Here is a 55,895-nt window from a genome sequence, read left to right on the forward strand (position 1 = left end):
CGGGTCCCGCACATCCCCACGGTGTGCGGGGCCCGCCCTTGATCCGCCCGTCCGCCGCGCCCACCGGGGCCGCCGCCTGCGGCCGTCGTATGCGCCGCCTTGCTTTCATGGGGTGCGCCGCCCTGCGTTCGTCGGGTGCGCCGCCTTGCGTTTCACCGGGTGCGCCGCCTTGCGTTTCACCGGGTGCGCCGCCCCACGTTCACCGCCCCGCGCCCCCCCGGGACGCCGCTCCACGTTCACCGCCCCGCGCCCCCCGGGAAGCCGCCCTGCGCGTCCCGCCGACGCCCCCACCGGCGCCGCTCACACCTGCGGCAGCACGGTCGCCACGATGCGTTCCACCAGGCCTTCGGGTACGCCCACCCCGGGCAGCACACCGTCCAGGGCCTCGGGCAGTGTCAGGTGTTCCAGGAGCAGGCCGAGCATGGCGAGATAGAGCACGGTGACGGTCTCGTCGCCGCCGGGCAGGCCCGCGGTGCGGTGGAACCGGATGCCCTCCTCCAGGTCGGCGCGCACCGACCGGGTGTAGGAAGCGCGTAGTTCCGGGCGGCGGGTGGCTTCCAGGCGCAGCTCCAGCAGGGCCAGGTACCCCGTCCGGTCACGGGTCGCGCGCCGCGTCAGGTCGTGCATGAAGGCGGTGACCAGCGAGCGGTCCCTCGGCCTCGTCATCAACTCGGCCACCACGGCGGGGTCGGGCGCGAGCCGTACGTGCACCCGCGCGTCGATCTGGCGGAGCAGGTCGTCACGTCCGGTGAAGTAGTTGGACGCGGTGCCCACCGGCACCCCGGCGGCCGCGTCCACGGCGCGGAAGGTCAGCCCCCGCGCCCCCTCACGGGCGAGCACCTCGACCCCTGCGTCGACGAGCGCGGCCCGGCGCTCAGGGTTGCCGGCCATACGGAATCCCCTTCCTCACTTACCCGCCTCCACCTATTTCCCTTGCGACCACTACAAATGAAGTACTACAACTGGAGTGGTTCCAGCGGCGATCGACACCCTACGAAAAGAGACCAGCTTGCGAAAGCTCACCTACTTCATCGCCTGCTCCGTCGACGGCTTCATCGGAGCCCCGGACGGCGACGCGTCGGCGATGTACCCCTTCGTGGACGAGGAGTTCCTCGCGTTCGCCAAGACGGAGCACCCCGAGACCCTGCCCACCCACGTCCGGCGCCCGCTCGGCCTGGACGGCCTGCCGAACAAGCGGTTCGACACGATCGTCCAGGGCCGCGTCAGCTACGAACTGGCGCTGAAGGAGGGCGTCACCAGCCCGTACGCCCATCTGCGCCAGTACGTCGCCTCCCGCACCCTTGAGGAGTCGCCCGACCCCGCGGTCGAGATCATCGCCCAGGACCTGGTCGGCAGGGTCCGCGAGCTGAAGGCCGAGGACGGCGAGTTCGGGGTGTACCTCTGCGGCGGATCCCGCCTCGCGGGAGAGCTGATCGACGAGATCGACGAGCTCGTCATCAAGACGTATCCGATCGTGCTGGGCAGCGGCATGCCGATGTTCGGCTCCGGTTTCGCGGTCGGCGAGTTCACGCTGGAGTCGGTGCGCACGTTCGGCAACGGCGTGCTCGTGCGGACGTACAGCAGGAAGCGCTGAGCCGCCGTCCGCCCTACGCTTGGGGCATGGACAGCGCACAACATGTCTGTCCCGACTGCGGACAGCCCGTCGATACGGTCGTCCGGCGTCACAAGACGCTGGGCGCGTGGGTCCCGGTGTGGGTTGCCGGACCGTGCCGGAACCCCCACTGCGGAGCGTCCGCCACGGAACGTGCCGAATCCGAGCGGGAGCGGCCGGCGACGCCCGACGCGGAGCAGACCGAAACCGGGACCGTGGCGAAGAACCCCTGAGAAGCTGGGTGGACGTCCGGGGGGAATCCCCGGACGCATGCCTGACAGGAGTCCCGGGGAGATGATTCTCCGATTCCGTGTCGAGAATCCCCGGACGGCTCCGACGTCCCTTGCGAGAGCCGCCCGCGCCGGGCGGCCCGAGCCGAGGAGACGACAATGAAGTACCTGGTCATGGTGCTGGGCACGCAGGCGGACTACGAGGCGATGCGGGGCAACGCGTCCGAGGGCTCGCCGGCTTGGGGCGAGCAGGATCTGCAGGCCATGTACGCGCACATGAGCGCGCTCAACGACGACCTCGCCGAGACCGGTGAGCTCGTCGACGGGCAGGGTCTTGCTGAGCCCGCCAGGACCCGGCTCGTCGGCCTCGACGCGGACGGCAAGACGGTGATCACCGACGGCCCCTACGGCGAGACCAAGGAAATGCTGGCCGGCTACTGGGTGCTGGACTGCGCGAGCCTGGAGCGGGTGACGGAGATCGCCGAGCGGGTGGCCCGCTGCCCGCAGCCCCCGGGCGTCCCGGAGTACCCGGTGGTGATCCGGCCCATCATGGACGGCGCCGGCGACATCGGCTGACCGGGACCGATGCACCGCACCGACGAGGTCGAGGACCTGCTGCGCCGCAACGCGCCGCAGGTCCTCGGCGCGCTCGTGCGCCGGTACGGGCATTTCGACGCCGCCGAGGACGCCGTTCAGGAGGCGCTGCTGGCGGCGGCCGGACAGTGGCCCTCGGCCGGGGTCCCGGACAATCCACGGGGCTGGTTGATCAAGGTCGCCGCGCGACGGCTGACCGACGCGCTGCGCAGTGAGGCTGCGCGGCGGCAGCGGGAGGAGCGGGCGGCGGCGCTCACCCCGCGCGACGCGTTCACCGCTCCGCCGCCCGGCACGGACCGGGGGCCGCGCGAGGACGACACCCTGACGCTCCTCTTCCTGTGCTGTCACCCCGGCCTCACCCCGCCCGCGCAGATCGCCCTCACCCTGCGCGCGGTCGGCGGCCTGACCACGGCCGAGATCGCCCGCGCCCACCTGGTGCCCGAGCCGACCATGGCCCAGCGGATCAGCAGGGCCAAGCAGAAGGTGCGGGGGGCGCGCTTCGGCCGCCCGGACGACTGGACGGACAGGCTGGCCGCGGTCCTGCACACGCTCTACCTGATCTTCAACGAGGGTTACACCGCCACCTCCGGCGCCGCCCTCCAGCGGCGCGAACTGGCCGGCGAGGCGATCCGGCTCACCCGTACGGTCCACGGGTTGCTCCCCGACGACGGCGAGGTGGCCGGGCTGCTCGCCCTGATGCTGCTCACCGACGCCCGCCGCGAGGCGCGCACGGGGCCGCACGGCGAGCTGATCCCGCTCGACGAGCAGGACCGGGCCCGCTGGGACAAGGCGGCGATCGAGGAGGGGGTCGACCTGGTCACCCGGGCGCTGTCCGGCGCCCGCCCGGGCCCGTACCAGCTGCGTGCCGCCATCGCCGCCGTGCACGACGAGGCCCCGTCGGCGGAGGCGACGGACTGGCGGGAGATCCTCGGCCTGTACGACGTCCTCGTACGCCTGGTCCCCGGCCCCGTCGAACGCCTCAACCGTGCCGTCGCCGTCGCCATGGTGCACGGCCCGCGGGCCGGCCTGGGCGAACTGGACGCGCTGGCCGACGATCTGGGCACCGGTCACCGTCTCGACGCGGTGCGCGGGCATCTGCTGGAGCGGACGGGGGAGCACGAGGCCGCCCGGGCCGCCTACGAGTCGGCGGCCGGAAAGACACTGAGCCTGCCGGAGCAGCGGTACCTTCAGGCGCGGGCGGCGCGACTGAGGCCGTAGCGCGGCTCCCAAGCGCACCGCACACGGGGAGGGTCGGAATGACGACGGAGGCCGGGGGCAGGCGGCGCGGGCTGTGGCGGGGGGTCGTGCTGGTGTGGGCGGTGACCGTGGCCGTCGCGGGCGGGCTGACGCTGTGGATGCAGGACTCGGTGGAGCCGTCGGGGCCGAATCGCTGGGAGAAGGCGACACCCACGCGGCTGCTTCAGCAGGACCGGTACACCGCATGCCCCCCGGCGCCGGGCATGCCGTGCTCTGCGTCCTCAAGACCGGCTAGGCAGCCCGCCGGTCAGCGGGTCCCGGCCGGTCAGGCAGTAGGTGCCGCCCGCCGGGTCGCGCATCACCGTCCAGTGGGCGCCGGCGGCGACGGACGTGGCCCCGAGCCGCTCGTGCTCGGCGCGGGTCGCAACGATGTCCGCGCAGGCCAGGTCGAGGTGGGCGGAGAGGGGCTGCTCGGCGTCGAGCCGCTGGAGCAGCATCCGCACCGGCAGCCCGGCCGGCGGCCTGACCACGTGGAACTCGGGGCGCGCGCCGGGAACGGACTCCCAGCCGTCCAGCAGCCCGGTCCAGAACGCCACCTCGGCGTCGAACGACGCGGGCGGCAGGTCGAGCGGGTGGAGCAGGGGCGTGGGACGCCGGTACCGGCACGTGCGGCAGGGGACCGGAACGCCGCCGGGGCCCGGCCGCACGTGCGGCCGGGCCCCGGCGCTCGCCTCTGACAGGCGGTGGTGCACCGACCGCCGGTCCTGTGCGAGATCAGGCCTTCTTGGTCTCCCAGAAGATCTTGTCGATCTGGGCGACGTAGTCGAGGGCCTTCTGGCCGGTGGCCGGGTCGGTGGACGCCTTGGCGGCCGAGAGGGCCTTCAGGGTGTCGTTGACCAGCTGGTGCAGCTCCGGGTACTTCTCGAAGTGCGGGGGCTTGAAGTAGTCGCTCCAGAGCACCGAGACGTGGTGCTTGGCAAGCTCGGCGCGCTGCTCCTTGATCGTGGTGGCACGAGCCTGGAAGTGCGGGTCGTCGTTGCCGGCCATCTTTTCCTGGATGGCCTTGACCGACTCCGCCTCGATGCGGGCCTGGGCAGGGTCGTACACACCGCAGGGCAGGTCGCAGTGCGCGCTGACCTTGACCTTGGGGGCAAACAGGCGGGAAAGCATGGAGCATTCCTTCCTCGTGATCGTCTTCTCAGGGGGGACATTACTCCCTGAGCGACCTGTTTTCGCGAGTGCCCCCATGGGCTTAGGACAAAAGTCCGGGGTGAGACTGGGACTGGTGGAGGATCGGACCGGGGAGGTGCCGGGGATGCCGGAGCTGTCGCAGGAGACCGAGCGTGAAAGGGGCCACCCGCCCTTCGGACTGGCCGAGGTGACCGGGCCGTCGATGGTGCCGACGCTGTACCACGGGGACCGGCTCCTGCTGCGCTACGCCGCCCGGGTCAGGCCGGGTGACGTCGTCGTGCTGCGTCATCCCTTCCAGCAGGACCTGCTCGTCGTCAAGCGGGCCGCGGAGCGGCGCGAGGGCGGCTGGTGGGTGCGCGGCGACAACGCGTACGCGGGCGGGGACAGCACCGACTACGGGGTCGTGCCCGACGAGCTGGTCCTCGGCCGGGTGATGTTCAGGTACCGGCCGCGCAAGCCGGGTCAGCGCTCGCCTACGGCGATGCTGTGCTGGGCGCTCTCGGCGGCCAGGCCCGTCTTCTCCGACCGGTCGGCCTCCAGGCGTTTGCGCGCCCGGTAGGCGGCCACGTTGGCGCGGGTGGCGCAGCGGTCGGAGCAGTAGCGCCGGGAGCGGTTGGTGGACGTGTCGAGGTAGGCGTTGTGGCACGGCGCCGCCTCACACAGGCCGAGGCGGTCCACGCCGTGCTCGGTGAGGTGGAAGGCGAGACCCATCGCCGCGATGGCCGCGTAGCCCGCGGTGGCGTTCGACGGGTGGTCCGCGAGGTGCATGTGCCACAGCGGGCGGCCGTCGTCGTCGCGGAAGTCGTGGCCGGAGATCTGGGGACTGACCGGGAACTCCAGCAGCAGGGAGTTCAGCAGGTCCACGGCGAGGGTCTCGTCGCCGCTGTCGGCCGCCTCGAAGACCGCGCGCAGCCGGGCCCGGACCGAGCGGAACCGCGTCACGTCGGCGTCGGTGGCGCGACGGGCCGCGGACTGGTTGGCCCCGAAGAGCTCCCGGACGGCCTCGACCGACGTCAGCGAGTCCTTGCCCCGGGCTGGCTCCTCGCTGTTGACGAGGCGTACGGCGTAGTCCGAGTAATAGGCCAGTTCCACTTGTAGTCCTTACGGTCGGGCTCTATGGTCATGTCTGCGGTCACGTAACAGCCGATCGTGCTTCCAGGGTATTACGCGGTTGCGTCCAGAAGGGGTTTCCCATGACCACGAGCATCGGCACCGACTGGAACGCGTGGCAGGAGAGCTGGGACCGGCAGCAGGAGTGGTACATGCCGGACCGCGAGGAGCGCTTCCGGGTCATGCTCGACATGGTCGAAACGTTCGCCGGCACCGCACCGCGCGTGCTGGACCTCGCCTGCGGCACCGGCACCATCACCGCCCGCCTGCTCGCCCGCTTCCCCGACGCCGCCAGCACCGGAATCGACCTCGACCCGGCCCTGCTCACGATCGCCCGCGGCACGTTCGACGGCGACGAGCGGGTCTCCTTCGTCGAGGCCGACCTGAAGGATCCTGACTGGCCCGCGCGACTGCCCCACGAGACGTACGACGCCGTCCTGACCGCCACCGCCCTGCACTGGTTCCATGCCGAACCCCTCCAGGCGCTGTACGGGCGGATCGCCGGGCTCGTACGGCACGGTGGCGTCTTCATGAACGCCGACCACATGATCGACGACACCACGCCCCGCATCAACGCCGCCGAGCGCGCCCTCCGTCATGCGCGCATGGGCCGGGCACAGCAGGAGGGCGCCCTCGACTGGGCCGACTGGTGGCAGCTCGCCGCCAAGGACCCGGCCCTCGCCGAGCCCACCGCCCGCCGCTTCGAGATCTACGGCGACCACGCGGACGGCGACATGCCTTCACCGGCGTGGCACGCGCGCGTGCTGTGCGAGCGGGGGTTCGCGGAGGCGCGGGCGGTGTGGTGCTCGCCGTCGGACACGCTGCTGCTCGCGGTGAAGTAGGCCCCGCGCACGAAAAGGGGCGGTACGGAGACTCCCGTACCGCCCCTTTTCGGCTCTGCCCGGCCGCGTTACAGCACCTTCGACAGGAAGGCCTGCGTCCGCTCGTGCTGCGGGTTCGTCAGCACCTCGCGGGGATCGCCCGACTCGACGACCACGCCACCGTCCATGAAGACCAGGCTGTCGCCCACCTCACGGGCGAAGCCCATCTCGTGGGTGACCACGATCATGGTCATGCCGGACTCGGCGAGGTCACGCATGACGTCGAGGACGTCACCGACCAGCTCCGGGTCCAGGGCCGAGGTCGGCTCGTCGAAGAGCATCAGCTTCGGGTCCATGGCGAGGGCCCGGGCGATGGCGACGCGCTGCTGCTGGCCACCGGAGAGCTGCGAGGGGTAGTTCCCGGCCTTGTCGGCCAGGCCCACGCGGTCCAGGAGTTCGAGGGCACGTCCCCGGGCCTGGGTCCGGCTGACGCCCTTGACCTGGATCGGCGCCTCGATGATGTTCTCCACCGCCGTCATGTGCGGGAAGAGGTTGAAGCGCTGGAAGACCATGCCGATGTCACGTCGCTTGAGCGCGACCTCGCTGTCCTTCAGCTCGTACAGCTTGTCGCCCTTCTGGCGGTAGCCGACGAGCTGGCCGTCGACGTACAGCCGTCCGGCGTTGATCTTCTCCAGGTGGTTGATGCACCGCAGGAAGGTCGACTTGCCGGAGCCGGAGGGGCCGATGAGGCAGAAGACCTCGCCGGTCTTCACCTCCAGGTCGATGCCCTTGAGGACCTCGACGTGACCGAAGGACTTGTGCACGCCCTCGGCCTTCACCATGGGGATGCCGTCGGCCTTGACCGTCTTGCCGGCCTGTTCCGTCTTCTCGGTCATGCCATGCCTCCCTTCGGGCGGCCGAGGGACAACATGTTGGCCCTGATCTTCTGCAGCGGCGTGGGGGGCAGCGAGCGGCTGGAACCGCGGGCGTAGTACCTCTCGAGGTAGTACTGGCCGACGCTGAAGATCGAGGTCAGCAGCAGGTACCAGGCCGCGGCGAGGAAGAGCATCTCGGCCGGGGCGCCGGAGGTCTGGCCGATGTCCTGGGCGACGCGGAGCAGCTCGGAGTACTGGACGACCGACACCAACGAGGTCGTCTTCAGCATGTTGATGACCTCGTTGCCCGTCGGCGGCACGATCACGCGCATCGCCTGCGGGATGACGATCCGGCGCAGCGTCTTGGCGTGGCTCATGCCCAGCGCGTGCGCCGCCTCGGTCTGGCCCTCGTCGACCGCGAGCAGACCGGCACGGCAGATCTCCGCCATGTACGCGGCCTCGTTCAGGCCGAGCCCGAGCAGCGCGGTCAGGAACGGGGTCATGAAGTCCGACCACTCGTCCCGGTAGACCGGCCCGAGGTTGATGTACTCGAAGACCAGGCCCAGGTTGAACCAGACGATCAGCTGGACCAGGACCGGGGTGCCGCGGAAGAACCAGATGTAGAACCACGCGATGGACGAGGTCACCGGGTTCCGCGACAGGCGCATCACCGCGAGCAGGACGCCGCCGACGATGCCGATCGCCATGGACAGCACGGTCAGCAGGAGCGTGTTGCCCACACCGCCGAGGATGCGGTCGTTGAAGAAGTAGTCCGGGATCGCTCCCCAGTTGATCCTGCCCTGGGAGAACGCGTAGATGACGCTGCCCAGCAGGGCGAGCGCGACGACGGCGGTGACGTACCGCCCGTAGTGCCGGACCGGGATGGCCTTGATGGCCTCCGGTCCGGCCGGGGGCGTGTCGGCCGGACCCGTCGTCTTGTCGATGTCAACAGTCACGGGTGTTGCCTTTCAGTGCCGCTGGTCGAGGACCGCTGCGGTCACTTGCCGCCGTTGATGGTGGCCTTGTCGACGGCGCCGTCCTCGACGCCCCACTTCTCTATGATCTTGTCGTACTCGCCGTTGGCGATGATCGCATCCAGGGCGGCCTGCAGGGCGTCCCGCAGCTGGGTGTTGTTCTTGGCGACCGCGATGCCGTACGGAGCGGCCTCGACCTGCTCGCCGACCAGCTGGAAGTCGTTGCCGCCGCCGGAGGTCTTCACCGCGTACGCCGCGACCGGGAAGTCGGAGGAGCCGGCGTCGGCGCCGCCCGCGCGCAGGCGGGTCTGGGCCTGCTGGTCGTTGTCGAAGGCCTCGATGGAGAGCTTCTTGTTCTTCGGGCACTTCGCGGCCTCGGCCTTGGCGAGGTCCTCGGAGACCGTGCCGCGCTGGAGCACGATCTTCTTGCCGCACAGGTCGGACCAGGTCTTGATGCCCTGGTCGTCGCCCTTCTTGGTGTAGATCGAGACGCCGGCGGTGAAGTAGTCCACGAAGTCCACACCCTCACCGACCTTCTTGCCGGTGTCGGAGTCGACGCCCTCCTGGCGGTCCTTGGTGTCGGTCATCGCGGACATGGCCATGTCGTAGCGCTTGGAGCGCAGACCGGTGAGCAGGGTGTCGAAGGTGCCGTTCTCGAACTCGAACGTCACACCGAGCTGCTTGCCCATGGCGGCGGCGAGGTCCGGGTCGATGCCGACCGTCTTGCCGGAGCTGTCCTTGAACTCGACCGGCGCGTACGCGATGTCCGAACCGACCTTGATCACGCCCTTGTCGCGGATCTCCTGCGGCAGCTTGTCGGCCAGTGGGGCCGCGACCTTCGACGCGGTGTCCGTGCTCTCCGAGTCGCCGCCCTCCGTCTGGTCACCGCAGCCGGTGAGGAGCAGGGCGCCTGCGACCGCGATCGCACCGACCGCGGCTAGCCGGGAACGCGCGGCGGTCGTACGACGGGTGGAGCTTGCGGTCATTGTGGGTTCCTCCGGCGGATGGGTGAAGTGCCGATGGGGCGGCAGTTGCCGATGGGTCGACGAGAACACACAGCTTCGGGTGTCGCGACCTCGTGTGATTACGGCATCTTGCCATTCGGACTGGCCCATTCAGGTGACCCGTCATGTCAAAATCGGATAACGGGTGACCCCCGAACCCGACCACTCCGGTACATCACGACCGGACCTTCTACGGGAATATCGGCTTCCGGCCGCAAGATCTCCGGTATGTCTCAGGATGTGGATGTACGGAAGCCGGTACTTGGCGGCCATTGCGGTTTTGTCAAGGGTTTAACGGGCTCTTGTCCCCATATTCGGCCATGAGTCATCTCACCGGCATGTGATCTTCCCGTTACGGACTCGTCGGCGGTGCCCTCCGTCCGGTAAGAAGGTTCTTTACACCCCTCATCCGGGGCTCAGGGCGCGTGTGCGGCGCGCCCGTCGCGTAGCTGCCCGAACGCATCACCGACAGGGCCTGCGCGGTGCCCGCCCGCTCCTCACCAGGAGTGGAACCCACCCTCAAACCATGAAGACTTAAGGGGTCAGACAAAGTGGCAGCGGAGATCGTCAATCCTCGCAGCGACAGCAGTACGGATAAGGAGGGAGGGGCGGAGCCCCTCGATTCCTTCGATCCGGCGTTCGCGCTGCACCGCGGCGGCAAGATGGCCGTGCAGGCCACCGTGCCGGTCCGTGACAAGGACGACCTGTCCCTGGCGTACACGCCCGGCGTCGCGAAGGTGTGCACCGCGATCGCCGAGCAGCCGGAACTCGTCCATGACTACACGTGGAAATCGTCCGTCGTCGCCGTCGTGACCGACGGTACGGCGGTGCTCGGACTCGGTGACATCGGGCCCGAGGCCTCCCTTCCGGTGATGGAGGGCAAGGCGATCCTGTTCAAGCAGTTCGGCGGGGTGGACGCGGTGCCGATCGCGCTCGCCTGCACGGACGTGGACGAGATCGTCGAGACCGTGGTTCGCCTCGCTCCCTCCTTCGGCGGCGTGAACCTGGAGGACATCTCGGCGCCGCGGTGCTTCGAGATCGAGCGCAAGCTCCAGGAGCGGCTGGACATCCCCGTCTTCCACGACGACCAGCACGGTACGGCGGTCGTGACGCTGGCGGCCCTGCGGAACGCCGCGCGGCTGACCGGCAAGACGCTCGCCGAACTCCGGGCGGTCATCTCGGGCGCGGGCGCGGCCGGTGTCGCGATCGCGAAGATGCTGGTCGAGGCCGGTATCGGGGACGTCGCGGTCGCCGACCGCAAGGGTGTCGTCTCCGTCGACCGGGAGGACCTGACGCCGGTCAAGCGCGAGGTCGCCGGGTTCACCAACAAGGCCGGGATCTCCGGGTCGCTCGAGGTGGCGCTGGAAGGTGCGGACGTCTTCATCGGCGTCTCCGGCGGTACGGTGCCGGAGGAGGCCGTCGCCTCCATGGCCGAGGGCGCCTTCGTGTTCGCGATGGCCAATCCGGACCCCGAGGTGCACCCCGATGTGGCGCACAAGTACGCGGCGGTCGTCGCCACGGGCCGGTCGGACTTCCCGAACCAGATCAACAACGTGCTGGCGTTCCCGGGGATCTTCGCCGGGGCGCTGCAGGTGCGGGCGTCCCGGATCACCGAGGGCATGAAGATCGCGGCGGCCGAGGCGCTGGCGGGCGTCGTCGGGGACGACCTTGCCGCGGACTACGTCATTCCGTCGCCGTTCGACGAGCGGGTGGCGCCTGCGGTGACGGCCGCTGTCGCGGCAGCGGCGCGGGCGGAGGGCGTGGCTCGTCGCTGAGGCTCGCTCGGGTGGCCCCGTCCTTCTGGGCGGGGCCATTTTTCTTTGCCCCCCGCCCGCCCGTTCGGGTGGAGGAGCGGCCGCACGGGGTCGTCCTGGCAAGTGGGTATGTGTCACAGGGGTGTGTGGTTCCGTCCGGGCGGGGGCGGAGCCTATCGTCGGGCCCATGTTCGCTGTCTACGCCGCCCGAATCGACCGCGACCAGCCGCTCAACGGCCTGGAGTTGGGGGAGCGCCCCGCCCCCGAGGCCAGGCCCGGCTGGAGTGTCGTCGACGTCAGGGCCGCCTCCCTCAACCATCACGACCTCTGGTCCCTGCGCGGCGTGGGCCTCGCCGAGGACAAGCTGCCGATGATCCTCGGCTGTGACGCCGCCGGCGTCGACCAGGACGGCAACGAGGTCGTCCTGCACTCCGTCGTCGGCCAGACGGGACACGGGGTCGGCCCGAAGGAACCCCGTTCCATCCTCACCGAGCGTTACCAGGGCACGTTCGCCGAACAGGTCGCCGTACCGACCTGGAACGTCCTGCCCAAGCCCAAGGAGCTGTCCTTCGAGGAGGCCGCCTGTCTGCCGACCGCCTGGCTGACGGCGTACCGGATGCTGTTCACCAACGCCGGCGTACGCCCCGGCGACTCGGTGCTCGTGCAGGGCGCCGGCGGTGGTGTCGCCACGGCCGCGATCGCGCTCGGCAAGGCCGCGGGGCTGCGGGTCTTCGCGACCAGCCGGGACGAGGCCAAGCGCAAGCGCGCCCTGGAACTCGGTGCCGTGGAGGCGCTGGAGTCGGGGGCGCGGCTGCCGCAGCGCGTGGACGCCGTGATCGAGACGGTCGGCGCCGCCACCTGGTCGCACTCGGTGAAGTCGCTGCGCCCCGGCGGCACGCTCGTCATCTCCGGCGCCACGAGCGGTGACCGCCCCTCCCATGCCGAACTGACCCGGATCTTCTTCCTGGAGCTGAAGGTCGTGGGTTCCACGATGGGCACCAAGGACGAGCTGGAGGACCTGCTGTCCTTCTGCGCCGCCACCGGCGTCCGCCCCGTCATCGACGAGGTGCTGCCGATGGAGCGCGCCCGCGAGGGCTTCGAACGGCTGGAGTCGGGTGAGCAGTTCGGGAAGGTCGTGCTCACCAACGGCTGAGGTTCCGCCGGTCTGCGGCCGACACCCGTGCTGTGTCAACTTGGGTTGACAGGATCTCGCCTGTCAATCTAAGTTGACATCATGACCGATGCCACGGAACTCGCCGAGCGAGCCGGTGATCGCGACCCACGGGTGGGACTGCGTGCCGTCGCCGCGTTGCGGAAGCTGCTGGAGCAGTTGGAGGCCGTGCAGGTGCGCAGTGCGCGCCATCAGGGCTGGTCCTGGCAGGAGATCGCCGCGGAACTCGGTGTGAGCAGGCAGGCCGTGCACAAGAAGTACGGGAGGCGATGATGTTCGAGCGGTTCACGAAGGACGCCCGTGTCGTGGTGGAGGGCGCCGTCGAGCACTGCGAACGAGTGGGGGCGCAGACCGTCGCCGCGGAGCACCTGCTGCTCGCCCTGCTCGATCACGGGGCCGGCCGGGGCTCGTTCGCGCTGGCCGCGCTCGGGCTGGACGAGCGCCGGGACTCCGTGGTGCGGGCACTGGACGAGGCGCGGCGGCGTGCGGGACTGTCGCAGGCGGACGCCGACGCGTTGGCCGGGTTGGGGATCGACGTCTCGGAGATCGTCTCCCGGGTGGAGGAGGCGCACGGCGTGGGCGCGATGTCCGGCGGCCGGGCGGGCCGGCGCCGGGACGGGGAAAGGGGCTGGTGGGGCGGGCACCGCCCGTTCGGCCGAGACGCCAAGGACGTGCTGGTGAAGTCCCTGCGCATCGCCGTCGCCCGCCGCGAACGCACCATCGGCGACGAACACATCCTCCTCGCCCTGACCGCCGGCCCCGGCGTTCCCGCCGAGGTGCTCGCCGACCACGGCGTCACCCACGAGTCGGTGACACGGGTGATCGGCGGCGGGGGAGAGGCGAAGGCGGGCTGAGCGGTCGGGGCCGCACCCTCGGCCCAGGCGCGCCCATGCCGGAATGTCAGTGGTGGGTCCTACGGTGGGCGGTGTCCACGTCGTTTCCCGGGCGTCCCGGACATCTCGCTGCCGAGGAGCTTCCATGACCGTGTCCGAGCCGGTGCCGATCGCTTTCGTGCGGACGCAGGACGTCGTCCGAGGGGCGGTGACGAAGGTCGGCGGGCAGCCGGTGTGGCTGGCGGAACCGCAGTGGCCGTTGTCGCGCAGGACCGGCGAACCGATGGAGTTCCTCGGGCAGTTCGCCCTGGACGACGGGCGTCTGGCCTATCTCTTCATGACGGACGACGAGGACGGGTTCATCGACGGCACCTACGAGCCGGAGGCCGGGGAGAACGCGCTCGTGATCCAGCCCGACGGCCGCATCCCCGACTTCGTGACGGTGGACGGGCGGGCCGTCGGGCCGAGCGCGGGCACCGACCATCTGCCGCAGCCCTCCACGGACGAGGCCGGTGAGGGTGACGAGGGTGACGAGACCGACGAGACCGACGACGGGGAGGAGGACGGCGACGGGCGGCCGTTGCAGTTCCTCGGCGGACCCGGCATCGAGCCGAACTGGCTCCAGGGCGAGGAACTGCCCGGCGAGGGCTGGCGACTCGTCGCTCAGCTGGACTCCTGCGACCTCCCCTTCGCCGTCAACTTCGGCGACGCCGGCATCGGATACGCCTTCGTCTCGCCGGACGGCAAGGAGGGCCGCTTCCTCTGGCAGTGCTGCTGACGGCTCCTGAGGCACTCGGACGGCAGGCCGCCGATCCCTACGCCTTCGGCGCCCGCAGCAACGCCCCGATGTGTGCCGCCGCCGTCGACAGATGGCGTCGCGCGTCCCGGAGCTGGTCCTGCGTCACCCCGTGGTCGCGGGCCGCGTCGCGGATGTCGTCGCGGAAGCGGTCGAGGAGGCGGTCCAGGTCGCGGGCCGGGTCGCCGCTGGGGGAGTCCTCGTGGGCCCAGGCCGGCTCGTGGTCGGCAGGGAAGTCCTCCGGCGTCGTCGAGTACTCCGGCGTCGGCCTGGCCGCCGTGCCGCGCCCGAAGCCGAGGTCCTTGCCGAACTCCTTGCCGAAGTCCTTCCCGAACTCACCGAACTCCTTGGCGAGTTCCGTCAGGCCCTCGCGCAGCCCCGTCGGCCAGTCCCCCCGCGTGAAGTGGTCCTGCACCTGCCTCTGCACCTTCTGGGCGATGCGCTGCATCTCCTCCTGGGCCTGCTCGTGGGCTCGGTCCTGCGCCTCCTTGGCCTGGCGCCGCGCCCGCTGGGCCTCCTCGCGGGCCCGGCGGCTCTCGTCCTTGGCGCGCCGGGCCTGCTCCTTCCACTCCTGCTTGACCCGCCGCATCTCCTCCTTCGCCGCGCGCCAGGCCTCCTTGTCGGTGTGGTCGGTGAAGTCCCCGGCGTCGCCGTTGACCGTGCCGGTCCTGCGGGCCTCGGTCGCCGCCGCCCTCATCTCGCGCCGCAGATCACCCGCCGCGCCCCGCACGTCGGCGCGGATCTCGGCGGCGAGCTCCGCCACCGACTCACGGATCTCCAGCTCCAGATCGGCCAGTTCACCGCTGCGGTCGGCCAGCTCGGCGCGTCCGGCGTCCGTGATGGCGTACACCTTGCGGCCGCCTTCGGTGGTGTGGGTGACCAGGCCCTCGGCCTCCAGCTTGGCCAGACGCGGGTAGACGGTGCCCGCCGAGGGCGCGTACAGCCCCTGGAAGCGTTCCTCCAGGAGGCGGATCACCTCGTAGCCGTGCCGCGGGGCCTCGTCGAGCAGCTTCAGCAGGTAGAGGCGGAGACGGCCGTGAGCGAAGACGGGGGGCATGTCAGAGCACCTTCTTGTCGGTCGTGCCATCGGCCGGGGCGCTGGACGGAGTTGTGTCCTCGCCCGGACCGGAATCCGAATTGTCCCCCGATGTGGTGTGCTGCTCTTCCGCCGGGGCGGGCCACGGCCCGTCGTCCTCCACGGGCGGGCGGCGCAGCAGCGCGATCGAGCCGGAGACGGTCGTGGCCTTCAGCCGACCGCTGCCCGCGCCGAGGCGCCCGGTGATGCGCTTGGCGCCCCACTGGCCGGTGACCCGCAGGTCCTCGAAGGCGTTGGAGACGGCACCGCTCGCCGTGTTGGCCTCCACCTCAGCGTCCGCCGGATGCGGAAGCCGGATCGCGATCTCGCCCGAGACGCTGGTCAGGGTGATGTCGCTCGGGCCACCGGTCGGGTCGAGGTCGACGATCATCGAGCCGCTGACCGAGTCGGCCTTGACGGAGGAGCCCGCGCCCTCGACCACGGTCAGGTCGCCGGAGACCGAGTTGAAGCGCAGATCGCCGCTGAGCGCCTGGGCCTCCAGGCTCCCGGAGACGGTGTCCGCGCGGACCGGTCCGGCGAGTCCGACGAGCGTGGTGTCCCCGGAGATGCCCTTGACCTCCACGCGCCCCTCGATCCCGGAGAGCACGGCGGCGGCGCTGACGGCGCCGACCTCCACGCGTGTGCCCGCCGGAACCGCCAGCGAGACCTCCGCGCTGCGGCGCCAGCCCTTGCGGTCCAGCCACTTGAGGAAGCCCTTCCAGGGCAGGTCCTCGTAGGCCACCGTGAGCGTGCCGCCCTGCTGGGTGACGATCAGGGGCGGTCCCTCGATCCGGCCGATCTCCAGGCGGGCGGAACCTTCGTCGGTGCCCACCACGTTCACCGTTCCCCCCACGATGCGTACGTGGAGCTCGCTCACGGGCTCGTCGAAGGAGAGCTTCCTGGGCTCGGCGACGGACCATTCGGGCATGGTTCTGACCTCCTCGACCTGCCTGACCGCACGCGGGAAGGACGGGCAGACTCGACACGCCATATCGCGTCTTACGTGATTCACGATATATCGTGGAAGCCGGAAGTCAAGACACCCTTTCCGGTGACCCGACGCGACCGCGCCCTGGATCACGGGGGCGTCCCGCCCCGATCACACGTGTCCCGCCCGGCGGATCTCGACCGTCCTGCCCGGCGCCGCCCACAGCCACCCCCCGTCCGCCCACAGCCACCCCCCCGCGCGCCGGATACGCGCCCCGCCTCCACTGCGCGAACTACGCGGCCCCGCCTCCACTGCGCGAACTACGAGCCCCCGCCTGCTCCGCCGACTGCGGGCCCGCCCCTACTCCTCGTCCTCGTCGTCCAGGCGCGCCAGCCAGGTGGCCAGGCGCTCCACCGGCACCTCGAAGTCCGGGTTCAGGTCGACGAACGTGCGCAGTTGCTCGGCGAGCCACTCGAAGGTGACCTCCTCCTCGCCGCGCCGTTTCTCCAGTTCTTCGATGCCTCGGTCGGTGAAGTACATGCCTTCAGAATATGCGTCACTTGGCGAGTTAACGGCCTCCCCCGGGAGCGGTACGGAAGGCTGGCCTCGTCACACTCCAAGGGTGCGCCGGCCGTGGTCGGCCGACCGGAACGCAAGCTCGTCGGGGGAACGCCATGAGTCACATCCAGGACATCGAACTGCCCAACGGCTTGGTGGTCACCGCCCGGATCGGGAGCGCGGACGCCTACGGCGACCAGGAGGACGTCGGCTTCACGGAGACCGCGCGGGCCAAGGTCGAACAGCTCCACGAGCTGATCACCGGCGTGGGCGGCACGGTGCTCGACGCCGCCCGCGCCGCCGGACCCACCGAGGCCGCCATCACCTTCGGCGTGGAGCTGACCGCCAAGGAGGGACTGGCCGTCGCCGTCCTCGCCCGGGGAGAGGCCAAGGCCTCGCTCCAGGTCACCCTCACCTGGCAGCTCGACCGCCAGGCCGACCCCGCCTCGGAGCCCACCGGCGCATGACCGAGCCGAACGAACGCCTGCACGCCCTGGCCAAGGCCGCCACCGTGCACCTCCTCCCGGCCGGCGACGACGACAAACCCCTGTGGGGCAGCGGCTTCTTCGTGGCCCCGGGTTGGGTGCTGACCGCGGCCCATGTGGTGCGCCAGCACCTGAGGGCGGACCGGGAACTGACCTTCCGGGTGCGGGGCGAGGGCGTCGACGCCGAGGCACGGCTCGCCGAGTGGCTGCTCACCGACCCCGACCGGCCCGTCGTACCACTGGACGAGGACCTGGCCCTGGTGCGCCTGCTCGGGGAGGCCGACGAGCAGCCCCACGAGTGTGTCTGGCTCGCCGACCGGGCCGTACGGCACTCCGGTCCCGTCAAGGTGTACGGCTACTACCCCGAGCCGCCGCACACCCACGCCCGCGCCGTGGACGCCGACATCAACGGCCACGAGGACGGGTACGGCCTGATCATCAGGCCCGACATCGACTTCCCGGCCGGCGTCTCGGGCGGCCCGCTGCTCGACCCGGCCACCGGGGCCGTCGTGGGCCTGGTCAAGTCGCGGCGCAAACAGCAGGACGGTGGGAAGGCGGTCGCGATCGCGGCGCTGCGCCGGTTCGGCGAGACCTACCGCACCGTCATCGCCGCGCACGACCGGTGGCACGGCACGGAGCCGGTCTCCGAGAGCGGGGACAACTGGATCGACCAGCAGTCCGGTCCCGGCGCCGACGGCGGCGCCGGATGGACGCCGGCGGACCGCCGGGAGGCGCTGAACCTGCTGGCCGCGGTGCCCGCGCCCCCCGACGCGCCCACCGTGGAGGCGCTCGCGATCCGCGCCCGCAGCGGCACCAGGTGGCCGGGCCCGCCGCCCGACCTGCGCACCTGGCGCGACGGCTACGGGCTCCTCTACGAGGGCGCGCACCCGCTCGACCCCCTCGCGTTCCTGCGCTACCTGAGGTTCGTCGACGCCTACGTGCGGTCCCGGGGCGAACCGTGCGCCCCGCTCGACGCCTGGATCGAGCGGAGGCTGCGCCGGGACCCGCGCCGCGAGATGCACGCCTTCGTCCGGGACGTGCGGCTCCCGGACGAGCTGTCCGCCGCCCCGGCGGAGCGGACCGACCGCATCGTGATCCCCTACCCCGGTCCCGGTGAGGGCCCCACGGTCGCCGTCCTCCTCGACCCGGTGATCGGCTCGGAGCCCACCCGCTTCTTCTGGCAGATCTGGCTCGACGAGGGCGACGGCACGGGCGAGCCGGAGCTCTACGAGACCGACGACTCCGTCCACGGCCTGCTGCCCGGGGAACTGGTCCAGGCGCTGCGCAGGCCGCTGGGCGACCTGCTGCGGGCCAAGGACCGGCAGAACCGTCCGGTGCCCCTGGAGGTGGCCCTGCCCACCGAGCACCTCGACACCGCGGTGCACCGCTGGCGGTTCGACGACATCGCACAGCTGGACGACGCCGGGCACCTCGGCGCGCGCCGCCGGGTGGTACTGCGCTCCCTCGCGCGCCGTGGAGATCCGGACAAACTGTGGGCCGACCGCTGGCAGGGCATGACCGCCCAGCAGCGCTTCGCCTGCTGGCGCACCCCGCAGCGCGGGGTCGTGACCACGGGCCGCGGCTACCGGGAGGCGGCCTTCGACCGCATCCCCGTGATGTGCCGCCCGGCCGGCCGCGGACCGGGGCGGACCGCGCTGAAACTCGCCCTGGAGAACGGGCACGGCGTCGCCCTCTGGCACATCGACGGCCATGTCACCCGCACCTGCGCCGAGGACTGCGACACCCTCCACGCCAAGGCGCAGGAACTGCTCGGCGGCCTCGGCTCGCTGGCCGAGCTCCCGGACCGGCTGCGGCATCTGCGGCAGGACATCAGCGAGCGCCGCGCCGACCACACCTGGGCCGAACCGCTCGCACTGCTCTACGACGACCCGGGGCGACCGCTCCCCGCCGAGGAGACCGAAACCCTGGACGCGCCCCTGTGAGCACTCCGCCCGCCCGACGCCACCGGCCGACGGGCCCCGGTGGCGGGCGGCCGAAAAGATCGGTGCCGCAGGTCGGATCTGGGTACATTTCGATGGGCCCGTCGTGGGTGTGCGACGCCCCCGTCAGCCAGGACGTGGACCACCACCGACCGTCGACGAGGAGCGCAGCATGAGCGAGTGGTTCGTCTACCAGGGCAACGGGCGCCCGGATCCGGCCGGGATCGACCGGCTGCCCGACCCGCCGCCGTGGCGGTCCTTCGACGCCCCGGTCGTGGCGTACGACGTCCCGGGCCTCGACTCCGCCACCCACCGCAGGCTCGGCGCCGACACCGCGCCGCTGCCGATCCAGGACCCCGAGACCCTCGAACTGGTCAACGCCGCCCTGTACCTGAGGCGCCCGCTGCTGGTCACCGGCGAACCCGGCGTCGGCAAGTCGACGCTCGCGCACTCCGTCGCCCACGAGCTCGGACTGGGCCGGGTCCTGGAGTGGCCCATCGTGAGCCGCAGCGAGCTGCGGGACGGCCTGTACACGTACGACGCCATCGGCCGGCTCCAGGACGCCCAGCTCAGGCGGGCCGGCGAGGACCTCACGCAGCGTGTCCGCCGCCGGCGTTCCGCCGGACCGGAGTCCGAGGACATCGGCCGGTACATCAAGCTCGGCCCGCTCGGCACCGCGCTGCTCGCCGCCGGGCGGCCCCGCGTGCTGCTCATCGACGAGCTGGACAAGAGCGACATCGACCTGCCCAACGACCTCCTGAACGTGCTGGAGGAGGGCAGGTTCCCGATCCCCGAGCTGGAGCGGATCGCCGACCGGACGCCGGTGGTGCGGGTGCTCACCGACGACGGCCGCAAGGTCGAGGTCACGGAGGGGCAGGTGCGCTGCCGCGCGTTCCCGTTCGTCGTCATGACCAGCAACCGCGAGCGTGAGTTCCCCGCCCCGCTGTTGCGCCGCTGCATCCCGCTGGACCTCAAGGCGCCCCGCGACGAACGTCTCGCCGCGCTGGTCCAGGCCCACTTCGGCCAGGACGCCCACGAGGCCCACCACGACATCGTCGACCACTTCACGGAGGCCGAGGCGGACGGCGCGCTGCGCCCCACCGACCAACTGCTCAACGCCATCTTCCTGGCCCAGCACGCCGCCCGGGACGCGGCACGGCGCGAGGAGATCGCGGAGCTGCTGATGCAGCCCCTGGACCGCGGGCCCAGGTAGCGCGATGTCCCCACGGGCCCCCGGCGTCCCCGCCGGCGTCACGAGCGACGCGCTCGCGGCGCTGGTCGCACGCCTGCGCGACGCGGGCGTCGCCCCCGGCGTGGAGGAGCTCGCGGACGCCCTGTGGCTGGCCCGCCACCTGCCCGCCCCCGACCGGCCGCAGGACCCCGCCGCCACCGGGCCCCGGGCCGCGTCCGCACCGGTGGGCGGCGTCGAGCCGGTGTCCGTGCGGGTGGGCCCGGACGGCCCGGTCACCGCGGACGGCCAGGACCGGCGGCCCGACGGCGCCCGGCTGTTCGCCCCCGCCCCCGGAGGCGACGCCACCGGCATCCGGACGGCGCCCGTCAGCGTGCCGGCGGCCCCGGTCCTGCCCGAACCCCTCGCCCTGCAACGCGGGTTACGCCCCCTCCAGCGCTACCGCGCACCGGTGCGCCCCGTGCCGCGCGTCCTCGACGAGCGCGCCACCGCCGAACGGGCCGCCGAGTCCGGGATCGTGCTGCCCGTGCTGCGCACCGAGCGGCGCCGCGAGGCACGGCTGCTGCTCCTGATGGACGTCTCCACCTCCACGGTGGTCTGGCAGCAGGTGCTCGACGAACTGCGCCAGGTCTGCGAGCGGGCCGGCGCCTTCCGCGAGGTACGGGTGCAGTACCTGCACGAGGCCCCCGGCGGCCTCCCCGGCTACGCCGCCGCACCCGAGCGCGTCCGCCCACTGCACGCTCCCGAGCAGCTCAGCGACCCGACCGGACGGCGCCTGACCCTCGTCCTCAGCGACTGCGCGGGCCCCATGTGGCGCAGCGGCCGGATGCAGCGGCTGCTCCACCGCTGGGCGTCGACCGCGCCCGTCGCCGTGGTCCAGCCGTTGCCCCAACGGATGTGGATGCGGACTCATCTGCCCGCCCGGCGCGGCATGCTGCGCCGTCGCGAAGGCCCCGCCGGAACCCTGGAGTTCCGGCCGGACAAGGGGCGCGTCGAGCGGGGCGCGCTGCCCGTGCCCGTGCTGGCGCTGCGCCGGGGCTCGGTTGAGGGCTGGGCCCGGCTGGTGTCGGGCACCACGGGACAGTCGCTGGCCACGGCGGCCGGCTGGGTGCACGCCGACCACGCCGAGTCCCGTGCGCCGGTGCGGGCCGCCGAGGACGTCAGCGGCGCCGAGCGCGTCCGGGTGTTCTGGCGGGCCGCCTCCCCGGAGGCCCGCCGCCTCGCCGTGTACCTGTCGGCGGTGCCGCTGTACCTGCCGGTCATGCAGCTCGTCCAGCACGCCATGCTCGCCGGCAGCGGCCCCGAGGCACTGTCCGAGGTGCTGCTCGGCGGGCTGCTCAGACGCCGCGAGGACGCGGACGACCCGCGTGCCGTGCGCTACGACCTCCTGCCGGGGGTGGCGAGCGAGCTGCGGTCCCGGCTGACCATGGAAGAGGCCCAGCTCCTGTTCAAGCACTGCTCCGAGTACGTGGACCGGAAGTTCGGGCGCAGCGCCCGCAACTTCCCCGCCCTGGCAGGGGCGTTCCTGCGGGGCGCGGTGGATCCGCAGGTACCCGGGCCGCCCGTCGGTCCGGTCGAGGACGAACCGGCCGGGCTGCGCGCGTTCGCCGAGGTCTCGGCCGACGTGCTGCGGGACCTCGGCGCGCGGATCCCGGCGGTCCCCAAGAGGCCCGAGCTCACCGCCGGAGAGCTCCTCGGCAAGGGCAAGGAGGCGATAGGCCGGTTCGAGGGGGCGGGCCTCACCCGCGCCCTCGACGCCGCCGTACGGTACCTGCACCAGGCCCTGGAGGTCTCGGCACCGGACCCGGAGCGGCTGTCCGCCGCCGAGGAACTGGCCAACGCCCTGCTGGTGCGCTGGCGGGTGCGGCGGGTCGGGGACGATCTACGCGACGCCTGGGAGGTGATCAGGGACCCGAACCGCCTCGGGGCCTCCGGGAGCCTCACCCGCGGACTGGTCTGCTGGGCGCTCGCGGGTGAACTGAGCGGCCGCGACCTCGACTTCGAGGGCGTACCCGCCGCCCTGCGGGACTGGGCGCGCGGGGCGGCGGACGGCCGGTACCGGGCCGAGGAGTTCGCCCGCGCGGTGCTGCTGTACGTGGCCGACCGGGACCTGTCCCTGGCGATGCGGGGCGCCGGCTCCTGCCCCGAGGGCCTCAACGGCCCGCGGACCGCCGCGGCGACGCTTCCGTATGTGCGCCGGGCCGTCGCGGAGGCGGGCGTCGACCACCCCGGGGCGCAGGGACCGTACCGGGCGCGCGACGCCGAGCAGTGGTACCTGACGCACCTTCACCGGGCCGTCGACGCGGCCGACGTACGGCTGGCGTTCCCGAGCCGGGAGCGTGCGCAGATCGTACGGGGGCAGCTGCTGCTGGACCTGGCGCGCCAGTACGCCGGGGAAGGGCGGGTTCGCACTTCCCGGCCGCTGCCGGAGCGAGCCGCCGAACTGGCGTTGCGCGCCATGGACGACTTCCAGGGCGCGGCCCGCACCAAGCGCGTCCTGTCGGACGAGGAGCGCTGCCGGACGTGGCTGGCGGTGGCGTCGGCCACCGAACTCGCCCGGCCCGCGAACGACGAGGGCCGGGAGCGGCAGACGCTGTACGCCCTGGACCAGGCGCTGCGGGCCGCCGGCGAGGACCTGGCGCTGCGGCGCGAGTGCTACGCGCGCTCGGCGCGGCTCTACCGGGCCGCCTACCGGCGGACCCGTGACGCCGCCCGGCTGGACCACGCCGTCGAGGCGTGGGCGCAGGCCGAACGGCTGCTGGGCGCCGACGATCCCGACCGCAGCGACCTGCTCTTCGAGTACGGCACGGCCCTGATGGACAGGGGCGTGGCGAGGAAGTCCGCCGACGACGCCGCCCGGGCCGTCTCCGTACTGCGTACCGCCCTCCAGGACACCCCGCCCGGCCACTCCGGCCTCGCCGGACGCTGGTCCGGCCTGGGGCAGGCCCACTACCGGCGCTACGACATCAAGCGGGTGCTGTCCGACCTCTACGAGGCCGAGTGGACGATCGGCGAGGCCCTGCGCAGCTCCGAGGAGCCCGCGTTCCTCGCGGACCACTGGCGGCTGCGCGCCTCCATGCTGGCGCTGCTGCACCACCGCACGGACACCCTCACGCATCTGCACCGGGCGATCGAGGCCTACGGGCGCGCCGCCGAGCACGCCGAGGAGGCGGGCCTGGACGACGTACTGGCCGAGGCCCGACGGCAGCGCGCCCAGCTCGGTGAGCGACTCGGCCGCAGCCTTCGTACCGCGGGCCCCGAAGCGGCCCCGGAGTGACCGGAAGGGCCCGGCCCCGAGTTCTGGGAACTCGGGGCCGGGCCCTTCCGTGAGCCGATGCGCGTACGCACCGACGCTCAGAGGCTCACGCCTCGAACACCTCGCGCACCAGCTGCTCCTGCTCCGCCTGGTGCCGCTTCGCGGAACCCACCGCGGGGGACGAGCCGTGCGGCCGCGAGATGCGGCGCAGGCGCTCGCCGTGCGGGACGTCCGCGCCGACCGCCAGGTCCAGGTGGTCGATCAGGTTGAGCGCGATGAACGGCCAGGCACCCTGGTTCGCCGGCTCCTCCTGGGCCCACAGGTACTTCTCGGCGTTCGGGTACTTCTTGATCTCCGCCTGGAGCTCCGCGCCCGGCAGCGGGTACAGCCGCTCGATGCGGATGATCGCCGTGTCCGTGACGCCGCGCTTGACCCGCTCGGCCTCCAGGTCGTAGTAGACCTTGCCCGCGCAGAAGACGACCTTCTTCACCGCGGCCGGGTCCACCGACGCGTCGCCGATGACCGGGCGGAAGCCGCCCGTGGTGAACTCCTCCGCCTTCGACGCGGCGGCCTTCAGGCGCAGCATCGACTTCGGCGTGAAGACGACCAGCGGCTTGTGGTGCGGGTTGTGCACCTGCCACCGCAGGAGGTGGAAGTAGTTCGACGGGGACGTGGGCATCGCGACCGTCATGTTGTTCTGGGCGCAGAGCTGGAGGAAGCGCTCCGGGCGGGCGGACGAGTGGTCCGGGCCCTGGCCCTCGTAGCCGTGGGGGAGGAGCAGCGTCACACCGCTCGTCTGGCCCCACTTCTGCTCCGCCGACGAGATGAACTCGTCCACGACCGTCTGCGCACCGTTGACGAAGTCACCGAACTGAGCCTCCCACAGCACGAGTGCGTCGGGGCGGGCCAGCGAGTAGCCGTACTCGAAGCCCATCGCCGCGTACTCGGACAGCAGGGAGTTGTAGACGTTCAGGCGTGCCTGGTCCTCCGACAGGTACTGCAGCGGCGTGTACTCCTCGCCGGTGCTGCGGTCGATGATGACCGCGTGCCGCTGGCCGAAGGTGCCGCGCTGGGAGTCCTGGCCCGCGAGGCGGACCGGGACGCCCTCCAGGAGCAGCGAGCCGAAGGCGAGGGTCTCGCCCATGCCCCAGTCGATCGTGCCGTCCTCGACCATCGACGCCCGGCGCTGCAGCTGCGGCAGCAGACGCGGGTGGACGGTGATGTGGTCGGGGATGTTGACCTGGGACTCGGCGATCCGCTTGACGATCTCCGAGGAGACGGAGGTGTTCACGGCGACCGGGAACTCGGCCTGCGCGTCCGGGGTCTCCACCGTCGCCGGCTGCGAGGTGGCCTCGCGGACCTCGGTGAAGACCTTCTCCAGCTGGCCCTGGTAGTCCTGGAGCGCCTGCTCGGCCTCCTCCAGGGTGATGTCGCCGCGACCGATGAGGGACTCGGTGTACAGCTTGCGCACCGAGCGCTTCTTGTCGATCAGGTCGTACATCAGCGGCTGGGTGAAGGCCGGGTTGTCCGACTCGTTGTGACCGCGGCGGCGGTAGCAGATGAGGTCGATCACCACGTCCTTGTTGAACGCCTGGCGGAACTCGAAGGCCAGCCGCGCGACGCGGACCACGGCCTCCGGGTCGTCGCCGTTCACGTGGAAGATCGGCGCCTCGATCATGCGGGCCACGTCGGTGGCGTACATCGAGGAGCGCGAGGACTCGGGCGCCGCGGTGAAGCCGACCTGGTTGTTGATGACCACGTGGACCGTGCCGCCGGTGCGGTAGCCCCGCAGCTGCGACATGTTCAGGGTCTCGGCCACCACGCCCTGGCCCGCGAAGGCCGCGTCGCCGTGGATCGCCACCGGCAGGACCGTGAAGTCCGTGCCGCCCTTGTTGATGATGTCCTGCTTGGCGCGGGCGATGCCCTCCAGGACCGGGTCGACCGCCTCCAGGTGCGAGGGGTTCGCGGCCAGCGAGACCGTGATCTGCTCGCCGTCCAGGCCCGTGAAGGTGCCCTGGGCGCCCAGGTGGTACTTCACGTCGCCGGAGCCGTGCATCGACTTCGGGTCGAGGTTGCCCTCGAACTCGCGGAAGATCTGCGCGTAGGACTTGCCGACGATGTTGGCCAGCACGTTCAGGCGGCCGCGGTGGGCCATGCCGATGACGACCTCGTCCAGGCGGGACTCGGCCGCGCTGTCGATGACCGCGTCCAGCAGCGGGATGACGGACTCGCCGCCCTCCAGGGAGAAGCGCTTCTGGCCGACGTACTTCGTCTGCAGGAAGGTCTCGAAGGCCTCCGCCGCGTTCAGGCGGCGCAGGATGCGCAGCTGCTCCTCGCGCTCCGGCTTGGTGTGCGGGCGCTCGATGCGGTCCTGGATCCACTTGCGCTGCTTGGGGTCCTGGATGTGCATGAACTCGATGCCGGTGGTGCGGCAGTACGAGTCGCGCAGCACGCCGAGGATGTCGCGCAGCTTCATCAGGGACTTGCCGGAGAAGCCGCCGACCGCGAACTCGCGCTCCAGGTCCCACAGGGTGAGGCCGTGCTCGGTGACGTCCAGGTCGGGGTGCTTGCGCTGGCGGTACTCCAGCGGGTCGGTGTCGGCCATCACGTGGCCGCGGACCCGGTAGGAGTGGATCAGCTCGAAGACGCGGGCGGCCTTGGTGACGTCGTCGTCGTGGCTGGCGTCGATGTCCTTGAGCCAGCGGACCGGCTCGTAGGGGATGCGCAGCGCCTCGAAGATGTCGTCGTAGAAGCCGTTCTCGCCGAGCAGCAGGTTCGCGACCTGGCGGAGGAACTCGCCGGAGGCGGCGCCCTGGATCACCCGGTGGTCGTAGGTCGACGTGAGCGTCATGACCTTCGAGATGCCGAGCTTGTTCAGGGTGTCCTGGGAGGTGCCCTGGAACTCCGCCGGGTAGTCCATGGCGCCGACGCCCATGATCACCGACTGGCCGGGCATCAGGCGCGGGACGGAGTGGACGGTGCCGAGGCCACCGGGGTTGGTCAGGGAGACCGTCACGCCGGTGAAGTCGTCCATCGTGAGCTTGCCGTCGCGGGCGCGGCGGACGATGTCCTCGTAGGCCTGCCAGAACTCGAAGAAGTTCAGCGTCTCGGCCTTCTTGATCGCCGCGACGACCAGCTGGCGGTCGCCGTTCGGCTTGACCAGGTCGATGGCGAGACCGAGGTTGACGTGCGGCGGCTTGACGAGGATCGGCTTGCCGTCCTTCTCGCCGAACGACCAGTTCATCGCCGGCATGGCCTTGATGGCCTGCACCATCGCGTAGCCGATCAGGTGCGTGAAGGAGATCTTCCCGCCCCGGGCGCGCTTCAGGTGGTTGTTGATGACGATGCGGTTGTCGAAGAGCAGCTTCACAGGGACCGCGCGGACCGAGGTGGCCGTCGGCAGCTCCAGCGAGGCGTTCATGTTCTTCGCGACGGCGGCGGCCGGCCCGCGCAGCGTGACCAGCTCGGGGCCTTCCGGGGCCCCGGCGGCAGGCTCGGCGGTCCTGGCCTTCGGCTGCGGCGGCTTGGCGGCGGCCGGGGCGGGAGCCGGGGCCGGGGCCTTCGGCTGCGCGGGGGCCTGAGCCGGCGCGGCAGCGGCGGGCTCAGGGGCGGCGGGAGCCGCGGGTGCGGCCGGGGCCGCCGGAGCGGGCTGGGCGGGCGCCTGAACCGTGCTGGTGGTCTCCGCGGCCCCCGCGGCCGCGGGGGCCGCCGGCGCCGGGGTGGCAGTCCCCCCCGGCTTGTAGTCGGCGAAGAAGTCCCACCAGGCGCGGTCTACCGAATTCGGGTCCTGGAGGTACTGCTGATAGATCTCGTCGACGAGCCACTCGTTCGGACCGAACGCGGCAGCGGGATTCTTGCCCGCTTGGTCTGCGTCGGTCGAGATGCTCGATGCGTTACTGGGGGACTGTGGCGACACGGCGGCAACCGCCCTCTTCCGCTTCACAAGGTGATGGACAGCGGGAATCAAGGCTACGCCTCCCTGACCGTGAAGGTCAGGCCAGGTCCGTTCAACGTCGCGCACATCACATCGAAGGGCGTGTTTCGGGGATTGAAATGGCGGGAAACAAGCGTGGTTCCGTTGCGAAAGGGGTGCGACGACCCGGGCCCGGCGCGTACGCGGCGCGGGCCTCTGCCTGATCACACGTGTCCTGCTGTGCGGACGCCCGCGGATCTTGTGGCTCCGCTTCGAACTTTACGTCAACTTGGCACAGAAGGCAGGCCCGGAAGGGTGATAAGAATCCGGCAACCCCGCTCGGATTCGGCCACTCCGATCCTGCCGCCGTGCAGATCCACCGCCCAGCGGGCGATCGCCAGGCCGAGGCCGGTGCCGCCGTCGCTGCCGGGGCCGTGCGGCCGGCTGACCGACCCCCGGTTGAAGCGCTCGAAGACCCGGTGCCACTCCGAGCGCGGAATGCCCGGACCTTCGTCCAGGACCTCCAGCTCCAGCGACTCCGGCAGCGACCCGCGCCGCGCCTTCACCGTCACCCGGCCGTGCGGGGGGCTGTGCTTGACCGCGTTGTCGATCAGGTTGACGACGACCTGGTGGATCCGCTCCGGGTCGGCGTGCGCGGTCAGCTCCGGCGGGGACACGTCGAGGTGCAGATGGACGTCCGTACGGGTGTGGCTGCCCGAGCCGGAGGCCATGCCCGCGCGCGCGGAGGCGACCATGTTGGCCTCCTTCAGCACCCCGGACAGATACGGCCACACCTCGAAGCGCCGCTGCTTCAGCGGTACGACGCCGTTGTCCAGGCGGGACAGGTCGAGCAGCGTCTCGACGAGACGCCCCAGCCGCTCGGTCTGCTTCAGGGCCGTGCGCATGGTCTCGGGGTCGGCCCGCGTGACGCCGTCCACGATGTTCTCCAGCACGGCGCGCAGCCCCGCGATCGGGGTCCGCAGCTCGTGCGAGACGTTGGCCACCAGCTCCTTGCGCTGGCGGTCCTCGGCCTCCAGGTCGTCGGCCATGCGGTTGATGGTGACGGCCAGGTCGCCCAGCTCGTCCCAGCGGTTCTCGCGCACCCGGCGTGTGTAGTCGCCGTGCGAGATCGAGCGGGCCACGGCGTTCATCTCGTCCAGCGGCGAGGTGAGCGAGTGCGCCACGAACTGCGTTATCAGCAGTGTGGCGATCATGGAGAACACCGTGATGAAGCGGAGCTCCGTCTCGGTGCGCAGGGCGATCATCATCAGGCCGGTGGTGATCAGCACCGAGATGACGACCAGCGCGCCCAGCTTTGTCTTGATCGAGAACGGGCGTACGCCGCCCCAGGGCTCCCCGGGGCTCCTCCGTGCGGCCGACCGCCCTTCGCTCATGGCGTCGGTGTCTCCAGCGCGTAGCCCACGCCGTGCACCGTGCGGATCCGCTCGGCGCCGATCTTCCGGCGCAGCGCCTTGATGTGGCTGTCGACGGTCCGGGTGCCGGAGGCGTCCGCCCAGTCCCACACCTCGGCCAGCAGCTGCTCCCGGGAGAGCACCGCGCGCGGGGTGTTCGCCAGGCAGACGAGCAGGTCGAACTCGGTGGGCGTGAGGTGGACGTCCTCGCTGCGCACCCGCACCCGGCGCTGCGCGTGGTCGATCTCCAGCTCGCCGAGGCGCAGGATGCCGGTGCGCGGCGTGGCGGCCGCGACCGCGGCCCGCTCCACCCGGCGCAGCAGCACGTGCACGCGCGCGGCCAGCTCACGCATGGAGAAAGGCTTCGTCATGTAGTCGTCGGCGCCGACGCCGAGGCCCACCAGCATGTCGGTCTCGTCGTCGCGCGCGGTGAGCATCAGCACCGGCACCGGCCGCTGGGCCTGCACACGACGGCAGACCTCCAGGCCGTCGAAGCCCGGCAGCATGATGTCGAGGATCAGCAGATCGGGCTGCCAGGCCTCGGCCGTGTCGACGGCGGCCGGACCGTCGCCGGCCGTCTGCACTAGAAATCCCTCGGCACGCAGGCGGGCCGCGATGGCGTCGACGATCGTCGGGTCGTCCTCGACCACCAGAACCCTGCGCTGTGCGCCCGGGGTGGCCGCCGCCGTGCCGTTCTGGGAGGTGTGTGTCTGCTCCATCGCCCGCCCCTGAAGTGTGCTTTCCGGAATCCGTGGGGTGATCCCATGACTGCGATTGACGCTTGAATGGTCGGCGTCAGGCAAGCAGGGTACGGGGAGTCAGCGCAGCTCGGCTATTCAGGTCGGACGCCGAGGTGCACGACGTCGGGAACGCCCCGGGCAACCGGGATCTCTTCGGTACGCACATGCCGGAAACCGGCATTCCGCAAGGTTCCTTCAAATTCCGGGGAGGGTTTCGCCGACCACACGGCGAGTACCCCGTCTGGTCTCAACACCCGTGCGCAGCCTGCGAGTCCGGCGTTCGAGTACAGCCCTGAGTTGGTTTCCGTGACGGTCCAGTCGGGCCCGTTGTCGATGTCCAGGCACAGCGCGTCGAACGTGTCGGAAGTCTCATTGACGTAGGCGATCAGATCCGCTTCGACGATCCGTGTGCGGGGGTCGGCAAGCGTTTTGCCCGAAACCGTGGAAAGCGGGCCCGCGCGGTGCCAGTCGATGACCGCGCGTTCCCGCTCGACCACCGTGATCCGGCCCCAGCGTGGGTTGCCTCCGGCATGTGCGAGCGAGAATCCGACGCCGAGGCCGCCGATCAGTACCTCCGGGTCGGGGCGGTCGTCGAGGGCGTCGAGTGCCGCGTCGACCAGCAGCCGTTCCGAACGTCCGTCGGAGGTGTCCATCAGGAAGCAGCCGTTGGCGATGATCTGCAGCAGCGCCCCGTGCCGCCGCAGCACGACCTCGCCGTACGGGCCCTCACGACGGTCCAGGACTTCGGGGGTGTCGTAGGTGGTGGGCATCGGCCCATCCTGGCACTTCTCTGACGGAACGTTGACGGAATTGAAGAGACCCCGTGTGCAGGAGAGACCTCTCGGGAGGGAGGGGATCCCTCTGCACCCAGGAACCTCCTTGATCGCTCACAGCGAACGCCGCCAGGGGAACAATGTGCCGCGTCCGAGCATTGAGTCGGCATAGCTCAACTTGACTGCCGAAGGGGAGATCATGGCTTCGACGTCCACACCGCTCACTCTGCCCGTGCTGCCGCTCGACGGCGAGGTCGTCCTGCCCGGCATGGTGGTCCCGCTGGACCTGAGCGACGCAGATGTCCGGGCGGCGGTGGAGGCCGCGCAGGCGGCTGCCCGTGCCGCGTCCGGAAAGCCGAAGGTCCTGCTGGTGCCGCGCAACGACGGCGCCTACGCGAGCACGGGTGTGCTCGGCACGGTCGAGCAGGTCGGGCGGCTCGCCGACGGTGACCCGGGCGCTCTGATCAGGGGCCGGAGCCGGGTGCGGATCGGCGCCGGTACCACCGGGCCGGGAGCGGCGCTGTGGGTCGAGGGGACCAGCCTCGACGAGAACGTGCCGGACCCCTTGCCCGGGCACGTGACAGAACTGGTCAAGGAGTACAAGGCGCTGGCCTCCGCATGGCTGAAGAAGCGCGGTGCCTGGCAGGTCGTCGACCGCGTGCAGGCCATCGACGACGTGTCCGCCCTCGCCGACAACTCGGGGTACTCGCCCTTCCTGACCCTCGACCAGAAGATCCAGCTGCTGGAGACCGCCGACCCCGTCGCGCGCCTCAAGCTCGCCACCCAGCAGCTGCGCGACCACATCGCGGAGCAGGACGTCGCCGAGACGATCGCCAAGGACGTCCAGGAGGGCGTCGACAAGCAGCAGCGGGAGTTCCTGCTGCGGCGTCAGCTGGAAGCCGTCCGCAAGGAGCTGCGCGAGCTGAACGGCGAGCAGGAGGGCGAGGAGTCCGACGACTACCGGGCCCGTGTCGAGGCCGCCGACCTGCCCGAGAAGGTCCGTGAGGCCGCGCTCAAGGAGGTCGACAAGCTGGAGCGGTCCTCCGACCAGTCCCCCGAGGGCTCATGGATCCGCACCTGGCTCGACACCGTGCTCGAACTGCCGTGGAACGAGCGGACCGAGGACGCGTACGACATCCAGGGCGCGAAGGCCGTGCTGGACGCCGAGCACGCGGGCCTGGAGGACGTGAAGGAGCGGATCACCGAGTACCTGGCGGTGCGCAAGCGGCGTGCCGAGCGCGGGCTCGGGGTCGTCGGCGGGCGGCGCGGCGGCGCCGTGCTGGCCCTGGTCGGCCCGCCGGGCGTCGGCAAGACGAGCCTCGGCGAGTCCGTGGCCCACGCCATGGGGCGGAAGTTCGTCCGTGTCGCCCTCGGCGGCGTGCGCGACGAGGCCGAGATCCGCGGGCACCGGCGTACGTACGTCGGCGCGCTGCCCGGCCGGGTCGTCCGCGCCATCAAGGAGGCCGGGTCGATGAACCCGGTCGTGCTGCTCGACGAGATCGACAAGGTGGGGTCCGACTTCCGGGGCGACCCCGCCGCGGCCCTGCTGGAGGTCCTGGACCCCGCGCAGAACCACACCTTCCGCGACCACTACCTCGAAGTCGAACTCGACCTTTCCGACGTCGTCTTCCTGGCCACCGCGAACGTGCTGGAGGCCATCCCGGAGGCCCTGCTCGACCGGATGGAGCTGGTCCGCCTCGACGGGTACACCGAGGACGAGAAGGTCGTCATCGCCCGCGACCACCTGGTGCCGCGACAGCTGGAGCGCGCCGGGCTGGAGAAGGACGAGGTGACCCTCGACGAGAGCGCGCTGCGCAAGCTGGCGGGCGAGTACACCCGCGAGGCGGGCGTGCGCAACCTGGAGCGGTCCGTCGCGAGGCTGCTGCGCAAGGTGGCGGCCCAGCACGAACTGGGCGAGCGGAAGCTGCCGTTCACCGTCACCGACGAGCACCTGCGCGACCTGATCGGCCGGCCGCACCACGTCCCCGAGTCCGCCCAGGACCCGGCGGAGCGGCGCACGGCGGTGCCGGGTGTCGCGACCGGCCTCGCGGTCACGGGCGCCGGTGGTGACGTGCTGTTCGTCGAGGCGTCGCTGGCCGACCCCGAGACGGGCGCGGCGGGCCTGACGCTGACCGGTCAGCTGGGTGACGTGATGAAGGAGAGCGCGCAGATCGCCCTGTCCTTCCTGCGCAGCCACGGCGCCGAGCTGGAGCTGCCGGTCGCCGACCTCAAGGACCGGGGCGTGCACATCCACTTCCCGGCGGGCGCGGTGCCGAAGGACGGCCCGAGCGCGGGCATCACCATGACGACCGCGCTGGCCTCACTGCTCTCCGGCCGCCTGGTCCGCACGGACGTGGCGATGACCGGCGAGGTCTCGCTGACCGGCCGGGTGCTGCCCATCGGCGGGGTGAAGCAGAAGCTGCTCGCCGCGCACCGGGCGGGGGTCACCACCGTGATCATCCCCAAGCGCAACGAGCCCGACCTGGACGACGTGCCGGCGGAGGTGCTGGACAAGCTCGACGTCCACGCCGTCACCGACGTCCGCCAGGTCCTGGAGCTGGCGCTGTCGCCGGCCACGAACGGCGCGGTGCCGGAGGTTCCGGTCGCGGCGTGACGGGCGCGACCGGAAAGGCGAGGCCCGGGTCTCCTGAGGGAGGCCCGGGCCTTCGCCGTGCGGCGGCCGTGGTCCTCCGCGCCCGAGCCGGTCCAGGTCCACTCCGGGTGACCGTCGGGGGGCCCGGCGGCTGCCGTCGGCCCGCGCCTGCGAAATACTGGCAGTGCTGCGGTGACGACCGCCGTCGGCGGCAGGTTTCACGACCAGGAAAACGGATCAGGGTGCTGACGTGCACGAGGGTGGAAACGACGGCAGACATCACGGCGAGGCGGATGCGTCGCGAAGTGGTGTGGACCAGGAGTTCCTGGAGCTGGAGCGCGAACTGACGGTGTTCCTGCGGCGGGCCCGCGCCAACCAGGGCGAGATGGCCCGCGAGGTCCACCCCGACCTGGAGTCGGCGGCGTACGGACTGCTCGTGCGCCTGGACGAGTGCGGTCGGCAGCGGGCCACCGACCTCGCCGCCTACATCGGGGTGGGCAAGGCCACCATGTCGCGTCAGCTGCGCGCTCTGGAGGACCTGGGGCTGGTGGCCCGTGAACCGGATCCGGCGGACGGCCGGGCCTGGCTCGTGCACCTCACCGAGGAGGGGCGCACCCGGGTGCAGCGGGTCCGTGTGGCCCGCCGCGCCCGTTACGTCAGCAAGCTCGACCACTGGGACCGCCGCGAGGTGGCCGAACTGGCGCGGCTGCTGCACCAGTTGAACTCCGGGATGGAGAAGTAGCGCGGGCGCTCACAGCTCCGCGTAGACGACCGTCGCGTCGTCGTGGGTCTTGCTGCGGCCCAGATACGTCCGCTCCTCGCGGTCGGCGGACTCCAGCGTCCGTACCCGGTCGACCAGGGCCTCGGCGCCCTGCTTGCGGACGACGGCGAACAGGTCCGCCCAGTCGCCCTCCCGGAAGGTCTCCGTCCACCGGCTCGCGCCGTCCGTCAGCGCGGCCAGCGCCCGCACCCGGGCGCGCGGCAGCACCCCGGTCACCGCCCGCGCGGCCACCGACGGATCCGCGGCGGCGGTGAAGAAGCCGCCCTCCTTGTTGCGGACCGTCGCGTCGACCAGGGCGTCGGTGGCCAGGGTCGCCCGGGGAAGCCTGGCCAGACGGTCGTCGAGGCACGGGGTGACCAGACCGTCGGGGGACTCCACCAGGAGGGCCGAGTCGGAGAGGACCAGGTACTCGACGGTCTCCTGCGACCAGCGGGCGAGGACCACGGTTGCCTGTGGGGTTCGCGGGTGAGAAAGGTCACAGGTTTCCCGGTGTGCCTCGGCGGTGCGCGCAATGGCACGGGCAAGGGCGTCGGACAGGGGAACATCCGGGAGCGAAACGGTCAGTTCGGTCAGGGCCCCGCCCAGACGCGCGGTGTACCAGGGAACGGAATGCAGACAGCCGGTGCCGTCCCTCGGTGGGGTCACTCCGTCCAGCACCACGAGGGAACCGCCCTGTCCGCAGACGGGTAGTCCGACGCTGGCGAAGTCCTCGTTGGGGCGGGCCGGGTCGCCCGGCAGGGAGAGAAGTTCCGTGCGCATCCAGCCAGTCTGCACGAGCCCTTCACAGCGTCCGCGAAAGGGTGGCAAGGATCGCCGAATCACCGTAGTGCCGCAGGTCAGCCGCCGGATTTGGGTTGGAATGGCGGAGTCCGGGAACACGTGGCGGCGAATACTGCCAAAGCCCGCCGTCGACGTCCAACCGGCCCGCCGGGTGGCGCCGACGCAAGCGCCGGAGGAACTTGCCCGCCAACTCCCCTCCGAGGTTCACTCCTTCGGGTGGCCGGTCAGGTGATGTCCGATGACCGACCACCGGCACTGGGAGGGTCGGGGACCGTACGTACCGGGTGGTGTGCACACCAGTTGACGGGGCGTCACCCGGGCCCATGGGTACACGAGTCAGGAATGCGAGCACCGGTGCAGAAGACGCGGCCTCGGCGCACAGGCAAGCAGACGGCCTCCGAGGGGAGCGCGGAGCGCACCTCGGTCGGCAAGGGCCGTAAGACCCACGTGCGCAACCGGCTCATCGTGGCCGTGGCGGTCGTGGCCGCCGCCATCGCCGGCGCGGGCACCCCCTCGGTGATCGCCGCCTCCGGGCAGTTGAGCGACAGCCAGGACCTGGTGACCCTGGGCGGGCAGACGCAGGACGCCCTCGCCCTCGCCCACTCCCTCGCGGACGAGCGGGACGAGGTCACCTCCTACATCGCGGCCGGCCGGCCGAAGGCCAAGGCGCCCTCGGAAGAGCGCAGCGCGCGGGTGGACCGGCAGGTCGAGGAGCTGCGCGCCAACACGGACACCCCGGCCGGGCTGCGCTCGGACCTGGACGGCATCGCCGGCGTGCGCAGGGCGGCGCTCACCGGGCAGAGCGGCGCTCTCGAAGCGCACGAGGCCTACTCCGAGGCCATCGCCGAACTCCACCGGCTCGCCGAGGACCTGGCCGAACAGCTCCCGCCCCGCGCGGGCTCCGGCGCACACGCCCTCGCCGAACTCGACACCGCCGTCCAGCAGGCCGCCGCCACCCGGGGCCTGCTCCTGGCCGCCCTCAGCGTGCCCAGCAGCACCGAGTCGGTCTACGACCCCGTCACCGGCCTCACCACCGAGACCAGCGTCTCCTCCGAGGCCGACAGCAAGCGGCGCGCCGCCCTCACCGCCGCCGCCCAGCAGGCCCGGGTGCGTTCCGATGCCGCGCTCGCCGACTTCCACGACACCGCCACCAAGGCGGCCCGCGGGACCTACGACTCCACGGTCACCGGCCCCGAGGTCAACTCGGCCGACAAGTACCTCGCCGACCTCACCGACCAGCCCACGCTCACCGACGCGGACCTCGGCATCGGTGCCGACAAGCTGAACGCCGCCCTCACCGCCCGTATCGACCTGATGCGCGGCGTCGAGTCCTCTCTCTACGAGCGCCGCACCACCGGTCTCGAGCAGCTGCGCGACGACGACGTCACCGCGCTGGAGATCCGCATCGCGATCCTCGGCGCCCTGATGCTGCTCGCCGTCGGCGTCGCCACCGGCATGGCCCGCGGCCTCACCCGCCCGCTCGCCGTGCTGCGCCTCGGCTCCGCCCGGCTCGCCGCCGCCGAGAACCCGGCCACCGAGGAACCGGTCAAGTTCACCGGGCGCAACGACGAGTTCGCCCAGGTCGTCCGGTCCGTCAACGCCCTGCACGCGCACGCCGCCGGTCTGCACGAGCGGATCACCACCCTGGAGTCCGACCGCAAGCACCTGGTCGGCCAGCGGCAGAGGATGGCCGACGCCCGCGCGGAGCTGCGCTCCGAACTCGCCGACTCCGCCGCCCAGCTGGACCGGCTGCGCGACAGCATCGGCGGCACCTTCGTCAACCTCGCGCTGCGCACCCTCGGCCTGGTCGAGCGCCAGCTCGGCGTCATCGAGACCCTGGAGGAGCGCGAGCAGGACCCCGAGCGGCTCGCCACCCTCTTCAAGCTCGACCACTTCGCCACCGTCATGCGCCGGCACAGCGAGAACCTCCTCGTGCTGGCCGGCACCGAGCACGTCCAGCAGCACGCGGGCCCGGTCCCGATGGTCGACGTCGTAAGGGCCGCGGTCAGCGAGATCGAGCGGTACGAGCGGGTCCGGATCACCGCGCTGCCGCCGCACGCGCACATCGCCGGGTTCGCCGCGGACGACCTGTCCCACCTGCTGGCCGAACTCATGGAGAACGCCACGTCGTTCTCCCCGCCCGACCTGCCCGTCGAGGTCTCCGGCTGGCTGCTGGAGAACGGCGAGGTGATGCTCTCCGTCCAGGACGAGGGCATCGGCATGACCGACGAGCGGATGACCCGGCTCAACGCCCGGCTCAGCGACTTCGACCCCGAGGCGCCGTACGACCAGGAGGGCGCCGACGGTCTCGGGCTCGGCCTCTACGTCGTCGCCCGGCTCGCCCACCGGCACGGGGTGCGCGTCCAGCTGCGCGAGCAGAAGCAGGGCGGTATCGCCGCCGTCGTGGTCCTGCCGCAGTCGCTGTTCGCCGAGGCCCCGGCCGCGGCGGTGCCGTCCCCCGCGCCCGCCTCCGTCGCCGAGGGTGCGCAGGGCTTCTCCCTGCCCGGTGCCGACGCGGAGGCCAACTCCAACGTTCTGCACGGCCGCTCGGAGAACGGCGACCCGCTGGTGGCGCTGGCCGAGCGCGCGGTACGGGCCCAGGAGCCGGCCGTCGACCGGGGGATTCCGGAGTCCCCGGCCGAGACCACGATGGAACTCCTGCTCCCGGAGCAGCTGAGCGAGCCGGTCACGGACCGGCCCACCGGCGAGGACCAGGGCACCGGTCAGGGCCGCGAGGCGAAGGCCGGACCGGGCCGCGTGGCGGACCAGGACCGGGAGGTGCCGGCGCAGCCGGGATCGGCTGCACGGCCGCGCCCGGCGGCGGACCCGCCGCAGGACCGGCCGGCTCAGCCGGACCCGGAGGCCGCCTCGCGCCCGGCGGCGGACGGCGGGCCGGACACGTCGGTCCGACGGGCCCCGGAAACCGATCGTCGCCCGGAGGCCGCCTCGCGCCCGGCGGCGGACGGCGGGCCGGACCGCTCGGTCCAGCGGGCTCCGGAGGCCGACCTGCGCCCGGAGGCCGTCTCGCGTCCCGAGGCCGACTGGCGGCAGGATTCGTCCGCCGAGCAGCAGATTGACGCGGGCAGGCCTCCGCAGTGGCGGGACCCGGGCGCCGAGCCCGCCCCGCTGGACGAGCTGTCCCGGGCCAGGCAGGCCCACCCGGACTCCGCACCGGCCGCGCCCCCCGCCGCCCACGACCCCTACGCCATAGGCCCCGACGCCCACGAGCGCACCCCCGACGAGGGGGACGAGCCCGAGCGCGTCACCGACAAGGGGCTGCCCAAGCGCACGCCGAAGATCAACGCGCCCGCGTCGGCGCCCCGGCCCCGCAGCGGTTCCATCGACGCCGACGCCCTGCGCCGCCGCCTGGGCGGCTTCCGCCAGGGTGCCGCGGCCGGCCGGCGTGACGTCGAGGCCGAGATCGCCGGGCGGACCGGCCAGGCGGAGTCCCCGTCCGGCCCGGCGCCGGAGGCGACGCACGAGACCAGGACCCGTGACGCGGCGGCGCCCGGCGCGCCCGCCCGCGACGCCGCGGAGTCCGCTCCAGCACATGTACATGCCGAAGAATCCACGGGGGGCACCGTCGAGGAGGCAAGCAGTTGACCGCGCCCAGTACGTTCGGACTGAGCAGTGAGGCCCGCAATCTGCACTGGCTGCTGACGAACCTGGTCGAGGAGGTGCCCGGCATCCAGTCCGTCGCGGTCGTCTCCTCGGACGGGCTGCTGCTGCTCTCCTCCGACGCCGGGAGGAACGCGGCCGCGCGTGAGGCGCGCGAGACCCGGCCCACCGGTCCGCGCGGCTCGGCCGCCGACCTCGCCACCGTCGTCTCCGGCATCGGCAGCCTGACCATCGGCGCGGCCAAGGTGCTGGAGTTCGGCTCGGTGAAGCACACCATGGTCGCGATGGAGGAGGGCAGCCTGTTCGTGATGTCGATCAGCGACGGCTCGCTGCTCGGCGTGCACGGCTCCGCGGACTGCGACATGAGCGTCGTGGCGTACCACATGGCACTGTTCGTGGGCCGCGCCGGCCATGTCCTGACGCCCGAACTCCGCAGCGAACTGCGCAAATCCCTGGAGTCCGAACCTACGGGGAGTGCCCGATGAGCAGTACACCCGGTACGCCGAAGAAGCTCCCGGTACGCGGCGGCGACCGCAAGCCCGCCCGCGTCCGCCCCTACTCCCTCACCGGCGGCCGTACCCGCTTCGGGCACGTGCTGCTGGTCGAGACCTTCGTGGCCGCACTGGAGGCGCCCGAGGAGCGCAAGGAACTGACGAACGGTTCCCTGCGGTCCACGGTCATGCCGGAACTGCGGGCCATCGTCGAACTCTGCCGCCGGATGCGCACGGTGGCCGAGATCGCCGCGCTGCTGAAGATGCCGCTCGGCGTGGTCCGCGTGCTGCTCAGCGATCTCGCGGACCAGGGAAAGATCCGTGTGTACGGAACGGGAACCGGTCACGGCACGGGCCGGCCGGACCGCGCTCTGCTGGAAAGGGTGCTGAGTGGACTCCGTCGTCTCTGACGCCGCCCCGGGCGTCTCCCCGCTCGTCGAGCCCGACGAGAATCTCAAGTCATGGCAGACGGACCGCACCCGTGCCCCCATCGCCACCAAGATCGTGGTGGCGGGCGGCTTCGGCGTCGGCAAGACCACGCTGGTCACTTCCGTCTCGGAGATCACGCCGCTGCAGACCGAGGCGCTGATGACCGAGGCGAGCGAGGAGACCGACGACCTCACCGCCACGCCGGGCAAGCTGACCACCACGGTGGCCATGGACTTCGGCCGCATCACGCTCGACGACGACCTGGTGCTCTACCTGTTCGGCACGCCGGGGCAGCAGCGGTTCTGGTTCATGTGGGACGACCTGGTGCGCGGCGCGATCGGCGCGGTCGTGCTGGCCGACACCCGCAGGCTCAAGGACTGCTTCCCGGCGCTCGACTACTTCGAGAGCTGCGGACTGCCGTACGTCGTGGCGGTCAACCACTTCGACGGCAGTGATCGGTTCGAGGCGGAGGATGTGCGGGAGGCGTTGACGATCCCGCGGCACATACCTGTAATGATCATGGATGCGCGCCGCCGGATCTCCGCGATCGAGACCCTCCTGGCTCTCGTCGGCCACGCGCTCGACGAAACACCTGAGTAGACCGACCTAGGAGTCACCACCCGCATGCGGAAGATACTCGTCGTCGGAGCCGGCCAGTCCGGACTCCAGCTCGCCCTCGGACTCCAGTCGAACGGGTACGAGGTCACCCTGATGTCAAACCGGACGGCGGACGAGATCCGCTCCGGCCGGGTCATGTCGACGCAGTGCATGTTCCACACGGCCCTCCAGCACGAGCGCGACCTGAAGCTGAACTTCTGGGAGTCCCAGGCCCCGAAGATCGAGGGACTCGGCGTCTCGGTGGCGGCCCCCGGCTCGTTCGACCCGGGCCCCTCGCAGCGGGCGATCGACTGGGTGGGCAAGCTGGACGGGTACGCCCAGTCGGTGGACCAGCGGGTGAAGATGGCCGGCTGGATGGAGACGTTCGCGCAGCGCGGCGGCCAGCTGGTCATCCACGGCGCGGCGGTCGGGGACCTCGACTACTTCTCCCGTACGTACGACCTCGTGCTGGTCTCGGCGGGCAAGGGCGAGCTGGTGCAGATGTTCGCCCGCGACCCGGAGCGTTCCCCTTACACCGAGCCGCAGCGCGCCCTCGCCGTCGCCTACGTGCACGGCCTCGGCCCGCGCCCGGAGCACCCGGAGTACGACGCGGTCCGCTGCAACCTGGTGCCCGGTGTGGGCGAGCTGTTCGTGATGCCGACGTTCACCACCTCCGGCCGCGCCGACATCCTGTTCTGGGAAGGCATACCCGGCGGCCCGCTGGACGCCTTCAACGGCGTCAAGGACCCTGCGGAGCACCTCTCCCTGACCCTGGAACTCATGGAGAAGTTCCTCCCGTGGGAATACGCGCGGGCCACCAAGGTCGAACTGACCGACGCGAACGGCACGCTCGCCGGCCGTTACGCCCCGACCGTGCGCAACCCCATCGGCCGGCTGCCCGGCGGCGGCCTGGTGCTCGGCGTCGCCGACGTCGTCGTCGCCAACGACCCGATCACCGGCCAGGGCTCCAACTCGGCGTCCAAGTGTGCCGCCTCATACCTCGCCTCGATCATGGAACACGGCGACAGGCCGTTCGACGAGGACTGGATGCGGCAGACCTTCGACCGCTACTGGGACACCGCCCAGCACGTCACCAAGTGGACCAACGCCATGCTGGCCCCGCCGCCCGAGCACATCCTCAACCTGATCGGCGCCGCCGGCCAGCTCCAGCCGGTCGCCGACCGCTTCGCCAACGGCTTCAACGACCCGGTGGACTTCGAGAACTTCTTCTACGAGCCCGAGAAGACGGCGGCCTACCTGGCCGAGGTCACCGGCTCCGGGGCGGGGGCGTGACCGCCACGGGTCTGGCCCGCGCCGGAGCCGTCGCCGACGCGTAGCCGTCGTCCTTGCCCTCCAGGGCCCCCGCGGGGAGCCTCGGCGGTGTGTAGTGCCGCAGGGGCCTGCCCCGTGGGTCGGGGCGTACGGCGCCGAGGACCGGGTTGGCCGCGATCGGGGACACCTTGACCTTGGCTCCGGGGCGCGGTGCCTGGACGACCATGCCGTCGCCCAGGTACATCGCCACATGCGTGGCCTCGGGGAAGTACACGACCAGGTCGCCGGGGCGCAGCTCCTTGAGGGGGACGCGGTGCAGCCGCGCCCACTGCTCCTGGCTGGTGCGCGGGATCGGCGTCCCGGCGTCCGCCCAGGCCTGCGAGGTCAGCCCCGAGCAGTCGTAGGACCGGGGGCCCTCCGCGCCCCACTCGTACGGCTTGCCGAGCTGGCGCACCGCGTAGCGCACCGCCCGGTCGCCCTCCCTGGTCGGCACGTGCAGCCTGCTGGGGGCGCCGGCGGCCATGAACTTCTTCTGTGCCTCGGCGATCCCGTCCTTCTCCAGCTTCGCCACCGCGGTCAGCTGCTCGGCGGTGAGCGAGGCCAGCAGCCTCTCCACCTCGCCGAGCCGTTCGCGCACCTCGTCGCGTTCCTTCTTCCGGCGTTCCGTGAGCGCGAGTTGCCGGTCCAGCGCGGCGCGCGCCTTGCGGGCCAGCCCGTCGGCCTTCTTCGCGCTGCCGGACAGCTCCTCCACCGTCTTGGCGCGTTCCCGCGCCAGCTGGCCGATCACATGTCCCTGTTCGAGCGCGTGCTGCGGATCGCGGGCGAGCAGCAGGCGGACGTACGGAGAGATGTCGCTGCGGCCCTGGTACTGCTGCCGGGCCAGCCGGCCGGCCGCGCCCCGGCTGGAGTGCAGGGCGAGCCGGGCGCGGGCCAGCTCGCCGTCCAGCCGCCGGGCCACGGCGCGCTGCTTCTTCAGCTGCTCCTCGGTGGCGTTGTAGGTCTCGGTCGCCTTCTCGGCCTCGAAGTAGAGCCGCTGAAGGTCCGTCAGCAGACCCGACACCGCCCGCCCTTCGGGCTCGCCCGGTCCGGGCGCGGCCGCCGCCGGCACGGCTGCGAGAACGGCGTGGGCCGCCACGGTCGCCGTACATACGAGGCGCAGTAGCCTTCCTGACACGTCATCACCTCCGGTGCGGGGCGGCGGGTCCGCTCCGCTCCGTGAGCATGTGACGCGTGCGCGCGGCCCGCGCGCCGAAGGTCTGCGGGATGGCGTAAGGAGGTCACCCGTTCGCGTCGTCCGGCTTGCCTCCCGGCGTGGCGTCTGGCTTGCGCCAGGGCCACCCGGGCCGGCGCCCGCCCTGGTCGCCGGCGGGATCGTGGACGTACTTCCAGCGCCGGGTGAGCCGCCCCTGGCCACGGGGCTCGCGCCGGTACACGAGGACCGTGGCCGGACCGCCGTGCGGGTCCGGGACCGGGATGCGGTACGTCTTCGGCGGGTGCCCGGTGATCCCGAGCAGCACGGGCAGCACACGGCCGTCCATGGGCCCGCCCTCGAAGGGGGTCTCTTCGCTCTTCACGGCAACAGTCTCAGTCATCCGCCGAGGCCAGCGCGGCCACGACCGACGCGGTCTGCGGGTCACGGGCGGCGGTGACGGACAGGACCGCGACGAACTGGTCCACGAGCCAGTCCCGGAGTTCGTCGAGGGGTGGCTGCTTGTCCTCGTCGAGCCAGATGAGGGAGGCCGCCTCGACCGCGGTGATCCACATCCGGACGGTCATCCGCAGGCGGGGGCCCGGGTCCGTGACGCCGAGGTGGCGCTGGATGTGCACGGCGGCGGCCCGCCGTACGCCGTCCACGATGGCGGTCGTACGAGAGGTCTCGACCACGCTGCCCCCCTGGAGCAGGGCGCTGAAGCCGGTGTCGTGCTGGTCCACGAAGGCGAGGTAGCGGTCCAGGGCACGGGACAGCCGGGGCAGCAGGGGCCCTTCGCGCGGCTCGTCGAAGCACAGCCGCAGCTCCTCGGCGGCGGAGCGCAGGGCGGCCTCGTACAACTGCTGCTTGCCGCCCGGGAAGTACCGGTACACCAAGGGGCGGGAGACCCCGGCCGCCTCGGCCACGTCGTCGAGGGAGACGTCCTCCGGGGCGCGGTGGGCGAAAAGGGTGAGTGCGGCGTCCAGCAGCTGGCTGCGGCGTTCCTCGACGCTGAGGCGGCGATAGGCGGGGGTGGGCGCAGCGGGGGTCATACCGGGCAGGGTAGTCGGCCGGGTGCGGTTGCACGGCCGGGCGAGTACGCCGAGGTCGAGGGGCGCGGGGAACCGCGCGACCAGCCCCGTACCACCGCACCCGTACGACGGGCCCCTCCTACGCCAGCAAGCCCGACGACCGCCACAGCCGCCGCCCCACCCCCCGCAGCACACCGATGTCGTCCAGGAAGTCCGTCAGGCGCTTCGCGCCGGTCTGCATGACCTCCCGGCGGTGGCCGCTCGCCTTCACCTGGGCGAGCGCCTCCCGCCGGTCCAGGCCCACATTGGTGTAGACCTCGGGGTTGACGAAGGCGACCGAGAAGACCCGGGCGAACTCGCCGGAGGTGATCCGCGTGAACTCCTGGGACCACTTCGGTGCCGTGACCATCTGGCGCCGCAGTTCCTCACGGGCGTACCGGACGTGCCGGGCCTCCTCCACGACGTGGATGCGCGTGACCCCGCGGACCAGCGTCTGCACCCGCTCGTCGGGGAAGGTCAGTCGCTGCATCCAGTCGAGGACCTCCTCGCCGAGCAGGGTCGCGGTGAAGGAGCCGGGCGTCGTCGAGATGGTCTTGAACAGGCGCCCGAGGTGCTGGTGGGCGCGGCTCACGGGGTACCAGGGCGTCTCGCCGCGGGCTATCAGCCGGGCGAACATCTTCGAGTGCCGGCACTCGTCCTCGATCTCGGTCAGCGCGTAGCGCACGTGCGCGCTCGTCGCCGCCTTGTCGTAGATGTGCCTGACCAGCAGCTGCATCAAGATGATCTCGAACCAGATGCCCAGCGACGCCAGCGCCGCCGCCTCGTGCTGGGAGAGCAGGATCCGCTGTTCCTCGCTCATCCGCCGCCACATCGGTGTGTCGTACAGCGACACCAGCTCCGGCGGCCAAAACCACTTGCCCTCCTCGAAGGGCGCGTCCCAGTCCAGTTCCTTGTCCGGGTCGAAGGAGTGCTTCGCGGAAGAGTCGAGCAGCCGCTCGGCCACCTGCTCGCGGTCCTTGAGCAGGCCCAGCGCGTCGCGCAGCCCTTCCAGGGCTTCGGCTTCGGTGAGGGTCGTCATGCCCTTATGAGACTGCTTGTCAGTAAGCCCGTCAATCCCTTGCGCGCTACTTGTTGACCGCGCGTCTACTACGTGTGAGCCTGCGAACATGTCGACCTTCGACCTGTACGCCATGGACCCCGGCGAGCCTCTCTGGCCGGTCCCCGCGACCGGCAAGGCCCGGTTCAACTGGGAGTACGACGACGGACGCGACCGCCTGCTGGCCCTGTACCAGAAGGGCAAGGACAAGCAGTGGGACGGGCAGAAACGGATCGACTGGGACCTCGAGGTCGATCCGTACGACCCCCTCGGCACCCCCGACGAGACACTCTCCCTCTACGGCACCAGGCACTGGGCGAAGCTCTCCGAGCGGGACAAGGGCGACCTGCGCCGGCGCTACGCCTCCTGGCAGTTCAGCCAGTTCCTGCACGGCGAGCAGGGCGCGATGATCTGCGCGGCCCGCATCGTCGAGTCCGTCCCCGACCTGGACGCCAAGTTCTACTCGGCGACCCAGACCATGGACGAGGCCCGGCACGCGGAGATCTACGCCCGCTTCCTCCAGGAGAAGATCGGGATGCTCTACCCGATCAACGACAACCTTCAGTCCCTGCTCGGCGACACCCTGCGCGACAGCCGCTGGGACATGCCCTACCTGGGGATGCAGGTGCTCATCGAGGGCCTCGCGCTCGCCGCCTTCGGCATGATCCGCGACACCACCGACAAGCCGCTGCCGAAGCAGATCCTCGCCTACGTCATGCAGGACGAGGCCCGGCACGTGGCCTTCGGGCGGATGGCCCTGCGGGACTACTACGGGCAGCTCAGCGACGCCGAACTGCGCGAACGCGAGGAGTTCGTGATCGAGGGCTGCTACCTGATGCGGGACCGGCTGCGTGGCGTGGAGGTGCTGGAGAACTTCGGCATCCCGCGGGCCGAGGCGGAGGAGTACAGCGAACGCTCCGAGTTCCTCGCCCTGTTCCGCAAGCTGCTGTTCAGCCGGATCGTGCCGTGCGTGAAGGACATCGGCCTGTGGGGCAAGCGCCTCCAGCAGGCCTATGTGGACATGGGGGTCCTCGAGATGGGTGACTCCGACCTCGATCTGCTGATGGCCCAGGACGAGGAGATCGCCGAGAAGCTCGACGCGGAACGGTTCGCGGCCGAGGAACGGGAGCGGGTGGCCGAGGTGACGGAGGCGATCGAGTCGGGGGCCGGTCAGGACTCCTGACGCGGGTCACGACTTGAGCACCGCCTGCATCACCGCCCGCGCGATCGGCGCCGCCATGCCGCCCCCGGTGATGTCACGGCGGTGCGCCGCGGCGTCCTCCACCACCACCGCGACCGCGACCTTCGGCTCCAGGTCGTGGTCGCCCTGCGCCCAGGAGACGAACCAGGCGTACGGTGTGCCGGAGTTGTCGACGCCGTGCTGGGCGGTACCGGTCTTGCCGCCGACCGTCGCGCCCGGGATCGCGGCGTTGGTGCCGGTGCCGTGCTCCACCACGTCGCGCATCAGCTTCCGCATCCGCGCCGCCGTCGAGGGGTACATGGCCTGGCGCAGCGGGCGGGGGCCGGCCGTGAAGACCGTGGCGCCCCGGCCGGTGGTGGTCCGCTCCACCAGGTACGGCTCCCGCAGCTGGCCGCCGTTGGCGACCGCCGCCGAGACCATCGCCATCTGCAACGGCGTGGCCCGCGTGTTGTACTGCCCGATCGACGACAGGGCCAGCTGCGCCCTGTCCACCGTGGTGTCGAAGGTGCTAGGCGCCACCGAGTAGGGAATGCGCAGCTCGGTGTCGTTGAAGCCGAACGCGTGGGCCGTGGCGGCCATCCGCGTCACGCCGACGTCCACGCCCAGCTTGGCGAAGACCGTGTTGCAGGACCACTCGAAGGCCTTCCGCAGCGAGGCGTTGGCACAGCGGCCGCCCTCGTTGCGCAGTCTCGTCGTGGTGCCGGGAAGGGTGTACGGGTCGGGCGAGCGGGTCCGCTCGTCGAGATCCTTGATCACCCCGGCGTCCAGCGCCGCCGCCGCGGTGACCACCTTGAACGTCGAGCCCGGCGGATAGGTCTGCCGTACCGCGCGGTTCAGCATCGGCTTGTCCGGGTCCTCGTTCAGCCGCAGCCAGGACCGGGCGACCGCCGGTCCGTTCCCGGACAGCGCCGCCGGGTCGTACGAGGGGGTGGACACCAGCGCCAGGATCCGGCCCGTGGCCGGCTCGATCGCCGCGACCGCGCCCTTGCGGTTGCCGAGTCCCTGGAACGCCGCCCGCTGCGCCGCGGCGTCGAGGGTGGTGTCGACGTCACCGCCGACGTTCCGTGCGCGCGTGAAGTCGTTCCACAGGGGGAACGGCGAGAGCACCGGGTCGCTGCCGGAGAGGGTGCCGTCCTCCGCGTGCTCCAGGAACGTGGTCCCGTACACCTGCGAGGCGAAGCCGGTGACGGGGGCGTACAACGGGCCCTGCTGATAGGTGCGTTCGTAGCGGAGGGGCTCGCCGGTGTCCTTGGAGCCGGTGATCGGGCGGCCACCGACCAGGATGTCGCCGCGCGGCTGGCCGTAACGGCTGATGTCGTGGCGGCGGTTGGCCGTGTTGGCGTCGTACTGGCCGGCCTGGAAGACCTGGACGCGGGCCGCGTTGACCAGGAGGGCGACCAGCAGCAGGGCGCAGAACGCGGCGGCGAGGCGGATGTGACGGGTCATGGGGCGGCCTGCCCGTCGTACTCACGGCGGGCCGAATGGCTCACCCGGATCAGCAGGGCCACGATCGCCCAGTTGGTGACCACCGAGGAGCCGCCCTGCGCGAGGAACGGCATCGCCATGCCGGTCAGCGGGATCAGGCCGGTCACCCCGCCCGCGATCACGAACACCTGGAGCGCCACGATCGAGGCGAGGCCCACCGCGAGCAGCCGCCCGAACGGATCACGCTGGGCGAGGCCCGCCCGGTAGCCGCGCTCGACCAACAGGCCGTAGAGCAGGAAGATCGCGGAGAGGCCCGCCAGGCCCAGTTCCTCGCCCGCCGTCGCCAGGATGAAGTCCGACTTGGTGGCGAAGCCGATCAGGACGGAGTTTCCGAGCCCCAGGCCGGTGCCTAGGACGCCGCCCGCCGCGAAGGCGAACAGCGACTGGGCGAGCTGGTTGGGGCCCTGGCCCGCCTCGATGGACGCGAACGGGTGCAGCCAGTCCTGGATCCGGGCGGCCACGTGAGGTTCCGTGCGGCCGACGGCGACCGCGCCGAGCGTCGCCAGCAGCAGGCCGACGGCGATCCAGCCGGTGCGGCCGGTGGCGACGTACAGCATGACGACGAACAGACCGAAGAACAGCAGCGAGGTGCCGAGGTCGCGTTCCAGGACCAGTACGCCGACGCTGACCAGCCAGATGGCGACGATAGGACCGAGGACCCGGCCGGTGGGGATCTGGAGCCGCCACACACGCCGGCCGGCGTAGGCGAGCGCGTTGCGGTTCGCGGCCAGGTACGCGGCGAAGAACACGGCCAGCAGCACCTTCGCGAACTCGCCGGGCTGGATCGAGAACCCGGCGATCCGGATCCAGATGCGGGCGCCGTTCACGGCAGGGAAGAAGATCGGCAGGGTGAGCAGGATCAGCGCGGCGGCGACGCACACGTACGCGTAGCGCTGGAGCACCCGGTGATCGCGCAGGGCGGCGACGACGTAGGCGAACAGGGTGACTCCCAGGGCCGACCAGACCAGCTGGGCGGGGGCCGCGCGGTCGTCCGGTGTCTCCAGGTCCAGCCGGTAGATCAGCACCAGTCCCAGGCCGTTCAGCAGCACACCGATGGGCAGCAGCAGCGGATCGGCGTAGGGGGCGCGCAGCCGGACCGCGAGATGTGCGAGCAGCGCGAGGACGCCGAGGCCCGCGCCGTAGCCCACGGCACCGGGCGGAACGGCGCCGGTCCTGGCGAGGCCGGTGACGCAGTAGCCGTACACCGACAGGAGGACGGCTACGACGATGAGGGTGAGTTCGATGCCGCGGCGCCGGGGGAGACGGACCTCGGGTGCGGGCGCGTCCGCTGCCACGGCGGTTCCGGTTCCGGCCTTCGTCATGTCCGGAACCTACCCAAATGGTGTGGCTCGCGTGCCGTCGGCGTCAGCACCAGCGTGGCGCGGGGCCCTCGTTGTCGATGTGGCGGGCCGGACCCCAGGCCCATGTGCGGCCCTTGAGGAGGTACCAGAGGGCGTTGCCCTGCACCCGGTCACCCGACGCCTTGCAGTAGATGCGCACCACGTCACCCCGGTCGACCCGCCCGATGACCCGGCCGCGCACACTGGGGCGGGAGCGCAGTGCCAGGTTGTCGGCGGTGACGACACCCCGGTAGCGGGCCTGGTCGGCGCCCTCGTCGCCGCCGATGCCGTCGTCGAAGTCGCCGTCGTCGTAGTCGCCGTCGTCGTAGTCGCCGTCGTCGTCACCGAGGTCCCAGTCGTCCCCGCCGTCGAAGTCGTCGTCGTCGAAGTCACCGTCGCCGCCGAAGTCGTCGTGGTCGTTGTTCCCGTCGCCGCCGAAGTCGTCGTGGTCGTTGTTCCCGTTGCCGCCGAAGTCGCCGTGGTCGTTGTTCCCGTCGCCGCCGAAGTCGTCGTCGTTGTGCCCGTTGCCGCCGGAGCCGTCCCGGCCGTCGAACCCGCCGCGGTTGCCGGCGAACACGTCGACGCGGCCGTTGCCGGCGAAGACGCCGACACGGCCGTTGCTGCCGTTCCGGAACCAGTCGTTGCCGTTGAATCCGCCGACGCCGTTGTTGCCGTTGCCGTTGCCGTTGAATCCGCCGACGCCGTTGTTGCCGTTGCCGTTGCCGTTGAACCCGCCGACGCCGTTGTTGCCGTTGCCGTTCCCGTTGAACCCGCCGACGCCGTTGTTGCCGTTGAACCCGCCGCGGTTGCCGGCGAAGACGTCGACCCCACGGTTGCCCGCGAAGACGTCGACGCGGCCGTTGCCGGCGAAGACGTCGACGCGGCCGTCGCCGCCGTAGTTGTCGTGATGGCCGAAGTTGTTCCCGAAGCCCGGTCCGAAGCCCGGTCCGATGCCGGGTCCGACGCCGAAGCCGGGGACTGGCACGGGGACCGGCACGGGGGCGGGGACGGCACCGGTACCGGTCCCGGACTCGCCGCCGGGGGCGGGCGCGGGTGCGGAACCGGTGCCCTTGCCGGGGCCGGAGCCGGATTCGTCGCCCCAGATACCACCGGCGACGGCCGGCGAGACCGCCAGCGCGGTGGCCAGGGCACCTCCGGCTGCCGTCATGGCGAGACGGGTGCGGGAAGAGCGCAGGGACATGGGGAGAACCTCCCGTGACAGGGCGGGGCGAAGCTGACTAATCGCCACATTAGGAGCGTGCTTCGCGAGGCGCCCGTCACAGTGCGCCATCGGGGAGGGGGCACTCCCCGTCCGCCGTACCCCCGTTCGGCGGAGCCTGAGGCAGTGTCAGCCGCGCCACCGCCCCGCCGCCCGGAGCATGGCGGAACTCCAGACGGGCGCCCAGCACCTCCGCCTGGCCCAGCGCGATGGTCAGGCCGAGGCCGTGCCCCGTCGCCCCGCCCTCGGTGCGGAACCGCTGCGGCCCGTGCGCCACCAGGTACTCCGGATAACCCGCACCGTGATCCCGCACGGTCACCACCGGCCCGTCCACCGTCACCACGACGGGCGGCCACCCGTGCTTGTGCGCGTTGGCGACGAGATTGCCCAGCACCCGCTCCAGCCGTCGCCGGTCGGTCTCCACCCGGGTGTCCCGCACGACCCGCACGGCCGTGTCCGTGCCGGACGCCCGGACCACCCGCTCCGCCAGCGCGCCCAGTTCCTCGGTGTCCAGGTCCAGGCGCTCGCGCCCCGTGTCCAGCCGGGAGATCTCCAGCAGGTCCTCGGTGAGCGTGCGCAGGGCGGCCACCCGGTCGCGGACCAGCTCCGTCGGGCGTCCCGGCGGCAGCAGCTCGGCCGCCGCGTGCAGGCCGGTCAGCGGGGTGCGCAGCTCGTGCGCCACGTCCGCGGTGAACCGCTGCTCGGCCAGCAGCTTGCCCTGCAGCGACGCGGCCATGGAGTCCAGCGCGGCGGCGACCGAGGCCACCTCGTCCTGCGGGCGCGACCGGTCCAGGGTGCGCGGGTCGTGCACGCGCGCGTCCAGGTCGCCCACGCTGATCCGCCGGGCGACCCGCGCCGTGGCGTGCAGCCGCTGGGTCACCCGGGTCACCGCGAACGCCCCCACCAGCATCGTCGCCCCGATCGCCAGCGACGACGACCAGCCGATCGCCCGGTCCAGGCCCTCGATGGTGCGGGCCTGCTGGGAGTGGTCGACGGCCACCGCGAGGGCCCGGCCGCCGTCGACGGGGCCCGCCGCCCACATCGTGGGCCGACCGTCGTTGTCGGCGACCATCGTGCCGCGTTCCCCGCCCGCCGCGAGCGAGCGCAGCGGCGCGGGCAGGTCGCCGGGATCGACCGCGGCGCCCGGCGGCAGCGGATCCCCGGCCTCGTAGGCCTTCGTCGCGTCCGCGAGCCGGGCCAGCGCGAGGGTGCGGGCCTGGCCGACGGTCTGGTTGGTCACCGAGACATGGACCAGCACGCCGAGCAGCGCGGCCAGGGCGCAGCACATCACCGTGATGAAGACGGCGGCCTTCACCGCGAGGGCGCCGGCCCACTGCGGCAGCGCCAGTCTCATCGGGAGCTCGCGGAGGGCGTGCCGGAGGGGCGGTGCGGGCCCGGCCGCTTGCCGGTGCGCAGCATCTCGTCGCTGGTGAGCAGCATCGCGCCCTGGTCGGTGTCCCAGCTCCACTGGAGGCGGTACTCGTACCCCGGGACCTCGGACGGCGCCCGCAGGATCACCGACTGCCCGGCGATCTCGATCCCGGTCAGGGCGTCGTCGTAGGCCATGACCTGCACCAGCCGGTGCTTCTCGACGGTGTAGACACGGACGGCGGTCATCTCGCCGGGCAGCAGCCGGAAGCCCAGCGTCATCTCGGGCCGTCCGTCGCCGGTCAGATCCCGGTAGTACGGCTCCAGGACCGGACAGCCGGTGCCGGCCCCGTCCTGCGGCCCGCCGCACTCCGCCATCCGGCCCTCCGTCCCGCGGTACGGCGCCTTGGGGCCCTCGTAGTCGGCGGGGCTCCGGGCGATCTCCGCCCGCACCACCGCCACCGGGTCCACCTCGCGGATGTCGTCACCGGGCACCGGGACGCCCTTGACGGTCTGGATGTCCACCTCGCCGATGTCGAAGGCCGGGCTGGACGCGGGCGGCAGCTTCGGCCACAGCCGGGCCGGGCCGTCCGCGGTCGCCGTCGGCCCCGCGCCGCGCAGCTCACCCGCGTCACCGCAGGCCGTGGCGGTGACCGCGAGCAGCGCGAGGGCGGTGACGGCGCGGACGCGGGTGCGGGTGAGGAGCGGGGTGGGGCGGCGGGGCACGGGGCTCCTGTGGTCGGGGAGGTCGGCCCGTACACCTTATGCGTGCGCGTACATTATCCGCGCGTACGCCTTATTTATGCGGAAGTCCTTTATCTGCACGGAAGTGCTTTTTGTGAGCTCGGTGCTCGATGCTCGGCGCTCGGTGCTCGGTGCTCGTCCCGGTGCCGGGCTACTCCGCGAGCTCCTCCAGGAACCGTGCCGTCGGCAGCCCGGTGCGCAGGTACTCCACGAACAGCTCGTTGTGCAGTGCCCACGGGGAGCGGCGGGCGCGGATCAACCGGATCGCCGACTCGGCGGAGCGGCCCTGGCGCATCAAGGCGTGCGCGATGACCAGTCCGGAGCGGTTGTAGCCGTGGTGGCAGCGCACCAGCACCCGGCGGCCCCGGTCCAGCGCGTCGCAGGCCGCCTCGGCCAGCCGGATCACCCCGGCCAGCTGGGTGCCGTCGAGCGGGCCGTCCGGGATCGGCCAGATCTGGTGGTGGACGTCCGGGGCGGGGCCGTGGCCGGGCAGCCGCAGCAGGGTCTGGACGAGATCGAACTCGTCCCTGACGACGGCGAACTCAAGGTGCCCCGAACGGCCCGTGAACTCGTGCCCGCCCATCCACAGACCGGGCACGATCTCGTTCCACGGCATGTCCGGAGCCGGTACCTCGGAGTGCTTCCTGCGGGTACGCAACGCGCCTCCCCAACGGTCACACGGGCGGGCCGGTCCCAACTGCTGTCAAAGGTAGCCGGGTTCTTGCCCCTGGAGCACCCCGCCTGTTCCCATGGTCGTGGGGTGATGTGCATGAGCGGACTGCGCGTCGTACCGACCTGGCGACACGGTCGGGAACGGCTCTACGTCTGCCTCACGGACGGCAGGAACATCGCCTGGTACGACCGTGAGGCGGCCCGGGTCACCCTGCTGAGCGAGGATCGCGGAGACGACGTCCTGGAGGCCCTCCGCCCCTTCCTCACCGGCTCCGTCACGGTCGGCCCGCCACCGGTCCCGACCCCCGCGGAGCTGGCCCGGCTGAGCCTGCACCCGGACGACGACCTCGCTCCCAACCGGCCCGGAGAGGCCCTGCTGGTCGCCCTGGACCGGGACCCTGGCGCGCCGGGGCCCCGGCTGCGGGCCGACCCCCGGCGCCGGGCGCTGGAGGCCGAGCAGGCGGTGGGGGAGGCGCTGGACCGGATGGACGGCGCGGGCTGGCACGCCCTGCACTCCGTGCCGCTGCCCGGCGGCGATCGCGTCCACCACCTGGTGATCGGCCCCGGTGGCCTCTTCGCCGTGCACGCGCTGTACGCCCGCAGGCAACGCGTCGTGATCGCCGATCCGATGGTCGCGCTGGGCCGGCGGGAGGGGCGACCACTGCTGCGCCGGGTCCGCGCGGAAGCCGACCGTGCCTCGTACGCCCTGACCGCCGAGGTCCGACCCGTTCTCGCCCTGGTCGGCCCGTCCCGTGTCTCGGTCCCCGGCCCGGTCCGCGAGGTCCGTGTCCTTCAGGACACGGACCTCGACGGCCTCACCCGTCTGGGCGGCGTGCTGAAGCCGGCCGACGTGGAGGCCCTGCACGCGATGGCCAGGGACCGGAACACCTGGGCGAGGGTGTGACCCGGGTCAGCCCACGGGACGGAAGTGGTGGTCCAAGGCGTAGTTCCCGATCGCCTGGCCCACCCGGTTGCCCGCCTCGCCGCTGGTCCGGTACTGGATGCCGCCCCACATGCCGGCGCCGGTCACGTCACGGTTGAAGTCGGCCGCCTTGGTGTACGTGCGGGTCGTGCCGGTGACCGCCGACGAGATGCGGAAGTCGATGTTCCCGCCGGTCAGCCGGTGCAGGACGGCCATCGCGGCGCCGTCGGCCGCGGTGTGGCCGCTGATGTGGTCCGGATGGGCGGGCGTGCGCAGCAGCGGCTCCCACGCCGGGTCGGACTCGGTGGCCAGGTTGCCGTCCGTGCCGGCCTGCCGGATCGCCGTGACCGGCCGCCACTGGGCGTGCGTGTACTTGGCGTTCCACGCGGCGATCGTCGCGTCGGCGGCCGCCGTGTTGGCCGCCGCGAACAGCCGCGCCGCGTCCACCAGGTCCAGCCCGTGCCGTTTGACGTGGTCGCGGTAGCCGGCCTGGAGCTGCACCGGCAGCACGTCCGTGAAGAACTTCGCGGTCTCCGTCTGGCGCTGCGTACGCACCTTGCTGTTCTTCGCCCCCAGCACCCGCACCTCGGCCAGTTCGCGGGCGTAGCGCCGGCTGTTCGTCGCGGGCGGAGCGCCCGGCCGGAACCGCTCGGCGGAGTCCAGCACCATCGGCTTCACCTTCGCCAGCCACGGCACGCGGAAGGGCGTGTTGTCCGGCGGGGTAGGCCGCCACACGCCGGGCGCGGGCGACTTGGTGAAGGCCACCGCCGCTCCGCGTCCGTCCTGCACGCGCAGTTGGACGAGACGGTCGGCGGCCCGCCTGCCGAAGGCGGCGCCCTGCTCCTCGGCCTGCCCGTCGGGGACGTTCTTCAGCGACTTGGTGTAGGCGGCGTCCAGCCGTGCCTTGGACTTCGGGAAGTAGGTCAGCAGCACCCGGTGCGCGGCGGCGGCGGCCGCCGCCTCGGCGGAGGCGCCGGCCGGACCTCGCCCGTCCCACTGGTACGGCGCGTACCGGCCCTCGATGCCCACGACGGCGTTGTACACGGCGGCCGAGACGAATCCGAGCCAGACGTTCTGCTCGGGCGCGTACCGCTTGGCGTCGCCGTTGACCGTGGCGACGGCGACCGCGTTCCAGTCGAGGAGCACCTGGGCCCTGGCCGCGTCGGCCGGGGCACGGTCCGTGGCGGCGACCGTGGTGGCGGTCGTGGCGCCCAGGGCGAGCGCGGTCAGGCCGACGACGAGCGTGCGGCGGCGGAGGGTACGGGGGCGGGTCGTTTCCATGCTGGTCCCTTGCTGTGAGGTGCCCGTCGAGGGGCGCTGTGGCTCACGGCAGTGGACTGGCCCGCCCCTCGTCGAGCAGCGGGGCCAGCACATCGCCGTAGTCCTGTACGCGCGGGGCGATGTCGGTCGCCAGGAAGGTGAGTTGGCCGACGTCTCGGCACGCCTCGACTTCCTCCCAGGTCACCGGTGCCGAAACGGTCGGCGTCGCCCGCGCTCGCAGGGTGTAAGGAGTCGCCGTGGTCTTGCGCGCGGCGTTCTGACTCCAGTCGACGAAAACCTTTCCGGGTCGCAGACTCCGCGTCATCCGGTGTACGACCAGTCGGGGCATCGCCCGCTCCGCCTCGACCGCGAGCCCTTTGGCGTACTCCGTCACCCGGTCGGAGGGGGTGGGCCGGACCGCCGCCAGCAGATGCAGCCCCTTCGAGCCGGACGTCTTCGGGTACGCCTCGATCCCGTCCGCCGCCAACCGCTCCCGCAGCCACAGCGCGACCTCGCAGCACTGCACGACGGTCGCCGGCGGCCCCGGGTCGAGGTCGAGGACGATCCGGTCGGCGACACCCGGCGCGGAGATCACCCATTGGTGGGTGTGGAACTCGGCCACCAGGTTCGCCGCCCACATCAGGCTGGGGAGGTCCTGCACCAGCACCATCCGGGCCGGCCCCTCCGAGCGGGGCACCTCGGCGGTGGTGACCCACTCGGGGGTACCCGGCGGCACGTTCTTGGCGAAGAACACCTGCCCGTCGGGTCCGTCCGGATAGCGCAGGAAGGACACCGGCCGATTGCGCAGATGGGGCAGCAGCACGTCGGCGGTGGTCGCGTAGTAGTGCAGCAACTCGCCCTTGGTGAAGCCGGTCGCCGGATGCAGCACCTTCTCCAGATTGCTGAGGGCGACCCGTCGCCCCTCCACCACAGTGATCGGCGTCATACGATGAGAATCACACGAAAACCATGAGAATCGTACTAACCCCTGCGATGCCGACATGAAAGCCCTGAAAGGTGCTGAATGTGCGATCCATATGGAACGGTGCCATCTCGTTCGGCCTGGTCAGCATCCCGATCAAGCTGGTGAACGCCACCGAGAGCCACACGATCTCGTTCCGCCAGATCCACACCGAGGACGGCGGCAGGATCCGCTACCGCAAGTTCTGCGAGCTGGAGGACCGCGAGGTCAGCGGCGCCGAGATCGGCAAGGGGTACGAGGACGCGGACGGCTCCATCATCCCGATCACCGACGAGGACCTGGCCCATCTGCCGCTCCCGACCGCCAAGACGATCGAGATCGTGGCCTTCGTGCCGGGCGACCGGATCGACCCGCTCCAGATGGACGCGGCGTACTACCTCGCGGCGAGCGGCGC

At 71.7% G+C, this 55,895-nt stretch carries 51 protein-coding genes and 1 pseudogene (1 of these 52 running past the window's edge); 25 read left to right on the forward strand and 27 right to left on the reverse strand.

Going from position 1 to position 55,895, the window contains the following annotated elements; all coding sequences use genetic code 11:
- Positions 1–300: 300 nt before the first annotated feature.
- The gene (locus AB0O67_RS08345) at positions 301–891 is read right to left on the reverse strand and encodes a TetR family transcriptional regulator (RefSeq protein ID WP_365447509.1); all 591 of its coding nucleotides are present in this window, start codon (positions 889–891) and stop codon (positions 301–303) included.
- 118 nt (positions 892–1,009) lie between these two features.
- Here AB0O67_RS08345 and AB0O67_RS08350 point away from each other — a divergent pair, with 118 nt between their 5' ends.
- The 4 genes from AB0O67_RS08350 (at position 1,010) to AB0O67_RS08365 (ending at position 3,654) form a co-directional block, all read left to right on the forward strand.
- Complete coding sequence (locus tag AB0O67_RS08350) at positions 1,010–1,594, forward strand: dihydrofolate reductase family protein (RefSeq protein ID WP_365447511.1); 585 nt, start codon at positions 1,010–1,012, stop codon at positions 1,592–1,594.
- A 26-nt stretch (positions 1,595–1,620) separates the two neighbouring features.
- Positions 1,621–1,845, forward strand: a complete 225-nt coding sequence (locus AB0O67_RS08355) for a hypothetical protein (protein ID WP_365447513.1) — start codon at positions 1,621–1,623, stop codon at positions 1,843–1,845.
- A 156-nt stretch (positions 1,846–2,001) separates the two neighbouring features.
- Positions 2,002–2,418 carry a YciI family protein gene (locus tag AB0O67_RS08360; RefSeq protein WP_365447515.1) on the forward strand — a complete coding sequence of 139 codons (417 nt, stop codon included), beginning with the start codon at positions 2,002–2,004 and terminating at the stop codon, positions 2,416–2,418.
- A 9-nt stretch (positions 2,419–2,427) separates the two neighbouring features.
- Positions 2,428–3,654 (forward strand): sigma-70 family RNA polymerase sigma factor, encoded by a 1,227-nt coding sequence (locus AB0O67_RS08365; RefSeq protein WP_365447517.1) that lies wholly within the window; start codon positions 2,428–2,430, stop codon positions 3,652–3,654.
- Between the two features lie 260 nt (positions 3,655–3,914).
- On the opposite strand, the pseudogene AB0O67_RS08370 reads toward AB0O67_RS08365, so the two are convergent.
- A pseudogene (locus AB0O67_RS08370) lies at positions 3,915–4,262 on the reverse strand (VOC family protein); the annotation flags it as partial.
- 145 nt (positions 4,263–4,407) lie between these two features.
- Complete coding sequence (gene sodN, locus AB0O67_RS08375; RefSeq protein ID WP_365447519.1) at positions 4,408–4,803, reverse strand: superoxide dismutase, Ni; 396 nt, start codon at positions 4,801–4,803, stop codon at positions 4,408–4,410.
- A 145-nt stretch (positions 4,804–4,948) separates the two neighbouring features.
- Here sodN and sodX point away from each other — a divergent pair, with 145 nt between their 5' ends.
- Positions 4,949–5,383, forward strand: coding sequence for a nickel-type superoxide dismutase maturation protease (gene sodX / locus AB0O67_RS08380; RefSeq protein WP_365447627.1), 435 nt, complete (start codon positions 4,949–4,951; stop codon positions 5,381–5,383).
- Here the strand turns inward: sodX and AB0O67_RS08385 are convergent.
- Entirely contained in the window at positions 5,287–5,916 is a 630-nt protein-coding gene (locus AB0O67_RS08385) for a CGNR zinc finger domain-containing protein (RefSeq protein ID WP_365447521.1), read from the reverse strand. The genes sodX and AB0O67_RS08385 overlap by 97 nt on opposite strands.
- 101 nt (positions 5,917–6,017) lie before the next feature.
- Between AB0O67_RS08385 and AB0O67_RS08390 the strand changes: the two genes are divergently transcribed.
- The gene (locus AB0O67_RS08390) at positions 6,018–6,776 is read left to right on the forward strand and encodes a class I SAM-dependent methyltransferase (RefSeq protein WP_365447523.1); all 759 of its coding nucleotides are present in this window, start codon (positions 6,018–6,020) and stop codon (positions 6,774–6,776) included.
- A gap of 68 nt (positions 6,777–6,844) precedes the next feature.
- Here AB0O67_RS08390 and AB0O67_RS08395 read toward each other — a convergent pair whose 3' ends face one another.
- Genes AB0O67_RS08395 through AB0O67_RS08405 form a run of 3 tightly spaced genes read right to left on the reverse strand, consistent with a single transcriptional unit; the run spans position 6,845 to position 9,590 of the window.
- Complete coding sequence (locus AB0O67_RS08395; protein WP_365447629.1) at positions 6,845–7,597, reverse strand: amino acid ABC transporter ATP-binding protein; 753 nt, start codon at positions 7,595–7,597, stop codon at positions 6,845–6,847.
- Between the two features lie 50 nt (positions 7,598–7,647).
- Entirely contained in the window at positions 7,648–8,586 is a 939-nt protein-coding gene (locus AB0O67_RS08400; RefSeq protein WP_365447525.1) for an amino acid ABC transporter permease, read from the reverse strand.
- Positions 8,587–8,627: 41 nt separating this feature from the next.
- Positions 8,628–9,590, reverse strand: a complete 963-nt coding sequence (locus AB0O67_RS08405) for an ABC transporter substrate-binding protein (protein WP_365447527.1) — start codon at positions 9,588–9,590, stop codon at positions 8,628–8,630.
- Positions 9,591–10,159: 569 nt separating this feature from the next.
- Here AB0O67_RS08405 and AB0O67_RS08410 point away from each other — a divergent pair.
- From AB0O67_RS08410 to AB0O67_RS08430, 5 genes are all read left to right on the forward strand, one after another.
- Positions 10,160–11,383, forward strand: a complete 1,224-nt coding sequence (locus tag AB0O67_RS08410) for an NADP-dependent malic enzyme (RefSeq protein WP_365447529.1) — start codon at positions 10,160–10,162, stop codon at positions 11,381–11,383.
- Between the two features lie 166 nt (positions 11,384–11,549).
- Positions 11,550–12,515, forward strand: a complete 966-nt coding sequence (locus tag AB0O67_RS08415) for a zinc-binding dehydrogenase (RefSeq protein WP_365447531.1) — start codon at positions 11,550–11,552, stop codon at positions 12,513–12,515.
- A gap of 81 nt (positions 12,516–12,596) precedes the next feature.
- Positions 12,597–12,806, forward strand: coding sequence for a helix-turn-helix domain-containing protein (locus tag AB0O67_RS08420; RefSeq protein ID WP_365447533.1), 210 nt, complete (start codon positions 12,597–12,599; stop codon positions 12,804–12,806).
- On the forward strand, positions 12,806–13,387 hold the full coding sequence (locus AB0O67_RS08425; RefSeq protein ID WP_365447631.1) for a Clp protease N-terminal domain-containing protein: 582 nt from the start codon (positions 12,806–12,808) through the stop codon (positions 13,385–13,387). The genes AB0O67_RS08420 and AB0O67_RS08425 overlap by 1 nt, the downstream gene beginning before the upstream one ends.
- Before the next feature lie 124 nt (positions 13,388–13,511).
- A complete protein-coding gene (locus AB0O67_RS08430; RefSeq protein WP_365447535.1) occupies positions 13,512–14,144 on the forward strand; it encodes a hypothetical protein in 633 nt (210 codons plus the stop codon).
- A gap of 37 nt (positions 14,145–14,181) precedes the next feature.
- Here AB0O67_RS08430 and AB0O67_RS08435 read toward each other — a convergent pair whose 3' ends face one another.
- The 3 genes from AB0O67_RS08435 to AB0O67_RS08445 all read right to left on the reverse strand — a co-directional run bounded on the left by AB0O67_RS08435 (position 14,182) and on the right by AB0O67_RS08445 (position 16,705).
- On the reverse strand, positions 14,182–15,219 hold the full coding sequence (locus AB0O67_RS08435; RefSeq protein WP_365447537.1) for a helix-turn-helix transcriptional regulator: 1,038 nt from the start codon (positions 15,217–15,219) through the stop codon (positions 14,182–14,184).
- A 1-nt stretch (position 15,220) separates the two neighbouring features.
- A complete protein-coding gene (locus tag AB0O67_RS08440) occupies positions 15,221–16,165 on the reverse strand; it encodes a DUF4097 family beta strand repeat-containing protein (protein WP_365447539.1) in 945 nt (314 codons plus the stop codon).
- Between the two features lie 360 nt (positions 16,166–16,525).
- Positions 16,526–16,705: a DUF6104 family protein gene (locus AB0O67_RS08445; protein ID WP_023586593.1), complete on the reverse strand. Its 180-nt coding sequence runs from the start codon at positions 16,703–16,705 to the stop codon at positions 16,526–16,528.
- 134 nt (positions 16,706–16,839) lie between these two features.
- Between AB0O67_RS08445 and AB0O67_RS08450 the strand changes: the two genes are divergently transcribed.
- The 4 genes from AB0O67_RS08450 (at position 16,840) to AB0O67_RS08465 (ending at position 23,614) form a co-directional block, all read left to right on the forward strand.
- Positions 16,840–17,190 carry a CU044_2847 family protein gene (locus AB0O67_RS08450; protein WP_365447541.1) on the forward strand — a complete coding sequence of 117 codons (351 nt, stop codon included), beginning with the start codon at positions 16,840–16,842 and terminating at the stop codon, positions 17,188–17,190.
- A complete protein-coding gene (locus tag AB0O67_RS08455) occupies positions 17,187–19,151 on the forward strand; it encodes a trypsin-like peptidase domain-containing protein (protein ID WP_365447543.1) in 1,965 nt (654 codons plus the stop codon). Before AB0O67_RS08450 ends, AB0O67_RS08455 begins: the two co-directional genes overlap by 4 nt.
- Positions 19,152–19,320: 169 nt before the next feature.
- Positions 19,321–20,361 carry a MoxR family ATPase gene (locus AB0O67_RS08460; protein ID WP_365447545.1) on the forward strand — a complete coding sequence of 347 codons (1,041 nt, stop codon included), beginning with the start codon at positions 19,321–19,323 and terminating at the stop codon, positions 20,359–20,361.
- Between the two features lie 4 nt (positions 20,362–20,365).
- Positions 20,366–23,614 carry a tetratricopeptide repeat protein gene (locus AB0O67_RS08465; RefSeq protein WP_365447547.1) on the forward strand — a complete coding sequence of 1,083 codons (3,249 nt, stop codon included), beginning with the start codon at positions 20,366–20,368 and terminating at the stop codon, positions 23,612–23,614.
- 85 nt (positions 23,615–23,699) lie between these two features.
- On the opposite strand, the gene AB0O67_RS08470 is transcribed toward AB0O67_RS08465, so the two are convergent.
- The 4 genes from AB0O67_RS08470 to AB0O67_RS08485 form a co-directional block, all read right to left on the reverse strand.
- Entirely contained in the window at positions 23,700–27,509 is a 3,810-nt protein-coding gene (locus tag AB0O67_RS08470; RefSeq protein WP_365447549.1) for a multifunctional oxoglutarate decarboxylase/oxoglutarate dehydrogenase thiamine pyrophosphate-binding subunit/dihydrolipoyllysine-residue succinyltransferase subunit, read from the reverse strand.
- Between the two features lie 281 nt (positions 27,510–27,790).
- A complete protein-coding gene (locus AB0O67_RS08475) occupies positions 27,791–28,900 on the reverse strand; it encodes an ATP-binding protein (protein ID WP_365447551.1) in 1,110 nt (369 codons plus the stop codon).
- The gene (locus tag AB0O67_RS08480) at positions 28,897–29,637 is read right to left on the reverse strand and encodes a response regulator transcription factor (RefSeq protein ID WP_365447553.1); all 741 of its coding nucleotides are present in this window, start codon (positions 29,635–29,637) and stop codon (positions 28,897–28,899) included. The genes AB0O67_RS08475 and AB0O67_RS08480 overlap by 4 nt, the downstream gene beginning before the upstream one ends.
- A gap of 113 nt (positions 29,638–29,750) precedes the next feature.
- The gene (locus AB0O67_RS08485) at positions 29,751–30,428 is read right to left on the reverse strand and encodes a spermidine synthase (protein WP_365447555.1); all 678 of its coding nucleotides are present in this window, start codon (positions 30,426–30,428) and stop codon (positions 29,751–29,753) included.
- A gap of 202 nt (positions 30,429–30,630) precedes the next feature.
- Here AB0O67_RS08485 and lon point away from each other — a divergent pair, with 202 nt between their 5' ends.
- Together lon and AB0O67_RS08495 are read left to right on the forward strand one after the other, a co-directional pair.
- The gene (lon, locus tag AB0O67_RS08490) at positions 30,631–33,045 is read left to right on the forward strand and encodes an endopeptidase La (RefSeq protein ID WP_365447557.1); all 2,415 of its coding nucleotides are present in this window, start codon (positions 30,631–30,633) and stop codon (positions 33,043–33,045) included.
- Between the two features lie 229 nt (positions 33,046–33,274).
- Positions 33,275–33,766 carry a MarR family transcriptional regulator gene (locus tag AB0O67_RS08495; RefSeq protein ID WP_365447559.1) on the forward strand — a complete coding sequence of 164 codons (492 nt, stop codon included), beginning with the start codon at positions 33,275–33,277 and terminating at the stop codon, positions 33,764–33,766.
- Between the two features lie 9 nt (positions 33,767–33,775).
- On the opposite strand, the gene AB0O67_RS08500 is transcribed toward AB0O67_RS08495, so the two are convergent.
- Complete coding sequence (locus AB0O67_RS08500; RefSeq protein ID WP_365447561.1) at positions 33,776–34,564, reverse strand: hypothetical protein; 789 nt, start codon at positions 34,562–34,564, stop codon at positions 33,776–33,778.
- 375 nt (positions 34,565–34,939) lie between these two features.
- On the opposite strand from AB0O67_RS08500, the gene AB0O67_RS08505 reads away from it, so the two are divergent.
- The 5 genes from AB0O67_RS08505 to AB0O67_RS08525 are packed head-to-tail and all read left to right on the forward strand — an operon-like array spanning position 34,940 to position 41,013.
- Positions 34,940–38,188, forward strand: a complete 3,249-nt coding sequence (locus AB0O67_RS08505; protein WP_365447563.1) for a nitrate- and nitrite sensing domain-containing protein — start codon at positions 34,940–34,942, stop codon at positions 38,186–38,188.
- The gene (locus AB0O67_RS08510) at positions 38,185–38,688 is read left to right on the forward strand and encodes a roadblock/LC7 domain-containing protein (RefSeq protein ID WP_365447565.1); all 504 of its coding nucleotides are present in this window, start codon (positions 38,185–38,187) and stop codon (positions 38,686–38,688) included. Before AB0O67_RS08505 ends, AB0O67_RS08510 begins: the two co-directional genes overlap by 4 nt.
- Positions 38,685–39,104, forward strand: a complete 420-nt coding sequence (locus AB0O67_RS08515; protein WP_365447567.1) for a DUF742 domain-containing protein — start codon at positions 38,685–38,687, stop codon at positions 39,102–39,104. Before AB0O67_RS08510 ends, AB0O67_RS08515 begins: the two co-directional genes overlap by 4 nt.
- The gene (locus AB0O67_RS08520) at positions 39,085–39,723 is read left to right on the forward strand and encodes an ATP/GTP-binding protein (protein ID WP_365447569.1); all 639 of its coding nucleotides are present in this window, start codon (positions 39,085–39,087) and stop codon (positions 39,721–39,723) included. The genes AB0O67_RS08515 and AB0O67_RS08520 overlap by 20 nt, the downstream gene beginning before the upstream one ends.
- A gap of 24 nt (positions 39,724–39,747) precedes the next feature.
- On the forward strand, positions 39,748–41,013 hold the full coding sequence (locus tag AB0O67_RS08525; protein WP_365447571.1) for a styrene monooxygenase/indole monooxygenase family protein: 1,266 nt from the start codon (positions 39,748–39,750) through the stop codon (positions 41,011–41,013).
- Here AB0O67_RS08525 and AB0O67_RS08530 read toward each other — a convergent pair.
- The 4 genes from AB0O67_RS08530 to AB0O67_RS08545 all read right to left on the reverse strand — a co-directional run bounded on the left by AB0O67_RS08530 (position 40,988) and on the right by AB0O67_RS08545 (position 44,290).
- The gene (locus AB0O67_RS08530; protein ID WP_365447573.1) at positions 40,988–42,166 is read right to left on the reverse strand and encodes an NlpC/P60 family protein; all 1,179 of its coding nucleotides are present in this window, start codon (positions 42,164–42,166) and stop codon (positions 40,988–40,990) included. The genes AB0O67_RS08525 and AB0O67_RS08530 overlap by 26 nt on opposite strands.
- Positions 42,167–42,269: 103 nt before the next feature.
- The gene (locus AB0O67_RS08535) at positions 42,270–42,566 is read right to left on the reverse strand and encodes a hypothetical protein (RefSeq protein ID WP_365447633.1); all 297 of its coding nucleotides are present in this window, start codon (positions 42,564–42,566) and stop codon (positions 42,270–42,272) included.
- Between the two features lie 10 nt (positions 42,567–42,576).
- Positions 42,577–43,233 carry a helix-turn-helix domain-containing protein gene (locus AB0O67_RS08540; RefSeq protein WP_365447575.1) on the reverse strand — a complete coding sequence of 219 codons (657 nt, stop codon included), beginning with the start codon at positions 43,231–43,233 and terminating at the stop codon, positions 42,577–42,579.
- 118 nt (positions 43,234–43,351) lie between these two features.
- Entirely contained in the window at positions 43,352–44,290 is a 939-nt protein-coding gene (locus AB0O67_RS08545; RefSeq protein WP_365447577.1) for a diiron oxygenase, read from the reverse strand.
- A gap of 88 nt (positions 44,291–44,378) precedes the next feature.
- Between AB0O67_RS08545 and AB0O67_RS08550 the strand changes: the two genes are divergently transcribed.
- Positions 44,379–45,491: a ferritin-like domain-containing protein gene (locus AB0O67_RS08550; protein WP_365447579.1), complete on the forward strand. Its 1,113-nt coding sequence runs from the start codon at positions 44,379–44,381 to the stop codon at positions 45,489–45,491.
- A gap of 6 nt (positions 45,492–45,497) precedes the next feature.
- On the opposite strand, the gene AB0O67_RS08555 is transcribed toward AB0O67_RS08550, so the two are convergent.
- The 6 genes from AB0O67_RS08555 to AB0O67_RS08580 all read right to left on the reverse strand — a co-directional run bounded on the left by AB0O67_RS08555 (position 45,498) and on the right by AB0O67_RS08580 (position 52,323).
- Positions 45,498–46,955 carry a penicillin-binding transpeptidase domain-containing protein gene (locus AB0O67_RS08555; RefSeq protein ID WP_365447581.1) on the reverse strand — a complete coding sequence of 486 codons (1,458 nt, stop codon included), beginning with the start codon at positions 46,953–46,955 and terminating at the stop codon, positions 45,498–45,500.
- Complete coding sequence (locus AB0O67_RS08560) at positions 46,952–48,316, reverse strand: FtsW/RodA/SpoVE family cell cycle protein (protein ID WP_365447583.1); 1,365 nt, start codon at positions 48,314–48,316, stop codon at positions 46,952–46,954. Before AB0O67_RS08560 ends, AB0O67_RS08555 begins: the two co-directional genes overlap by 4 nt.
- A gap of 43 nt (positions 48,317–48,359) precedes the next feature.
- Positions 48,360–49,535, reverse strand: a complete 1,176-nt coding sequence (locus tag AB0O67_RS08565) for an SH3 domain-containing protein (protein ID WP_365447585.1) — start codon at positions 49,533–49,535, stop codon at positions 48,360–48,362.
- A 76-nt stretch (positions 49,536–49,611) separates the two neighbouring features.
- Positions 49,612–50,907 carry a HAMP domain-containing sensor histidine kinase gene (locus AB0O67_RS08570; protein ID WP_365447587.1) on the reverse strand — a complete coding sequence of 432 codons (1,296 nt, stop codon included), beginning with the start codon at positions 50,905–50,907 and terminating at the stop codon, positions 49,612–49,614.
- On the reverse strand, positions 50,904–51,647 hold the full coding sequence (locus AB0O67_RS08575) for a hypothetical protein (protein WP_365447589.1): 744 nt from the start codon (positions 51,645–51,647) through the stop codon (positions 50,904–50,906). Before AB0O67_RS08575 ends, AB0O67_RS08570 begins: the two co-directional genes overlap by 4 nt.
- Before the next feature lie 169 nt (positions 51,648–51,816).
- A complete protein-coding gene (locus tag AB0O67_RS08580) occupies positions 51,817–52,323 on the reverse strand; it encodes a dual specificity protein phosphatase family protein (RefSeq protein ID WP_365447591.1) in 507 nt (168 codons plus the stop codon).
- A 111-nt stretch (positions 52,324–52,434) separates the two neighbouring features.
- On the opposite strand from AB0O67_RS08580, the gene AB0O67_RS08585 reads away from it, so the two are divergent.
- Positions 52,435–53,241, forward strand: a complete 807-nt coding sequence (locus tag AB0O67_RS08585) for a nuclease-related domain-containing protein (protein WP_365447593.1) — start codon at positions 52,435–52,437, stop codon at positions 53,239–53,241.
- A 6-nt stretch (positions 53,242–53,247) separates the two neighbouring features.
- On the opposite strand, the gene AB0O67_RS08590 is transcribed toward AB0O67_RS08585, so the two are convergent.
- Together AB0O67_RS08590 and ligD are read right to left on the reverse strand one after the other, a co-directional pair.
- Complete coding sequence (locus tag AB0O67_RS08590) at positions 53,248–54,540, reverse strand: vanadium-dependent haloperoxidase (RefSeq protein WP_365447595.1); 1,293 nt, start codon at positions 54,538–54,540, stop codon at positions 53,248–53,250.
- A 43-nt stretch (positions 54,541–54,583) separates the two neighbouring features.
- Positions 54,584–55,465 (reverse strand): non-homologous end-joining DNA ligase, encoded by an 882-nt coding sequence (ligD, locus tag AB0O67_RS08595; protein ID WP_365447597.1) that lies wholly within the window; start codon positions 55,463–55,465, stop codon positions 54,584–54,586.
- A gap of 71 nt (positions 55,466–55,536) precedes the next feature.
- On the opposite strand from ligD, the gene AB0O67_RS08600 reads away from it, so the two are divergent.
- Positions 55,537–55,895 carry the start of a Ku protein gene (locus AB0O67_RS08600; protein ID WP_365447599.1) on the forward strand. The gene runs 682 nt beyond the window's last position, so the window shows 359 of its 1,041 coding nt (coding positions 1–359); it begins with the start codon at positions 55,537–55,539; the stop codon falls past the right edge of the window.

Origin of the sequence: Streptomyces sp. NPDC086077 (assembly GCF_040686175.1) — a bacterium.
Classification (GTDB): Bacteria; Actinomycetota; Actinomycetes; order Streptomycetales; family Streptomycetaceae; genus Streptomyces.

Coding starts and splice junctions, on each gene's coding strand:
- AB0O67_RS08345 (WP_365447509.1), bottom strand. CDS start 891: ATGGCCGGCAACCCTGAGCGCCGGGCCGCGCTCGTCGACGCAGGGGTC.
- AB0O67_RS08355 (WP_365447513.1), top strand. CDS start 1,621: ATGGACAGCGCACAACATGTCTGTCCCGACTGCGGACAGCCCGTCGAT.
- AB0O67_RS08360 (WP_365447515.1), top strand. CDS start 2,002: ATGAAGTACCTGGTCATGGTGCTGGGCACGCAGGCGGACTACGAGGCG.
- AB0O67_RS08365 (WP_365447517.1), top strand. CDS start 2,428: ATGCACCGCACCGACGAGGTCGAGGACCTGCTGCGCCGCAACGCGCCG.
- sodN (WP_365447519.1), bottom strand. CDS start 4,803: ATGCTTTCCCGCCTGTTTGCCCCCAAGGTCAAGGTCAGCGCGCACTGC.
- sodX (WP_365447627.1), top strand. CDS start 4,949: ATGCCGGAGCTGTCGCAGGAGACCGAGCGTGAAAGGGGCCACCCGCCC.
- AB0O67_RS08390 (WP_365447523.1), top strand. CDS start 6,018: ATGACCACGAGCATCGGCACCGACTGGAACGCGTGGCAGGAGAGCTGG.
- AB0O67_RS08395 (WP_365447629.1), bottom strand. CDS start 7,597: ATGGTGAAGGCCGAGGGCGTGCACAAGTCCTTCGGTCACGTCGAGGTC.
- AB0O67_RS08405 (WP_365447527.1), bottom strand. CDS start 9,590: ATGACCGCAAGCTCCACCCGTCGTACGACCGCCGCGCGTTCCCGGCTA.
- AB0O67_RS08415 (WP_365447531.1), top strand. CDS start 11,550: ATGTTCGCTGTCTACGCCGCCCGAATCGACCGCGACCAGCCGCTCAAC.
- AB0O67_RS08420 (WP_365447533.1), top strand. CDS start 12,597: ATGACCGATGCCACGGAACTCGCCGAGCGAGCCGGTGATCGCGACCCA.
- AB0O67_RS08425 (WP_365447631.1), top strand. CDS start 12,806: ATGTTCGAGCGGTTCACGAAGGACGCCCGTGTCGTGGTGGAGGGCGCC.
- AB0O67_RS08430 (WP_365447535.1), top strand. CDS start 13,512: ATGACCGTGTCCGAGCCGGTGCCGATCGCTTTCGTGCGGACGCAGGAC.
- AB0O67_RS08435 (WP_365447537.1), bottom strand. CDS start 15,219: ATGCCCCCCGTCTTCGCTCACGGCCGTCTCCGCCTCTACCTGCTGAAG.
- AB0O67_RS08440 (WP_365447539.1), bottom strand. CDS start 16,165: ATGCCCGAATGGTCCGTCGCCGAGCCCAGGAAGCTCTCCTTCGACGAG.
- AB0O67_RS08445 (WP_023586593.1), bottom strand. CDS start 16,705: ATGTACTTCACCGACCGAGGCATCGAAGAACTGGAGAAACGGCGCGGC.
- AB0O67_RS08450 (WP_365447541.1), top strand. CDS start 16,840: ATGAGTCACATCCAGGACATCGAACTGCCCAACGGCTTGGTGGTCACC.
- AB0O67_RS08455 (WP_365447543.1), top strand. CDS start 17,187: ATGACCGAGCCGAACGAACGCCTGCACGCCCTGGCCAAGGCCGCCACC.
- AB0O67_RS08460 (WP_365447545.1), top strand. CDS start 19,321: ATGAGCGAGTGGTTCGTCTACCAGGGCAACGGGCGCCCGGATCCGGCC.
- AB0O67_RS08465 (WP_365447547.1), top strand. CDS start 20,366: ATGTCCCCACGGGCCCCCGGCGTCCCCGCCGGCGTCACGAGCGACGCG.
- AB0O67_RS08475 (WP_365447551.1), bottom strand. CDS start 28,900: ATGAGCGAAGGGCGGTCGGCCGCACGGAGGAGCCCCGGGGAGCCCTGG.
- AB0O67_RS08480 (WP_365447553.1), bottom strand. CDS start 29,637: ATGGAGCAGACACACACCTCCCAGAACGGCACGGCGGCGGCCACCCCG.
- AB0O67_RS08485 (WP_365447555.1), bottom strand. CDS start 30,428: ATGCCCACCACCTACGACACCCCCGAAGTCCTGGACCGTCGTGAGGGC.
- lon (WP_365447557.1), top strand. CDS start 30,631: ATGGCTTCGACGTCCACACCGCTCACTCTGCCCGTGCTGCCGCTCGAC.
- AB0O67_RS08500 (WP_365447561.1), bottom strand. CDS start 34,564: ATGCGCACGGAACTTCTCTCCCTGCCGGGCGACCCGGCCCGCCCCAAC.
- AB0O67_RS08515 (WP_365447567.1), top strand. CDS start 38,685: ATGAGCAGTACACCCGGTACGCCGAAGAAGCTCCCGGTACGCGGCGGC.
- AB0O67_RS08525 (WP_365447571.1), top strand. CDS start 39,748: ATGCGGAAGATACTCGTCGTCGGAGCCGGCCAGTCCGGACTCCAGCTC.
- AB0O67_RS08540 (WP_365447575.1), bottom strand. CDS start 43,233: ATGACCCCCGCTGCGCCCACCCCCGCCTATCGCCGCCTCAGCGTCGAG.
- AB0O67_RS08545 (WP_365447577.1), bottom strand. CDS start 44,290: ATGACGACCCTCACCGAAGCCGAAGCCCTGGAAGGGCTGCGCGACGCG.
- AB0O67_RS08550 (WP_365447579.1), top strand. CDS start 44,379: ATGTCGACCTTCGACCTGTACGCCATGGACCCCGGCGAGCCTCTCTGG.
- AB0O67_RS08555 (WP_365447581.1), bottom strand. CDS start 46,955: ATGACCCGTCACATCCGCCTCGCCGCCGCGTTCTGCGCCCTGCTGCTG.
- AB0O67_RS08560 (WP_365447583.1), bottom strand. CDS start 48,316: ATGACGAAGGCCGGAACCGGAACCGCCGTGGCAGCGGACGCGCCCGCA.
- AB0O67_RS08565 (WP_365447585.1), bottom strand. CDS start 49,535: ATGTCCCTGCGCTCTTCCCGCACCCGTCTCGCCATGACGGCAGCCGGA.
- AB0O67_RS08570 (WP_365447587.1), bottom strand. CDS start 50,907: ATGAGACTGGCGCTGCCGCAGTGGGCCGGCGCCCTCGCGGTGAAGGCC.
- AB0O67_RS08585 (WP_365447593.1), top strand. CDS start 52,435: ATGAGCGGACTGCGCGTCGTACCGACCTGGCGACACGGTCGGGAACGG.
- AB0O67_RS08590 (WP_365447595.1), bottom strand. CDS start 54,540: ATGGAAACGACCCGCCCCCGTACCCTCCGCCGCCGCACGCTCGTCGTC.
- ligD (WP_365447597.1), bottom strand. CDS start 55,465: ATGACGCCGATCACTGTGGTGGAGGGGCGACGGGTCGCCCTCAGCAAT.